General features: G+C 37.9%; 40 protein-coding genes and 1 pseudogene. 28 read left to right on the top strand and 13 right to left on the bottom strand.

What is annotated here, in order from left to right:
- Window positions 1-123: 123 nt before the first annotated feature.
- Together FTU38_RS16865 and FTU38_RS12230 are read right to left on the bottom strand one after the other, a co-directional pair.
- Window positions 124-803: pseudogene (locus FTU38_RS16865) on the bottom strand (IS3 family transposase); the annotation flags it as partial.
- Between the two features lie 231 nt (window positions 804-1,034).
- Window positions 1,035-1,595 (bottom strand): lipocalin family protein, encoded by a 561-nt coding sequence (locus FTU38_RS12230; protein WP_180111330.1) that lies wholly within the window; start codon window positions 1,593-1,595, stop codon window positions 1,035-1,037.
- 527 nt (window positions 1,596-2,122) lie between these two features.
- On the opposite strand from FTU38_RS12230, the gene FTU38_RS12235 reads away from it, so the two are divergent.
- Window positions 2,123-4,093, top strand: a complete 1,971-nt coding sequence (locus tag FTU38_RS12235) for a choline BCCT transporter BetT (protein ID WP_180111333.1) — start codon at window positions 2,123-2,125, stop codon at window positions 4,091-4,093.
- A gap of 258 nt (window positions 4,094-4,351) precedes the next feature.
- Window positions 4,352-5,512: an MFS transporter gene (locus FTU38_RS12240; RefSeq protein ID WP_180111335.1), complete on the top strand. Its 1,161-nt coding sequence runs from the start codon at window positions 4,352-4,354 to the stop codon at window positions 5,510-5,512.
- Between the two features lie 24 nt (window positions 5,513-5,536).
- Here the strand turns inward: FTU38_RS12240 and FTU38_RS12245 are convergent, their stop codons facing one another.
- Entirely contained in the window at window positions 5,537-6,919 is a 1,383-nt protein-coding gene (locus FTU38_RS12245) for a sensor domain-containing diguanylate cyclase (RefSeq protein ID WP_257225713.1), read from the bottom strand.
- Window positions 6,920-7,218: 299 nt separating this feature from the next.
- Here FTU38_RS12245 and FTU38_RS12250 point away from each other — a divergent pair, with 299 nt between their 5' ends.
- Complete coding sequence (locus FTU38_RS12250; RefSeq protein WP_180064171.1) at window positions 7,219-7,701, top strand: hypothetical protein; 483 nt, start codon at window positions 7,219-7,221, stop codon at window positions 7,699-7,701.
- Between the two features lie 71 nt (window positions 7,702-7,772).
- On the opposite strand, the gene accC is transcribed toward FTU38_RS12250, so the two are convergent.
- From accC to aroQ, 3 genes are read right to left on the bottom strand one after another with little or no spacing between them, the layout of a single operon-like run.
- Window positions 7,773-9,134: an acetyl-CoA carboxylase biotin carboxylase subunit gene (gene accC, locus FTU38_RS12255; protein ID WP_180111339.1), complete on the bottom strand. Its 1,362-nt coding sequence runs from the start codon at window positions 9,132-9,134 to the stop codon at window positions 7,773-7,775.
- 17 nt (window positions 9,135-9,151) lie between these two features.
- Entirely contained in the window at window positions 9,152-9,568 is a 417-nt protein-coding gene (gene accB / locus FTU38_RS12260) for an acetyl-CoA carboxylase biotin carboxyl carrier protein (protein ID WP_078190790.1), read from the bottom strand.
- A 15-nt stretch (window positions 9,569-9,583) separates the two neighbouring features.
- A complete protein-coding gene (gene aroQ, locus FTU38_RS12265) occupies window positions 9,584-10,039 on the bottom strand; it encodes a type II 3-dehydroquinate dehydratase (RefSeq protein WP_078190789.1) in 456 nt (151 codons plus the stop codon).
- 1,119 nt (window positions 10,040-11,158) lie between these two features.
- Here aroQ and FTU38_RS12270 point away from each other — a divergent pair.
- The 9 genes from FTU38_RS12270 (at window position 11,159) to FTU38_RS12310 (ending at window position 16,407) form a co-directional block, all read left to right on the top strand.
- Window positions 11,159-11,527, top strand: a complete 369-nt coding sequence (locus FTU38_RS12270) for a hypothetical protein (RefSeq protein WP_078190788.1) — start codon at window positions 11,159-11,161, stop codon at window positions 11,525-11,527.
- Window positions 11,528-11,530: 3 nt separating this feature from the next.
- Window positions 11,531-11,923 (top strand): hypothetical protein, encoded by a 393-nt coding sequence (locus FTU38_RS12275; protein WP_180005522.1) that lies wholly within the window; start codon window positions 11,531-11,533, stop codon window positions 11,921-11,923.
- 280 nt (window positions 11,924-12,203) lie between these two features.
- A complete protein-coding gene (locus FTU38_RS12280; protein WP_180064169.1) occupies window positions 12,204-12,464 on the top strand; it encodes a hypothetical protein in 261 nt (86 codons plus the stop codon).
- A 3-nt stretch (window positions 12,465-12,467) separates the two neighbouring features.
- Entirely contained in the window at window positions 12,468-13,223 is a 756-nt protein-coding gene (locus tag FTU38_RS12285) for a zeta toxin (RefSeq protein WP_257225714.1), read from the top strand.
- Window positions 13,224-13,263: 40 nt separating this feature from the next.
- On the top strand, window positions 13,264-13,509 hold the full coding sequence (locus FTU38_RS12290; protein ID WP_180008109.1) for a hypothetical protein: 246 nt from the start codon (window positions 13,264-13,266) through the stop codon (window positions 13,507-13,509).
- 241 nt (window positions 13,510-13,750) lie between these two features.
- Window positions 13,751-14,164 carry a YeeE/YedE family protein gene (locus FTU38_RS12295; protein ID WP_180005525.1) on the top strand — a complete coding sequence of 138 codons (414 nt, stop codon included), beginning with the start codon at window positions 13,751-13,753 and terminating at the stop codon, window positions 14,162-14,164.
- Window positions 14,165-14,166: 2 nt separating this feature from the next.
- Entirely contained in the window at window positions 14,167-14,586 is a 420-nt protein-coding gene (locus FTU38_RS12300; protein ID WP_180008166.1) for a DUF6691 family protein, read from the top strand.
- The gene (locus tag FTU38_RS12305; RefSeq protein WP_180008110.1) at window positions 14,586-15,470 is read left to right on the top strand and encodes an MBL fold metallo-hydrolase; all 885 of its coding nucleotides are present in this window, start codon (window positions 14,586-14,588) and stop codon (window positions 15,468-15,470) included. The genes FTU38_RS12300 and FTU38_RS12305 overlap by 1 nt, the downstream gene beginning before the upstream one ends.
- A gap of 175 nt (window positions 15,471-15,645) precedes the next feature.
- Window positions 15,646-16,407: an alpha/beta fold hydrolase gene (locus FTU38_RS12310; RefSeq protein WP_168379488.1), complete on the top strand. Its 762-nt coding sequence runs from the start codon at window positions 15,646-15,648 to the stop codon at window positions 16,405-16,407.
- 45 nt (window positions 16,408-16,452) lie between these two features.
- Here the strand turns inward: FTU38_RS12310 and FTU38_RS12315 are convergent, their stop codons facing one another.
- Genes FTU38_RS12315 through tssH form a run of 6 tightly spaced genes read right to left on the bottom strand, consistent with a single transcriptional unit; the run spans window position 16,453 to window position 24,095 of the window.
- Window positions 16,453-17,409, bottom strand: coding sequence for a M15 family metallopeptidase (locus tag FTU38_RS12315; protein WP_180005377.1), 957 nt, complete (start codon window positions 17,407-17,409; stop codon window positions 16,453-16,455).
- A complete protein-coding gene (locus FTU38_RS12320; protein ID WP_168379486.1) occupies window positions 17,406-18,077 on the bottom strand; it encodes a hypothetical protein in 672 nt (223 codons plus the stop codon). Before FTU38_RS12320 ends, FTU38_RS12315 begins: the two co-directional genes overlap by 4 nt.
- 12 nt (window positions 18,078-18,089) lie before the next feature.
- A complete protein-coding gene (gene icmH / locus FTU38_RS12325) occupies window positions 18,090-18,893 on the bottom strand; it encodes a type IVB secretion system protein IcmH/DotU (protein ID WP_168379485.1) in 804 nt (267 codons plus the stop codon).
- Between the two features lie 9 nt (window positions 18,894-18,902).
- Window positions 18,903-20,267, bottom strand: coding sequence for a type VI secretion system baseplate subunit TssK (gene tssK / locus FTU38_RS12330; RefSeq protein ID WP_180111341.1), 1,365 nt, complete (start codon window positions 20,265-20,267; stop codon window positions 18,903-18,905).
- A 5-nt stretch (window positions 20,268-20,272) separates the two neighbouring features.
- Window positions 20,273-21,403 (bottom strand): type VI secretion system protein TssA, encoded by a 1,131-nt coding sequence (gene tssA, locus FTU38_RS12335; RefSeq protein ID WP_180027198.1) that lies wholly within the window; start codon window positions 21,401-21,403, stop codon window positions 20,273-20,275.
- A 19-nt stretch (window positions 21,404-21,422) separates the two neighbouring features.
- The gene (tssH, locus tag FTU38_RS12340) at window positions 21,423-24,095 is read right to left on the bottom strand and encodes a type VI secretion system ATPase TssH (protein WP_180111343.1); all 2,673 of its coding nucleotides are present in this window, start codon (window positions 24,093-24,095) and stop codon (window positions 21,423-21,425) included.
- Window positions 24,096-24,468: 373 nt separating this feature from the next.
- Between tssH and FTU38_RS12345 the strand changes: the two genes are divergently transcribed.
- The 14 genes from FTU38_RS12345 (at window position 24,469) to FTU38_RS12410 (ending at window position 42,863) form a co-directional block, all read left to right on the top strand.
- Window positions 24,469-25,164, top strand: a complete 696-nt coding sequence (locus FTU38_RS12345) for a hypothetical protein (RefSeq protein ID WP_180111345.1) — start codon at window positions 24,469-24,471, stop codon at window positions 25,162-25,164.
- Window positions 25,165-25,179: 15 nt separating this feature from the next.
- Window positions 25,180-25,683 carry a type VI secretion system contractile sheath small subunit gene (gene tssB / locus FTU38_RS12350; protein ID WP_078193364.1) on the top strand — a complete coding sequence of 168 codons (504 nt, stop codon included), beginning with the start codon at window positions 25,180-25,182 and terminating at the stop codon, window positions 25,681-25,683.
- Window positions 25,676-27,160 carry a type VI secretion system contractile sheath large subunit gene (tssC, locus tag FTU38_RS12355; protein ID WP_180012022.1) on the top strand — a complete coding sequence of 495 codons (1,485 nt, stop codon included), beginning with the start codon at window positions 25,676-25,678 and terminating at the stop codon, window positions 27,158-27,160. The genes tssB and tssC overlap by 8 nt, the downstream gene beginning before the upstream one ends.
- Window positions 27,161-27,208: 48 nt before the next feature.
- Entirely contained in the window at window positions 27,209-27,712 is a 504-nt protein-coding gene (locus FTU38_RS12360) for a type VI secretion system tube protein Hcp (protein WP_078190771.1), read from the top strand.
- A 70-nt stretch (window positions 27,713-27,782) separates the two neighbouring features.
- A complete protein-coding gene (gene tssE / locus FTU38_RS12365) occupies window positions 27,783-28,259 on the top strand; it encodes a type VI secretion system baseplate subunit TssE (protein WP_078190770.1) in 477 nt (158 codons plus the stop codon).
- A 15-nt stretch (window positions 28,260-28,274) separates the two neighbouring features.
- Window positions 28,275-30,083, top strand: a complete 1,809-nt coding sequence (gene tssF, locus FTU38_RS12370; RefSeq protein ID WP_180111347.1) for a type VI secretion system baseplate subunit TssF — start codon at window positions 28,275-28,277, stop codon at window positions 30,081-30,083.
- A complete protein-coding gene (gene tssG / locus FTU38_RS12375) occupies window positions 30,047-31,039 on the top strand; it encodes a type VI secretion system baseplate subunit TssG (RefSeq protein WP_180111349.1) in 993 nt (330 codons plus the stop codon). The genes tssF and tssG overlap by 37 nt, the downstream gene beginning before the upstream one ends.
- Before the next feature lie 2 nt (window positions 31,040-31,041).
- The gene (locus tag FTU38_RS12380; RefSeq protein ID WP_180111351.1) at window positions 31,042-32,487 is read left to right on the top strand and encodes a hypothetical protein; all 1,446 of its coding nucleotides are present in this window, start codon (window positions 31,042-31,044) and stop codon (window positions 32,485-32,487) included.
- Window positions 32,488-32,515: 28 nt separating this feature from the next.
- Window positions 32,516-36,346 carry a type VI secretion system membrane subunit TssM gene (tssM, locus tag FTU38_RS12385; RefSeq protein WP_180111353.1) on the top strand — a complete coding sequence of 1,277 codons (3,831 nt, stop codon included), beginning with the start codon at window positions 32,516-32,518 and terminating at the stop codon, window positions 36,344-36,346.
- Between the two features lie 57 nt (window positions 36,347-36,403).
- Window positions 36,404-37,363, top strand: coding sequence for a type VI secretion system-associated protein TagF (gene tagF, locus FTU38_RS12390; RefSeq protein WP_180111355.1), 960 nt, complete (start codon window positions 36,404-36,406; stop codon window positions 37,361-37,363).
- 20 nt (window positions 37,364-37,383) lie between these two features.
- Window positions 37,384-38,130 carry an OmpA family protein gene (locus FTU38_RS12395; RefSeq protein ID WP_257225715.1) on the top strand — a complete coding sequence of 249 codons (747 nt, stop codon included), beginning with the start codon at window positions 37,384-37,386 and terminating at the stop codon, window positions 38,128-38,130.
- 404 nt (window positions 38,131-38,534) lie between these two features.
- A complete protein-coding gene (locus FTU38_RS12400; protein ID WP_180111359.1) occupies window positions 38,535-40,181 on the top strand; it encodes a long-chain-fatty-acid--CoA ligase in 1,647 nt (548 codons plus the stop codon).
- 220 nt (window positions 40,182-40,401) lie between these two features.
- Window positions 40,402-41,289, top strand: coding sequence for a DMT family transporter (locus FTU38_RS12405; RefSeq protein WP_180111361.1), 888 nt, complete (start codon window positions 40,402-40,404; stop codon window positions 41,287-41,289).
- Window positions 41,290-41,564: 275 nt separating this feature from the next.
- Window positions 41,565-42,863, top strand: a complete 1,299-nt coding sequence (locus tag FTU38_RS12410) for an MgtC/SapB family protein (RefSeq protein ID WP_180111363.1) — start codon at window positions 41,565-41,567, stop codon at window positions 42,861-42,863.
- A gap of 24 nt (window positions 42,864-42,887) precedes the next feature.
- Here the strand turns inward: FTU38_RS12410 and yddG are convergent, their stop codons facing one another.
- Complete coding sequence (gene yddG / locus FTU38_RS12415) at window positions 42,888-43,811, bottom strand: aromatic amino acid DMT transporter YddG (RefSeq protein ID WP_180111365.1); 924 nt, start codon at window positions 43,809-43,811, stop codon at window positions 42,888-42,890.
- A 475-nt stretch (window positions 43,812-44,286) separates the two neighbouring features.
- Between yddG and FTU38_RS12420 the strand changes: the two genes are divergently transcribed.
- Window positions 44,287-44,472: a hypothetical protein gene (locus FTU38_RS12420; protein ID WP_180004515.1), complete on the top strand. Its 186-nt coding sequence runs from the start codon at window positions 44,287-44,289 to the stop codon at window positions 44,470-44,472.
- Between the two features lie 304 nt (window positions 44,473-44,776).
- Entirely contained in the window at window positions 44,777-45,229 is a 453-nt protein-coding gene (locus tag FTU38_RS12425; RefSeq protein ID WP_180041450.1) for a GNAT family N-acetyltransferase, read from the top strand.
- Window positions 45,230-45,351: the final 122 nt, after the last annotated feature.

Genomic DNA, 45,351 nt, shown 5'->3' on the forward strand with positions numbered 1-45,351 from the left:
TTAAAATGCTGTGCTGCTTTTCGCACAGACATTTCATCTCGAATCATAATTTCTATGACTTTGTCTTTAAAATCTTTTGAATATCCCATATCTCTATTGTTCTATAGTTTTTAGGATTTGGCTATAGGTAATGTCCGTCACCCATAATTGGTTCGGCTCAGTTGGATTAAACTGTCGATTTAAGCTGTTTGCGGCAATGACAGCCGGAGTACCAGCGTAAGCTCTAGGCTTACGATAACCACGCTGTGATTTAAGACCATCTGCTTTCATCAGCCGATGTACTCGATTGATCCCACAACTTTCGCCAACATCTTTCAAATCACAGTGAATTTTGCGATAGCCATAGACTCCGCCAGATTCCAGCCAGAATTGTTTAATCAGGCCTGAAAGCTGTTGCCGTTTCCTTGCAGTTTTACTGGTGGGTTGCTTTAACCATGCGTAATAACCACTGTGATGAACATCTAACGTTGAACATAAACGACGAACAGGCCATATGTGCTGATTGTCCTGAATAAAGGCGTACCTCATTTGGACTGGCTTGCGAAGTACACCGCGGCCTTTTTTAATATGTCCCTTTCTTCAGTAACCCGTTGCAGTTCTTTTTTTAACTTTGCTAATTCTGCGCTTGGATCATTAGATTCTATTATCTTGGGCTGCTGTGGATCATAACGTTTAATCCAGGCATACAGACTATGGGTGGTGGTTCCTAAACGTGTAGCAACCTCGGCCACACTATAACCTTTCTCAGTGACTTGTTTTACTGCTTCAATTTTGAATTCTTCAGGGTATCGTTTACTGCTCATAAGCACCTCGTTAATTAGCCATTTTATCTAACTAAAAGGTGTCTACAAAATTAGTGGCTATTCAATCCTATTTCAATGTGAGTGAGCATTCAGCCTATCGTAAATAGACGCTGATATCAGGGATTGAAATAGAAGGGATACAAAGGGTCTTATATTCTTACGTTCTTGACCAGATAAATTACATTGTATTATTTAGAAATAAGTCCCCAAGAATGGAACTTATTAAATAACTTATTTATGCTGAGTCTTAATGAGATCTGATAAATCAAAACCGATAGATTTTGCATAATCTAGGTATTCGTCAACTGTGGCTTGGTTGGGGTTAGCAGTTCTGCTGAGCACCCAAAGATATTTTTTATTTGGTGACCCAACTAATGCAGTTTGATAGTCATCATCAATTTTTAAAACCCAATAATCACCACGGCCTACTGGCAACCAACGAATTGCTTTTGGTAAAAAGCTCACTTTAAGTTTCGAGTTTGCTGGCGCGTTCTGAACATATGCTTCACCTATTGATTGGTTGAGTTTACCATCTGCGCTATAACAACTGTTATCAACTTTGACGTTACCATTTTCATTTAATGAATATTTAGCAGTGACGTTGTAATCACATTTATTTTGGAAATAAAGTGGCTTACGTGCAATTTCATGCCATGTACCAAGATATTTATTTAAATCTACTTTTGGTACCGCTTGAACTTCCGTAGTATTTGCATTTGCCGTTGAGAGCAATGAACCTGCAATAAGTACTGCACCACCAGCTAAAAGAATCTTACGCGTTTTTGAATTCATGTTATAAGCCTGCTTTAATTTGAAAGTGTATTAATTACTATAAATTGCTTTTCAGCTCATTTTGTTTTTTTTATGTATTAAGTATTTGATCTTTAATTATTGTTTCAGCTTTAAAATTTATTAAGTGTGTTTAATACTCGTTTTATAAGATCAACAAAATTTATACGTAATCATATAAACTATAGAAAAGGATAAATGCTTAATCTCAGCAAAACAATGAGTATTTTCTACATTACCAAATCAATTTCGTAGAGAATAAACGGGGCGTCAAATAAGAAAAAAATTGAAAACTATGATTATGGATCGTTTTCTTAATTTGCTTTACTACTTAATATTGGATTATATATCTAAAAATATGATAAAATGCTCAAACTCTAAACAACGGCTTTGAACGAGTCAGCTTTAAATTTTCAAACGAAAATGAAAATGCCAGCACTTTTCAATACAAGCCTGTTTCTTCCGCAAATAGCGGATATCTCTTTGATCAATTCAGATCTGTCTTACAAATAAAACGGAATAGGGAAGGTATGTCTTCATTGAAACCGTCATGGTATTCCAATGTGAATCCCAATGTGTTTATTAGCACAGTTGTTATTATTGGCATTTTTATTGCCATTGTATTTTTAGCTCCCAATGCTTTTGATTTAATAACTAAACAACTGAATCAATGGGTTACAAACTCATTCAGTTGGTTCTATGTGCTATCTGTAGCCATTTTTCTAATAGTGCTTATTTATATTGCCTGTTCAAATATGGGTAAAATTAAACTTGGTTTAGACCATAGCCAGCCAAAGTTTAGTAATAGCTCTTGGTTCGCTATGCTATTTACAGCTGGTATGGGCATTGGCTTAATGTTCTTCGGTGTCGCGGAACCAGTGATGCACTATGTTTCACCTCCAACTGGTGAACCGGAAACAATTCAATCAGCGCAGCAAGCTATGCGCGTAACATTCTTCCATTGGGGACTTCATGCTTGGGCAATCTACACAATTGTTGGCTTGGCGTTAGCTTACTTTGCTTATAGACACAATCTACCTCTAAAAATTCGCTCTGCGTTATATCCTCTCATAGGAAAAAAAATCTATGGTCCAATTGGTGATGGTGTAGATACCTTTGCAACGATCGGTACTGTATTTGGTGTCGCAACGACTTTAGGTTTTGGTGTAACACAAATTAACTCCGGCCTGAATTATCTATTCGGGATTGAATATTCAACGACGACGCAGCTTATTTTAATTGTCATTGTTACAGCTATGGCCTCTTTGTCCGTATTTATGGGCTTAGACAAGGGTATTAAACGATTATCAGAGATCAATTTAGGCTTAGCATTAACCCTCTTATTATTTGTATTTTTTGCTAGTTCTACGATATTCATATTACAAGCGACTATACAAAATGCTGGCCAGTATTTTTCAAACTTATTTAACATGACCTTTAATTTATATGCCTATCAATCTGATGGTTGGATTGGTGGTTGGACAATTATGTACTGGGCATGGTGGATTTCATGGTCGCCATTCGTAGGTATGTTTATTGCGCGTGTGTCTGAAGGACGTACTATTCGTGAGTTTATTGTAGGTGTTTTACTTATACCAACAGGCTTCACGCTGATCTGGATGGGAGTGATGGGCAACGCTGCACTCTATAGCATCTTAAACGAAGCGAATACCTCACTGATTTCTGCAGTACAACGAGACTCATCCGTTGCGCTATTTGAGTATTTAGGAACTTTGCCATTCTCAGGCATTATGAGTTTTGTTGCGACCATATTGGTTATGCTATTTTTTGTGACTTCAGCGGACTCTGGTGCACTTGTTACAGATTATTTAACAGCTAAATCTGAGAACTCCCCAACATGGCAACGATTGTTTTGGACAACGTTAATGGCTGTACTTGCGATTGTTTTGTTGTTTGCAGGAGGTTTAGGAGCTTTGCAATCTGCAACAATGTTAAGTGCACTACCATTCACCTTCGTAATGCTTTTAATTTGCTGGGGCTTAGTCAAGGCTCTACATTTAGATGCAACCAAGATGCAAGCATTACAGGATGCGCGTATTACACCTAGAGCAATTCATAATCCAAGAAGTTGGCAGCAACGTTTAGGATTGATTATGCATTATCCGCATACACGTGAAGAAGTTGAACAATATATTGATACAACGGTAAGCCAGGCATTTTCAAATCTACAGAAAGAGTTTAAGCGTCGTCATTTAGATGTGACGGTAAACACGATAGATGATGGCTTGCAGCTTCGTGTAAACCATCAAGATGAGATTAACTTTATCTACCAAGTAGTTGTCCAAGAAAAAAATACACCAAGCTTTATGATTGATTCAGGAGAAATTACGCAAGATTATCAAGCTGAAGTATTTTTGAGGGAAGGTGGTCAAAATTATGACATCATCGAATGGACGCAAGAAGATATCTTGCAAGATGTCATTGATCAATATGAGCGTCATCTGCATTTTTTAAATTTAGTTCGAACTAAGAGCCAATAGATAAAAAACCGCCCAAATGGGCGGTTTTTATTAACATATGAGAGTTTTATAAGTAAAAATAACATATTGTTTAATAAATAGAATAATGAGGAAATTTGATATTTTGATAAAATTGTACAAATTTTGAAATAATTTAATTAAAATAAATTTGTATACTGATTTGTATACTCGCCATATCCTAACCAAGCCTTTTAGTTGCAAAAGCATACAACTCTGAAAAGTTTATAACCTACTGTAAATGCTAAGGAATACAGCTTGATGTTTAACATTCCAATCCATTCCAAACTCGGTGGATTCTACTTTTTCTATTATTCAATAGTGGGTACATTCATGCCGTATTGGAGTTTGTATTTAGAGGATCAAGGGTTTAATTATCAAGAAATAGGTGTTTTATCTTCGATTGCAATTGTGACACGTTTTTTTGCGCCATTTATTTGGGGTTGGATTGCAGATAAATCCGGCAAGCGCATGCTTTTAGTCCGAATTGCAACATGGATGGAAGCCTGTATTTGGTTTCTGATTTTTATAATTCCCAATAGTTTTCAGTCTGTTGCATTACTCCTGCTGGTTTTTAGTTTCTTTCAAAATGCCATATTGGCTCAATTTGAAGGAGTAACTTTATTTTGGCTCGCTGAGCGGCGTGCAGAACTTTATGGAAAAGTCAGAAAATGGGGATCAGTTGGCTTCATTGTTGGGGTATTTGGAATAGGTGCCTTGCTAGAAATAATACCTGTTTCAATGCTGCCTATCATGTTGTTATGCATTGCATTTCTCGCATTTATTTGGTCATTTACGATTAAAGAGCCCGCTACTGCACCATCATCACAGAAAAAGCTTGAACCACTTTGGCCTATTTTAAAGCGGCCTGTTGTAGCGAGTTTTTTTATCATTGAATTCTTTCTGCTCTTTTCACATGCGCCGTTTTATAGTTTTTATAGTAATTACCTTAAGCAGGCAGATTTTTCGACGAGCCAAATCGGTTTTTTATGGTCTGTCGGAGTCATTGCAGAAATCATTATGTTTGCCTATGCCAATGGCTTTTTTAATCGTTATTCTTGGCGAAATTTAGTGCTTATTTGTCTGGGGCTAACAGGGATGCGATGGTTGATTGTAGGCTTATATCCGGCGGTGTTTATCACTCAATTTGCTGCGCAAACGATTCATGCATTCAGTTTTGGATTATTCCACTTAATCGCTATGCGAATCATTTTTCAAAATTTTACCGCAAGTCAACAAGGGCGAGGTCAAGCGCTATACAGTACCATGTGGGGCTTAGGTGTTGCGAGTGGCAGTATTTTAGCAGGTCGATATTGGGACATGCTTTCGGGACCCGTTATTTTTATGATCGCAGGACTGGCGGTTCTACCTGCCATGTTTTTGGTCGTGGGCTTGCCTAAAACGATTCAAAAGCCAGCTTGAAGCAATTCAGTATATTGATAAGTCTCAATGGACTAAAATCACCTGATTACGGCCGAGCTCTTTGGCTTGATATAAGGCCTGATCGGCTTGATTAATCATACTTTGCAAACTTGGAGCATTGGGCAAAGACTGATGAATCAGACCAATACTCACCGTAATATAAATCGTATTTTGTTCATCAATGAAAATAGGTGTGGTTTCAACGACTTTTCGGATGCGTTCAGCAATACCTTGAGCTTCAGGTGCTGCAACGTTCGTGAGTAATACACTAAACTCTTCGCCACCAATACGTGCAAATAAATCTGTTTCACGTAAATTCTTACGCACAACGCTCGAAAATTCTTGTAAAACTTGGTCACCGACATAATGCCCATATTGATCATTCAATTGTTTAAAATGATCAATATCCATCATGATAATGGAAAAGTTAAGCTGAATTTGGTTTTGTAGGTAAAGCTCACCTTGCTCGAAAAAATATCGACGATTCATCGCATGCGTTAAACTATCATGATTTGCAAGGTATAAAACCTCTTTATATAGTTCGTGCCGATTTCGGCTAATAATACAAAGAATCAACGGCGAGAGAATCAGCATGGCTAGGCCGATACGGACTGAAATTGCTGTCGATAAATAGGCTAATGAAGAATCGTGTAAGTAGAACGCATTTAAATTGTAATAGGTCGCTAAAATTACCACGGCATTAATTAGGGATAAGGTAAATAATCGATAGGTTAATGCTGCCCAAATTAGAGCCGCTAAAGGGTAGAGAATTGCCCCTGGACCTGTAGAAACGGCTGTTAAAAATACACAGAAGACAACTGCAATTGCCGGAAATATTTTATTGATCTGAAAGCTTTGATGACGTCGATCTTTGAAATAAAGTTTAAGATCGGCCAGTTTAGGAAAAGACAGAATAAGCGGTAATATAATCAGCGCATTTAATATTTCAGTAATCCACCACATACCAAAATCAATCGACAATCGATCGGTCGACATAAACGTGTTGGGGATATAAGGCACAGTGAAAATAGCAAAAAGAGCACCTGCAAGGCATCCACCACAGGCGATGATGACAATCATGGTCAGAAAGGTGAAACCTTTATTATAGTTTTGATAGTTCACCTGAAAATATCGCATAAAAAATAACGATACCATGCTGTTGGTTAAATTTGAAAAAGTGAGAAATAAAGTGAGTTGGAAATAATTGCCCGTCACTAAATCTGCGAGCATATAACCGGTAAATGCACCTAACCATCCTCCCAGATTACTCAGTTTAGGGAACCTTAAGAATAATGCTAATAGCACTGCATTGGCAGGCCAAAAAATCGCTAAATAGCTTAATGGGCGGGTGAAAATACCGATTAAGCAGCAGCAAAGAATAACTGCAGCGACTATTACAAAAGCCATGCTGTGGCTTGCATTAAGCGTAGCAAGACTATTCGAATGCAGTTTCATTAGCTTATGTAAGCCTAGGTTAAATATGGGAGAATTCGTTTTTTTCGTATATTAAACGATAAAAAAGATTTTATATTATTTTATTGTAAATAGTGTGATTTGTTTGGCATTTAGCTGATTTGTAGTTTCGTTAACCGAGATTGATTTTTTGGATAAATAGGAAAAATGATTGTTATGAAAATGTGATAAACCGCGGATTTGTAAAAAAATGTGTTACTTTAAGAGCATGATTTATATGACTGATTAAATGTATGAAAATAGCATATCTTACAGTTTTACTCATGTTGAGTTCATCGTTGGTGATGGCGGCAGATAATAAGAATACAACTCAAAATTCAGAGGCTAAAAATCAAGTTGAAGCGGTGAATAGCTTTAGGGTGACAACACGTTCTGAATTGGTCGGCTTATGGGGTATGGAAATTCCGACCAATAAAAAGTGCGTTGAATATTATAATTTTAAGAGCAATAATGATGTTGTGATCAAAAGCGGTGAAGAGTGGTCATCTGGGGTATATGACTATCAACCTGCGCAAGATCCGAATGTGCAAATTCCAGCACTGATTTTACAAGTGAAATATGACAATAATCAGATGGATTGTTCGGGCAATATTCAAGATCAAACCGGCGAAATTTCACAGTACTTTGTAAAGTGGAAAAGTCCATCTGTTATTAATTTCTGTGCCAATGATCAGGGTCAACAGTGTTTTGCGACATTGCGTCGAGTTTTACCTTAAGTATGACTATAGATCTTTCTTATGAAAATAAAAAAACCACTCATTTGAGTGGTTTTTTTGACACTGAAGTTTTATTTCTCTTCATGTCCTTCGACTTTCTTTAATAGATGCTTTTCAAGATAGTGAATATCCATTGCTTGTTCGCAGAAATTTTTATCTTGAAGAATCAAATCTTTATGTAGCGGAATATTGGTTTTCACGCCAGTTAAGATAATCTCTTCGAGAGCTTGTTTCATACGCGCAATAGAGGTGTCACGGTCTTTACCATGCGCAATGAGTTTTGCAATCATTGAATCATAGTATGGTGGGATGCTATATCCTTGATAGATATGAGAATCTAGTCGGATACCTGCGCCACCCGGTGCATAAAAATGATCGATTTTTCCCGGTGAAGGCATAAATGTAGATGGATCTTCTGCATTAATACGACATTCAATCGCATGACCTTTAAGTTGAATATCTTCTTGTTGAAGATCCAAACCTAAGCCAGCAGCAATGCGTAATTGTTGCTCGATAATATCCACACCAGTTACTTGCTCAGTAACAGGATGTTCTACTTGTACACGAGTATTCATTTCAATAAAGAAGAATTCACCTTCTTCAAATAAGAACTCAAATGTACCCGCACCACGGTATTGCATCAATTTACAAGCATTTACACATGCTTCAAGAATATGCGCACGTGCTTCTTCAGGTAAACCCGGAGCAGGCGCTTCTTCAAGCACTTTTTGATGGCGACGTTGCAATGAACAGTCACGATCATAAAGGTGAATTGCATGGCCATTACCATCTGCAAGAACTTGCACTTCGACATGGCGTGGCTTTTGAAGGAAACGTTCCATATAAACGGTGTCGTCACCAAACCACATTTCCGCATCACGTTGAGCAGCTTGTACAGATTCGAGTAGCGTGTCTACACGTTCAACGATACGCATACCACGACCACCACCACCTGAGGCAGCTTTTACGATCAATGGAAAGCCAATTTCTTTGGCTTCTGCCAATGCATTGTGAATCGTTACAGCGTGGTCACAACCCGGAACAGTTGGTACACCAGCTTTTTTCATGGCAATAATGGCAGAAACTTTGTTCCCCATTAAGCGAATGTGTTCAGGACGCGGACCGATAAAGATAAAACCTGAGTTTTCTACAATTTCAGCAAACTCAGCGTTTTCAGATAAGAAACCATAACCTGGATGGATGGCATCTGCACCGGTGATTTCAGCCGCTGTAATAATGGCAGGTATATTGAGATAACTTTCGCTGCTGGCACCTGGTCCAATGCACACAGCTTCGTCACAGAAGCGTAAGTGCATTAGGTCTTTGTCGGCATCGGAATAAATCCCTACGGTTTTAATTCCTAAAGTTTTGCAAGCGCGGGTGATGCGGAGCGCAATCTCACCACGGTTTGCAATTAAAACTTTTTGCAACATTGTGATTCCCCGTGGTCTTAAGCGCGATAGCGGAATAATGGTTGACCGAATTGGATCACTTCGCCATTTTTAACCAAAATTTCTTCAATTACACCGCTTTGAGTTGCTTCAATTGGGTTCATGATTTTCATTGCTTCGATGATACCGAGTGTTTCACCAGCAGATACAGTTTGACCAACTTTCACAAATGGTGCTTCACCTGGATTTGGCGCAGCATAGAACACACCAACCATAGGAGACGGCTCAACAGCACCACGTGGTGAACGAGGTGCAGCAGGCGCAGCGGCAGGAGCAGCCATAGCAGGCGCAGCGGCAGCAACTACTGGATTGCGACGAGTTAGAGCAATCGATTGATCGCCTTCTTTAACTTCAATCGCCTGTAAGTCAGATTCAATCATCAAATCGATGAGTTTCTTGATTTTACGGATATCCATGAACAGTATTCCTAATTAAGATTGAGAAGTTGGTTGAATTTTTTCGATGGCGAAGTCTAGTGCTGCGGCATAGCCTTTTGCACCTAAACCACAAATAACGCCAACGGCTTTATCAGATAGATAGGAGTGATGTCTAAATGCTTCGCGAGCGTGGACATTTGATAGATGTACTTCGATAAACGGAATGGCTACACCAAGGAGGGCATCACGCACAGCAACCGAAGTATGTGTTAGGGCTGCTGGGTTAATAATGATAAATTGAACGCCTTCTTGTTGCGCTTGATGAATTCGGTCGACGACAGCGCCTTCCCAATTACTTTGGAAAGTGTCGAGAGAAATGGAAGCGTTTTGAGCCTGTGAAATCAGTTTTTGGTTAATATCTTCGAGTGTTAGATAGCCATAAACTTCGGGTTCACGTTTTCCCAGTAAGTTGAGATTCGGTCCATGAATGACCAAAATGGTCGAGCTCATTCAGCCTGCTCCAATAAAAAGTTGCAAATTTACTTTGCAAGATACCTGCAAAGTTTGCTCATTATGGCATAAAATTCCACATTTTTTTTATAATTTCTTTGAATTGACGTGAAAAGCATGTGCCGAGAATGGGCTATATAATGCGAACTTTGCAGAGAATTGGCAATGTTAAAAGATTACATTTTTTATCATTATATTGTAGGGCATCATTTTAAACCCAATTGGCTAAAACTGTTGATATCTTTTGTGTAAACTTGCTTTATCGTGGTGCATTCGTGTAGCAATAACCAATACAAATGATCTGAAAGGTGAGATGGCCTGTACATTTGTCTTATAGATCGTCAGTTGAACTGCCTACGCATGCATAGTCGTAAAGATAGTATTTATTCAGCGTATTAAAAATTCTAAGGTTTAACTTATTTCACGCGTAAAGGAATCTAAATTGTTCTCAGTTTTCAATCGAGTTATTTGAAAGAATAAATCAGGTTTGTGTGCTAAGTATATAAAAATTAAAAGATAGTTACTTTTTCTATGGTTTATAAAGCATATTTCTAGGCCAATGAAATTTTTTTCATAGATGATAGGGCTCAAGCTAGATATTTTGTTTGCCTTAGCGAATTAAATATTCTGTGGGAGCATTTCCTTATAAGTAGGCAGCTTTAGATATGATGAACATTTATTGCCTAGCTAAGTCATACTTTATAGACCTATATATAAGCGTATTAACCATCCTGTGTATTTTCTAGTCAGTGTTTTGAATCTATGAAACGTGCAAGGCATTGACGATTTCTTTCATAAATCATGTAAGTTTGGAAAATCGGGTATTTGTCCAAATTTGCACAGGCATTGGCAAAAGTTAAATCTGTGGTGGTAAAGAAGCTTGCTGTTTGAATGTTGATTCTATTTTTTTTCGTCTATTTCTGTGTTTGAGCGGTATATGTCTTAAATTAAGTTTCCTTTATTCCTGTTTATACCTTTACATGGAATCTACAGCATTGAGTCTTTTGTTATAAATGAATTGATAAAACAAGGCACGAATGCTTTCGCACGGAAAAAATTTATCTATATAAGTGTAATTCACGGTAGAATGCCCGAAACCTATATGGCCTGAGAACAAACATGGCAAAACATACGCAAAATTCATCACCTTTGGCAGAACTGATTGCAGAACAAAAACTTTTATGTGAAGAAGTGGGTTCTGCATATGTAGAAGTGCAGGGCGATGATGTAATTGCTGTGGCTGTTCATACCTTAAATAAAGATCCAATTGTTGGTATTCGTAAGCCTGCAGAAGGTGATGAAAATGTCAGTTGGTATATTTATGGTGGTGAGCTTGAAGGCGCAGATAACTTTGAAACAATGACTGTGCGTAAACTGCAAGATGTTGTGCCTGAAGTGCTACCGTATTTAGCTTTGGATGTAGGCTATCGTTTTATGATCGATGCTGATGATTATGAAGATGTCTGGAAAGAAGGTGATGAGGCTTAATTTATGCATTCTCCGTTGATGTATAAACTTTATGTCCTTATTTTCTCTGTGTTTACTGCTTCTGTAGCATATGCAAATGTGAATGAAGCGGTTACTCCACAACTGACTCAAGCTGAATATAATGCTCAGATAAAAGCATATACTGAGCAAATTAATTCAACCAAAGCCATTTTGGATGACCCAGCCTCTACAGCAACTGGTCAGCAGCAAACTCAAGCTTTTTGTTTAAGATTGAATGCATATCGACAGATTTTAGAAATCTCTCAACAAAATTCAGCTCTTGAAATGGCCAATCTAATGCAAGTGGCTTCACAGCATTATTTACAACAACAGCAACAAAGTATGCAGTCGTCTGGACTAAACGAAAGTGCGTTTTGTTCGAGTCCTACAAAATAAATTGAGACGTAAACTTTTTCTTCTAAAACTTTTTGGATTCTATTCGGTGATAAATCTAACGTGGATAACCTTTACATGATTCATGATGTAGCATCCGCACACATTTACTCATATACGACATTCTATTCGAGTACGATAATCAAATGATTTAATCACTTTGAATTTTTATCGAGTTTCTCTCAGTATGGTTGATGGATAAATAGACAAATATTGCGAGTATGATAAGATGATTGAACACATTATTTTTGATGTTATTTTTGATGTTTGAGGAGTTGTTTACATGACAGCTTATACTTCAGTAATGAAAGCAAGCCAATATGAGGATGATATGATCCCGGGCCTTGCTATACATGCATTTCGCCATGCTTTTGAACAAGCAAGTGCGTCATCCACTGTGGTTTATGTAAAAGGTCTACAACTGGTTCAACGTCTGCAAAATGGTCAAGAAGTACAAATAAAAGATGTTTCAGCCGACTTTGTACAAGTGGATGATCTACCTAAAATTTTAAAACGTAAAAAGAAAATAGAGGAAATTGTTTAATACATGCCTCCACAGCCTCGCATTAGAATGTTCGCGGGTCCAAATGGTTCAGGTAAAAGCACAGTTAAAGAATATTTATTGCCCCATCATATTGGGGCATATTTAAACGCGGATGAACTTGAAGCTCAACTGAAACATTCACACCGGCTCAATTTGTTGGATTATCATCCCGCTTTAAAATCAGAAGCATTAATTAACTTTCTCGATACGAAAAAACGTCCCGCTGATGGAGACTTTATTCCGCTATTAGCACGTAAACCTCAGATATTAGATCCCTGGAAAATTGAATTTCATCCAGATCAGATTGATTCATATCTTTGTGCAAGAATTATTGATTACATCCGTTTGCAGTTTTTAGAGTTAAAAATTAGTTTTACGTTTGAAACGGTGATGTCCCATATTTCAAAGGTGGAATTTCTACGCGAAGCAAAAAGAAAAGGCTTTCGAACCTATCTGTATTATGTTTCCACTATTGATCCTGTTATCAATATTTCACGTGTTCAGTACCGAGTGAAAACGGGTGGACATGGCGTGCCAGAACAAAAAATTCGTGAACGTTATTATCGAAGTATGGATTTGTTAATGCAGGCGGTAGAAGCAACGGATCGAAGTTATTTATTTGATAACTCTGCCGATGGACAGCATGCGTCTTTCATTGCGGAAATTGAACAAGCTGAAATTTTAAAGATGAATTCGGGTATTCAGCGTTTACCGTGGTGGTTTGTAGATAAGGTGCTCAAAGAGTTTGAACCGAAGTAATATCAATCGTAAGTGATATAAAAAACAACAGGATAACTCTATGCAAAATATAGACAATGAATTACAACAACATTCAAACTCATCTCCATTAGATCAAACGGATCTAGATCAAGTCATTGAGCAGCAAGCTGAACAAGAACAGCAAAAAAACAATTCATCATTTGATCCTTTATCTTCTCTAGATTTGACCGACTTAGCTGAAATTGGTTCGAATATTATAGAATTGGGTTCAGATGCTTTAACGTGGGTGAGCGATGCACTCAGCGATATCAGTATTGATCTATAAACTATCTATTATTTCAATTAACTTCATAATAAACAGCCTTTATTGAAAAATATCCGAGGATATATTTCGTGATTTTTCAAGTTTATAAATTATTTCTAAATAAATTAATCAAACACTCTTGAAACGTTGAATTTTTCAATCAGGAAAAGGCAAGTCAGAACGAATATTTCGGTTGGAGAGCTTGCATCTTTTTTTAAATAACATATTATAAAAACATATATTGTTTTTGTGGCTGATGAATATGCATCCATTTCTAACCGCTTTTCTCGGCGGGACCTTATTGGGCCTAGCCGCAGTTGGCTACCTATACGTACATGGTCGAATCGCCGGTATCAGTGGTTTAATTGCGCAAATGTTGAATCCTCAAACGATTTTAAAAACACCTGCGATATGGTTTTTAGCGGGACTTTTTATTGTGCCTTTTATCTACGGGAAAATGACCTCTGTGACAATTGAACTGGATGCAAGCCCATGGATGATGATCATTGCCGGGGTATTGGTTGGATTCGGAACGCGATTAGGTTCAGGTTGTACAAGCGGACATGGCATTTGCGGTATTAGTCGTCTTTCTAAGCGTTCATTCGTTGCAACTGCTAGTTTTATGTTGGCAGGGATTATCACAGTTTATGTAATGAGACATGTAATCGGAGCTTAATGATGAAAAATATATTGGCTTTTATTTTTGGTGGAATTTTCTCATTAGGTTTAATGATTTCTGGCATGTCTAATCCAGAAAAGGTCTTAAGTTTCCTTGATATAACAGGGCAGTGGGATGCGAGTTTAGCTTTTGTGATGATGGGAGCCATTGCAGTTGCATTTATTCCATTTCAAATGGCCGTTCGTCAATCAAAACCGACAACCTTTGATGGGACGGCGATTGAATTACCGAGTAATAATCAAATTGATGCAAAACTCATCATGGGGAGTGTTATCTTTGGAATAGGTTGGGGAATTGCAGGAATCTGTCCAGCGCCAGCCTTTACTTTGATTGGACTTGGCTACTATCAAGCAATTTATTTTGTTGTGGCGATGTTTGCAGGCGTCTATCTACATCGAAAATTTGCGGGAGCAAATTAATGTCAAAGCGTGCACAGGTACAACCTTTTTTTGATGAAAATACCAATACATTCAGTTATGTGGTATCTGATCTACAAACAAAACGATGTGCGATTATAGACAGTGTATTGGATTATGATGCTGCTTCTGCAACTACTCAAACGAAGCATGCAGATTTGATTGTTCGCTATATTCAAGAAAATAGCCTAAGCGTAGAATGGATTTTAGAAACGCATGTGCACGCAGATCACTTAACGGCATCACAATATTTAAAACAGGTTCTTGGTGGCAAAATTGCGATGAGCCATAACATCAAGATTGTGCAGGAAACATTCAGTGCCATTTATAATTTTGATGTGAAATATTTTAATTCACATCAGTCTTTTGATTATTTATTTGCAGATCATGAAGCATTTAAAATCGGCGAGTTAAATGCGTATAACATTCCAACGCCTGGACACACACCTGCTTGTCTGAGCTATGTGGTTGGTGATGATGCTGTGTTTGTCGGTGATACCTTATTTATGCCTGATTATGGCACAGCACGCTGTGATTTTCCCAAGGGCAGTGCAGCAGTATTATTCGATTCAGTACAAAAGATTTATCAGTTAGCACCTGAAATGCGCTTGTTTTTATGCCATGACTATTTACCAGAAAATCGGTCAGAATACTGCTGTGAAAGCAGTGTACATGCACAAAAGGAGCAGAATATTCATATTCACGTTGGTACGAAAAAAGAAGATTTTGTCACAATGCGAACTCAGCGTGATGCAAATTTGGCTATGCCAAAACTGATTTTACCTGCAATACAAATCAATATGGATGCAGGTAAATTTCCAAAACCAGAAGGGAATGGTATTCGCTATTTAAAAATTCCTTTTAATCACTTTAAATCTGCAAATTAAAGACAAAAATCCTTTAGGTTGAATGTAGCTCGCTATTTCATTTTATTAAATAGCCTAAGCAAATTAAATAGTTGTTACATAAAATAGCCTAAGTGTGATTAATAAATTTTAACGGTCATTTGATTTCATTCCATCAACTAGGCATCATAATGTCAATTTAACATAGTATTCAGAAATGATCCTAAATTACGAATATCATCAAAAATTAGAAGGCGAAACGCATCCACTAGTCTTTATTCACGGTTTATTTGGCAGCCTGAGCAACTTAGGGATGCTTGCCAGAGCTTTTCAAAATTCACATTCAGTGATTCAGCTCGATTTACGAAATCATGGTAAATCACCTCAAAGTACAGAAATGAATTATCGTGAAATGGCAAACGATGTACTTGAGACATTAGATGTAATTGGCATCGATAAGTTTTCAGTGATTGGCCATTCCATGGGAGGAAAGGTCGCAATGCAATTGGCTTTAATCTCAGAGCGGGTAGTGCAACTTGTTGTACTGGATATCGCGCCCTTTGCATATCAAGAACGTCATCATGATGAAATATTTAAAGCTTTGATCGCTGTACAAAATGCACAAATTCAATCTAGACAACAAGCGGTTGAAATTATGCGTGAGTATATTCATTTCGATATGGTGATACAGTTTCTGCTCAAGTCTTTTAGCAAAGGACAATGGTTGTTTAATGTAGATGCGTTGTATAAACAATATGACCAGATTATTGGTTGGGAAAATATTGAAAATACTTGGCAACAGCCTGTATTGTTCATCAAAGGTGGAGAGTCACCTTATATTTCAAAAGTGGAACATACCAATACGATAGAACAACAATTTCCAAATGCGAAAATTGTAGAGATAGAAGGCGCAGGCCATTGGTTACATGCAGAAAAAACAACTGAAGTAATAGAGCAAATACAAAATTATCTAGAATAATACAATGTGCCTTCAATTATATTTTGAAGGCACAACATCGAAATATTACTCAATTGAAATATTATTGGCTTGAAGCTGACCTTCAGAGGTGAGTAGTGCCGCCATCTCTGCAGTTTTTTTCAGGCCTGGCATACGATATTCTGTATGGCCATAATCTTGAATGGATTTCCAGCGTCCGCCCCATGTTAAACCGACAGACTCAGCGGCTTGACCGTAAAGTTGATAACCACGCATAGCCCAAGGGTCTCGTTCAGTAATGACCACTTTTCCATTGCGTTTAAAGGCGACATCGGCTGCTAAACCAAACTGATGATAACTTTGGAAGCCACGGGCACGAGTGGTATTTTTATTGGTGGCTAAATTATTTTGACGTTCTGGACTACGATAACCTTCAAGCAAAATCATTTCATAGCCATGTTGTTCACGCATGATTTTGAACACCATCAATAAACGCTGCTTATAACGAGGGTTCATTTTATGCCATTTACGATCTGCTGAAGGCACATCCGTAGAGTATGAATGCGTATGGATATCTTGAACTTCTGGATTAAAGCTTGAGGCCATAACAGATGGCTGCTCAATCATTGCAGCTTCTTCTGCAATTGCTTCTTGAACAAGATATTCTTCGACTTCAGGAGGGGCATCTAAAACTTGCCCATCGAGCATCGAGTAAATTTGAGGATCGACTTTGCGTAAATAATCTGCTTCTACTTTACTTGCAGTAATCGGGCGAGTAAAAGCAAATAATAAAATACTGGCAAACAGTAAAAAGCCTGCAAATAAAATCCACCATTGTTGTAAATGCCAGTGTGATTGAATCTGTTGTGGTGCTGCAGCATAGTTCAGTTCATAAGCAAAATTTTTGGCGTGTTGAATTCTTTTTTTACTTTGTGGAATAATTTGAAAGAAAAAATCTTGAACTTTAATTCTTAGCTCATAAGAAAAGCAAAGCACTGTCACCAGTGCTAAGACAAAGAAACAACTAACCAAAAAAATGATCATGGAGAAACTGTAGCGCTCACAGTCGCATTGGCAGTGCTTGTTGCAGCAACCACTTTTGGACGTTTGGTTTCAGAAATTTGCGTTCCGCCCATCGGTTCTTCGAAGTGCTCATCTTCTTTCACTACTTTCGTAGATGGCTCTGTAGGCTTGGTCACCTTGGCCGTTGTTGGCGAAGCTTTTGGTTTCGCTATAGTATTTGGAATATGTGATTTAACGGTTGTTGTAGCAGCTACAACAGGACGCTGCGGTTGGGTAATTTCAAAAGGTGAACGGTTATTCGCCACAGCTTGAACAGGCTGAGTTGCCTTAGCCGTGTTACCATGATTGAAAGCAGTAGCTAAATCATTCGAATATAAGTCATTATCCGGATCTTTTTCTTCAGTTGCATGAACGGTTTGCTGCGCTTTTTCAGCTGAAGCTTGCTCATTTTCGTTTTGACGAGGTACAGCGGATGCCTCAGTTTCAGCTTTATCTTCAGTTGGGGCAGAAGTAGTCATTTCTGCATTTGTAGGCTGATCGTCAGAATTTAGATAAAAATATCCCAGGCCAACAACAATAATCACCGCTGCACCAACAAGAAAGCCGATAGCAGCATGAGCTAAAGGCGGTAAATTATTTTTTTGAGTCGACTGTAAAATTCTAACGTTATTCGATTTTTCGTTTGCCATGGTGTCTAAGTCTTATGGTAAATGAATGGTGATATAAGCCTGTTCCGATGGGGCAGTTATGACGTTTTGATATTGTGATAACGCCTGATTATTTTGGCTAGATAACATATATCTCAGTCCACCAAATGCTAATACAGCAAACAAAGCCCAAAAGATAATGATCCAAAAAAATGGTAATTCACGGTGAATAATGTTTTTAATTTGATCCGGTAATGCCGCGAAAGGCGAAAACGCCTTTTTACCTTTCATATAATCAATTTCATCGCCGACACGTGCAACGAGTGAATTGAGCATTTCAATCGATTCAAGGCGGTATTTACCATGAAAACCAAGGAGCATGCAGTAATGATAAACTTCAAGTGCAGCTAATCGATCTTTATTTTTAGAACGAATTTGCTCTAAATTTTCAAAAAAACGATAACCTGCTAGCTGTGAACCAAAAAGACTTAATTGCAGTGGATTCATCATCCAATTGTTTTGTAAATCAAAAAAGCGTGCATCTTGTTGGGTGACAATGGTTTCATCTAATAAAGCACAATAGGCATATTTTGCGTCCGTGATATCTTCATTGCTGAATTGAAGCTTACGGGCTTGGCTTTCAAATCGGTTTAATAGATCCATAATTTTTGTCCTGAAACTTTCAGGGCTGGATGGAACATATTGATTTTTGAGTAAGAAAACAATGTAAAACCCATCATGCAGTAGATCAACTAAATTGGTTGAACTGTTGATTGTCGGTTCAGCACTTGGTTTTGAAGAGCCTAATCCTATTTGACCGTCGTCAAAAAGTGAAGGGGCATTATTTGAAATATTCATGATTGCTCCTTAACTATTCATCACAGCAATAAGTTCAATCGAGATATCTTGGAAGCCAGCTGGTATGTAAACGCAGATGGATTCAGAATCAAGCATACGTTGATACAAATCATTATTTGGCTCAACTTCAAAATAACTCACACCTGAACGTACCGGAATTGCTGTTGGCACTTGCATCATATGTTGCAATGGAACAGCAGGTAATGCCGCCATGACACGCTGTTCAACATCGACAGTGTTGCCGACTTTAAAGCGCAGCGGTACATAAGAAATAATGTCATGTGTAGGCATTACGCTACTTGAAACAGCTAAATACAGGCGAGAATCGCGAGTAATTTTGTCACTTTCAAGGCTGCCCACCCAGTAGGATTGACGGGTTTCTTTCAAGTTAATACTGATATATCGATTTGAAATAATCGTATCGAGCAACTCACGTAAAATCACATCTAATTGAGCAAAACTTTCTTGCAAATTATGATGTTGATATTGCGGAAGCTGATCTACTTCGTAAGCTGTCGAGAAGGTGAGTAAGGAACCTGTCAGACGCAATAATTCAAAATACAAACGTTCAGGATGAATCAGTGGATATTGCAATAAATGATTTAAGGTCGCATGTGCAGTATTCAGCGCATTAACCAACCAAAATGAAACGATATCACCAGAACGGAATTCAATTAACTTTTGTTCGTTTTCACGATTATTCGATTGAATGGTTTTAATTTTAGCTTTGATAATATTGAGCGTTCGTTTAAGCCCGGTAATCAATGAATCACACGAACTAATATGTAATATTGGTGGGATAAATTGATAATCTAAAACAAAATTACCTGAACTTTGGCGCTTAATTCGGCCTATAGGCATGTAAAGAAAACCATCAAGATTGTGCTGTGGTTCTTGGCCTAATTCAAAGATTTTAAACTCTGCACGGCGGCGTAATAAAGTGATTTCAGCAGCCGTCGCATCTGTAAACAAATCATGAGTTTCAGTCAAATGTGAATGATAGCGACTCGATTGGGTATTTTCTTCAAAATTGACGTTTCGTTTATTCGGTTGAACAATCGGTAATGCTAAATAAATTTGCATTTCACCGCGTAAATTTAATGAATCAAGTAGTACAGGCTCAGGTAATAAATCTTGTGCAGGTGCTTGATAAATCTCACCATCTTGCCAAATCATTTCAACTTTATTCAAAGCCAAAGTATTGGTACTGAGTTGTGATTCATCAAAAATTAAACTTTGAATACCATAAGCGAACGGTATTGTTGCGCGAACCGTATGGTTTAAACGCTGTTCATGATAAGCATCTTGTAATTGAAAGTGTTGCGGGCGTAAAAATAATCCTTCACCCCATAAAATTTTTTCTGCTTTAAACATTGCTTTTACCAGTCGCTATTCGATTCATTACTTTGTTGCTGAACACCTAACATTTCTTGTACAGCTTCAAGAGGGTTTTCATCCTTAATCACATGAGTTAACCATTCATGCAGTGGCATTTGTGACCATTTAATGGTTTTTTGCAGCATATAACTGACAGGGCTATGCGGCTCATTCACTTGGAAATAGTCCGCAATATCTTGCAAGACTTTCATGGCTTGTTCACGGTTTTCAAGATGATTTTGCACTTGAGGTTTAAATTGCTGTGTATGCTGTTGTTGTATTATTTGCATATCATTCTGCACGGAAGTTACAGTGGAAAGTGTTTGGCTTTCAATTGGAGAATTTGATTGAACCTGTTCAGCACTCGATGAATTGATAAAAGCATCTGCTTTATAGATTTTTTTTAAGCTCAAGTGAATCATTTCGATTTGAGAGTCAATGCCAGCAAAGCTTGGCGCATCTAAACCCATCAAATCATCAAGAGTCGTTTTTAAGTTTTCCCAATGGTTTAAAATATCTAAAAACTGTTGGTAATACTGGTATTGAATTGATTTTGACGTATTGAACAAGGCATGTTCAAACTGTTCCATACCATTAAAAGACTCTTCTTGATCATCATCTTCATGGTTGGATTTACGTCTTTGGTTTTGAACATGAAGTAGTCGATCATAGTCGGATAGGGAATAAGCTGCCGCGCCATGAACGATTGAAACTGATTTAATTAATGTTGGGATTTGATTAATTATCCCTTGTAATAAACCTAGACGTTGATCAAGGTCATCATCTTCAATTTCAGGATGAAGTTGTAGCCAAAAGTCTTGCAAACTTTTTTGTGTAAGTTCAATCCCTTTGGCAATCCCTTCAAAACCATGAATATGAGTCCATGCTTCAAGCAACCACCCATATAAGCGAATATCTTTAGTTTGTTCGCGAAGTAAATCTGACGATTTTTGGTGCACAAAGCCCCAATCTGCTTGTTTCGGTTCTGCGATCCAGTCGCCTTGATCCAAGAGCGGGTCATCTTGTGTTTTAGCTTTTTTAATTGCATGAAAATCATTTGAAAATGAAAAATCACTACCGCAAGGTAAATCATCCGTAATCGGTTGCAATAAAGCGTCGAGCTCTAAACTCATATTCTACATCGTTCCTAACTTATGCTTCTAAGGTTTTAGTCTTTTTGCTGCTGCGTTTTTTCGCAGGTTTACTTTTAGGATCTAAAACATAAATAATTTCATCGTCTTTGACATCGATTTCAATGACTGATGGAATCTTTTGTTCACTCATCGCCATCAACAATTCAGTGGCTAAAGCAGGTAAGACCGTCGCATTTAAAATGTTGTCGACATTACGCGCACCACTATCGACCTCAGTACAGCGACTTAATAATAATTCGACTAAATCGTCGGTATAACGTGTTTGCGTACCATATTGTTTTTCAATACGCGCGGTGATTTTGCCTAATTTATGCTGAATAATGCGTACGAGCAGATCATCGTGCAATGGGAAATACGGCACGATACGCATACGACCTAAAAATGCCGGCTTAAATTGTTTATATAAAGCTGGTTTTAATACATCTAGAAGTTCTTCTGCTGACGGCCATTCTTCTACTGGCTGATTTAAACAAGCCTGCATAATGGCACTAGAGCCTGCATTTGAAGTCAATAAGATCGTTGTATTTTTAAAGTCAATGACACGACCTTCACCATCTTCCAAAGTACCTTTATCGAATACTTGGTAGAATAGCTCTTGAACATCGCTGTGTGCTTTTTCAATCTCATCGAGCAAAACCACACTATATGGATTTCGGCGAACTGCTTCTGTCAGTACGCCGCCTTGGCCATAACCGACATAGCCCGGAGGGGAACCTTTTAAAGACGACACGGTATGTGCTTCTTGATACTCAGACATGTTAATGGTGATTAAATGTGACTCACCACCATATAACTCGTTTGCTAACGCAAGTGCTGTTTCGGTTTTACCCACACCACTTGGGCCAACCAGCATGAAAACGCCTTGAGGTTTATTAGGATCTTCCAATTTTGCCTTGGAGGTTTTAATGCCTTGTACCAGTTGATGCAGTGCATAATCTTGACCCATCACACGTTGTTCTAACTGTGCTTCAAGCTTCAAAATTTGCTGAATTTCATCATTCACCATTTTACCAACAGGGATGCCGGTCCAGTCTGAAATGATTTCATTAATAATTTGAGCATTTACACGTTCAAAAACCAGCGGCGTTTGACCTTGTAAAGTTGCCAGTTGGTTACGAATATTGCTTAAAGTTTCAATATTTTCTGGTTTTTGCTCGGACTCTTGTTCAAGCGTTTTAATCTGTTGAACGATTTCGAGTTCTTTTTTCCACTGCGTTTCTGTTGACTGAATATCTTGTTTCAGCGTAGATATTTGTGTTTTTACACTTTCAATGCGTTCGTGGTGAATCGGAATATTCTTATGTTCATTTTCAAGAATCGCCAATTCAAGCTTCAAATTATGTAATTGAGCTTGAAGTTGATCCAATTTTACTGGTTGTGCATTTTGCGTTAACGCAACACGCGCAGAAGCTGTATCTAAGACACTAATCGCTTTATCAGGCAATTGACGGCCAGTGATATAACGGTGCGAAGCATGGACTGCAGTAACGATAGCTTCATCGTCAATTTGTAAATTGAAATGTTTTGCCATCACGGGAATCATGGCACGCAGCATATCGATTGCGACTTCTTCAGTCGGTTCTTCAACCTGAATTACTTGGAAGCGTCGGCTTAATGCGGCATCTTTTTCAAAATACTGCTTATATTCAGCCCAAGTCGTTGCGGCAATGGTTCTTAACTCACCACGTGCAAGCGCCGGTTTTAATAGGTTTGCTGCATCATTTTGACCTGCTTGACCACCCGCACCAATCAACGTGTGTGCTTCATCAATAAATAAAATGATTGGATGTGCAGAGGCTTGAACTTCATGAATGACTTGTTTTAAGCGATTTTCGAATTCACCTTTAACACTGGCACCCGCTTGTAGTAAGCCCATATCTAAAGTATGAATGCTGACATTTTTTAAAGCATCTGGAACTTGGTTGGTTGCAATTTTTAATGCAAGACCTTCAACAACGGCCGTTTTACCAACACCAGGCTCACCCGTTAAAATCGGATTGTTTTGACGACGACGCATCAAAATATCTAGCATTAAGCGGATTTCAAACTCACGACCAATCACAGGATCAATGCCACCATTTTTAGCTTTTTCAGTAAGATTAATGGTGTATTGGTCTAGAGCTGGTGTTTTAACTGGCGTAGTTGCATTCGTTTGTACTGCTGATTTTTCATCAAGTGATGCTGTTGCTAAATCTTCATTTTCAATGCTTTTTAGGCAAAGATCTAAAAATTTATGTTTAATCGTATCGATAGGTAATAAATCGAATAGAGAAGAAGCTCTTGCTGCGATTTGGTATAAATCTGGCGCGGTAAGCAGTGCAACAAGTAAATGACCACTACGAATTTGTGGATTTTGTTCAGCAGATGCTAATAACCAAGCTTGTTCAAGTAAGCGCACAATGGATTGGGCAAAAATCGGGGTGCGCGTATTTCCTTTTGGAAGTTGAGCGATACTTTCTTTGAGGTCATCTGCCAAACCGTCTGCAGAAACTTTGTATTTTTCTAAGAGTATTTGAAGGTCATTTTTATTGTTATAGGTTAATAATTCGAGTAAAAAATGTTCAATTTCGATTTCATAATTTTGCTGTGAAATACATGTATTGGCTGACTTTTCGAGTGAAATGCGGGCGTGAGGTGAAAGTTTAGTAATTAAAACTTTTAAATTATTCATAAATAACTCATCAAATTTAGAATCCACAGTACGAAATTTTACAAGTTTGACTGTGATCTCTTTTTTCTTGCTATAAAAATAAAAACTTTAAAATCAACACCTTATATATTATTAGTGTCTTGCTTTAGGCGATATAATACAGACTAAATAAAAAAAGGAAAAAGATTTTTTTATAAAATGAAACAAAAAAAAACAAATCGTCGACAAACTTTGGAGTATTTGGCACATTTTTGTATTGACTCTATGTGCTTATTTTTTGTTAAATCTGCAGCATATTTTTAATTTTGATAAATGAAGAGAAAACCCACGGGAAAATAAGTGGTGATTTCTCCACATAAATTAAGTTTTAGCACGTAGAAATACAGAGGCAATTTTGAATAAATTTAGTGTTTTATTACCTATAATTTTAGCAGCCAGTTTAACACAAACCGTTTTTGCAAAAGATAAAGCGGCATCTGTGAAAAAATCCTGTTTAAAGGATTATCCACTGGCAGTAGGTGATACAGATCCAGAGATTATTGGTTTTTATAATCTGTTATGTGACAAAAAAAATAAGAAAAATGAGAACTTAAAAAATGAAATCTTTGTAGATATTGCCAAAAAATATCAAGCTAATGGTTACAATTTAAAAGCATTGCAAGCGGTCAATCTGCTGCGAGAAAAGAACTATCAGTCGCCTGAACTTACTGATGTCACTTTTTTAGCAGGTATCGCTATTTCATATAATGCGCTGAATCATATGCGCAGTAATGAAAATCGTACTCTAGATGAACAGACCTATTCTCCTGCCAAAGTGTTGTCGGATAATATTCGTTATATTCAGCCGACGATTGATAAATCTATGTCTGCTGCAGCAGATGTTCGTGAAAAAAGTACAGAATCTTCGAGCAATGTGAAATCTAAACAGACAACACCAGCTAAAAAACGAACCAATACAGCGTCTACCAAGTCTAAACAAACGACTACAGCAGCAAGCAAAAAGAAAACTACCACGACAGCAAAAACGCAGACTACAGCGAAAAAACCTGCTGCCAGTGGTTCACCTTTCGATACATTAAAAAATAAATAACAAGGAAAAGCACTCATGGCAAAACGTGAAAGTGTACAGAAAAAACTTCAACGAATTCGTCCTCCTCGTGTTCAATTGACTTACGATGTTGAAGTTGGTGACGGTAAAGAAATTAAAGAATTACCATTCGTTGTAGGGGTGTTAGGTGATTTCTCAGCGGCATCTGAAGTAGAGAAAACCAAATTAAAAGACAAGAAATTCATTAATGTTGATTTAGATAATATTGATGAAGTCATGGAGTCTTTAGCGCCACGTGCTAATTTTCAAGTTGAAAATACCTTGACTGAAGACGGTGGAAAAATGTCGGTAGATCTTACATTTAAGAGCATGGCCGATTTTACCCCAGAGCAAGTTGTGCAACAGGTTGATCCGCTACAGAAGTTAGTTGCTGCACGTGAGCGTCTGTCTGACTTGCGTAATAAAATTTCAAATAATGAACGCTTAGAAGATTTACTGGATGAAGTGTTACATAACACTGATCAAATTCGTAAGTTGAGCGTGGAGGCAGAAAATGAGTAATTTTAATACTGCAACTGCTGCAAACCTTGAAGCAACCGAAGAATATTCACTTTTAGATTCAATTGTCGAACAAAGTCGTATCGCGCGTACAGATCAAGAACATGATCGTGCAAAAAGTTTGATTGGTGAACTTGCTAAAGAAGTGATGGCAGGTACCATCACCGTTTCGGACAATATGACTTTATCAATTGATAAGCGTATTGCTGAAATTGATGCGTTGATTTCATCTCAGTTAAGTAAAATCATGCACCATGCTGAATTTCAAAAAATTGAATCGACATGGCGTGGTTTGTATTATTTCTGCCAAGAAACACCTTCAAATTCTTTAACAAAAATTCGTATGTTAAATACGACGAAAAAAGAATTGATTAAAGATTTCCAAGGTGCGACCGATTTTGACCAAAGCACGTTGTTCAAAAAAATCTATGAAGAAGAATATGGATCGTTCGGTGGTGCGCCTTATGCAACATTGATTGGTGATTTTGAGTTTGACCGTACTCCATCTGATATGTATTTGCTTGAGCAAATTTCACATGTCGCTGCGGCTGCACATGCACCGTTTATTTCGGCTGCTAGCCCGAATATGTTGGGTCTAGAATCCTTTACAGATATTGATCGTCCGCGTGATGTATCTAAAATCTTTGAAACAGCAGAATATGTACAATGGCGTTCATTCCGTGAAAGTGACGATGCACGTTATGTTGCATTGACAATGCCACGTGTATTAGGTCGTTTGCCATATGATCCAAAAGAAGGTATTTCCACTGAAGGGTTTAACTTCGTTGAAGAAGTTTCGGGTGAAAACCATAATGAATATTTATGGATGAACGCGGCTTATGCCTTTGGTACGCGTTTAACTAATGCTTTTGATATGCATGGTTGGTGTGCTGCGATTCGTGGTGTAGAAGGTGGTGGTTTAGTTGAAGGCTTGCCTGTCCATACGTTCAAAACCAATGATGGCGAAGTGGTCTTTAAATGCCCAACTGAAATTGCCATTACCGACCGTCGTGAAAAAGAACTGAGTGACCTTGGTTTTATTCCGTTGGTACACTGCAAAAATACGGATTATGCAGCATTTTTCGGTGCGCAATCGACGCAAAAACCTAAAAAATATGACAGCGATACAGCAAATGCCAACTCTGCATTGTCTAGCCAGATCCAATATATCATGGCAGTTTCACGTATTGCACATTATTTAAAAGCAATGATGCGTGACAAAGTGGGTAGTTTTGCATCAGCGGGTAATGTTGAGACCTTCTTAAATGAATGGTTATCGCAATATGTATTACTCGATGATGGTGCATCTCAAGAAGCTAAAGCTCAGTATCCATTGCGTGAAGCTTCTGTAAAAGTTGTAGAAAATCCAGCTTTGCCTGGTCACTACAAATCTGTGGTTTTCTTAAGACCACATTTCCAGTTGGATGAGTTGTCTGTTTCATTACGACTTGTGACCGAGTTACCTCAGTCCTCAAATTAATTTTGGGTCAACACTATAATAACTTTAAATAAATAGGTATTCAGAACAATGAAAGATATATACATTCAATTTCGTGGTAAGTACAAAGTAGACGGCGAATCTCGTGATGCAGAGCACAAGAGTTGGTTAGAAGTTAACTCTTGGACGCATAACATCCGTCAACCTAAATCTGCGACTTCTTCAAGTGTGGGTGGTCACACCGCAGAACGTGTAGAACATTCTGACATGGTTTTTGTTAAAGATTTAGATGCGACAAGCCCTAAACTTTGGGAAGCATGTTCAGCAGGTTATACATTTGATGAAGTTCAAATTGATTTCTACCGTGCGAATGGCGACAAACGTATTAAATATCTTCAAATCAAACTGAAACATGTGTTGGTTTCTAGCGTGACTCCAACTGTAAATGATGAAGGTGTTCCACACGAATCATTTGGTTTGAAATATGCTGCAGTAGAGTGGACATATAACCAACAAGATATTAACGGTACTGCGAAAGGTGCTGTTACTAAGAAGTGGTCATTATCTAACAACACTGCTTCATACGCAGCGTAATAGATGGATTCAGATAGAGGCTAACTTGGGTAGCCTCTATTTTCATTTTTTTAAATATTTATAAGAAGATATGAATCTCGATCAGCTTTATCCTTATGGTTTTAGAACGACATTATTTGACCGCTTATTACCAGCAGATGCTCAGCAGACTCAAGGTCTGTCTTTGCAAGAACTTCGTGAATCTGTTGCTTCCGATTTAGAGGATCTCCTCAATAGTCGTGTGGCAAAATTAGATGAACTGATTGATGACTTTCCATTAGCAAAAAAGTCTATTTTGCAATTTGGCATTATCGATTTTGTGGGCTTATCGACAGCAAATCCATCGGATCGCGACAAAATTTGCCAGTCAATTGAGCAATCGATTGCTGCACATGAACCGCGTTTAAAACAGATTCGCGTCGAAATGCTCATGGATGGCCATAATATGGGGGCACTATGTTTAAGTATTCAGGCATATTTAAATATTCATCCTTTATACGAACCAGTTATTTTTGATGCCTTATTAAAACCAACAACACAACAATATGTTATTTCTCCAAGAGCTTAATGAAGTGGGTTATCTGTGATTGAAGAGCTGTTACCGTATTACGAAAAACAACTACAGGAATTTGGACAACAGTCCCGTGAGTTTGCCAGTAAATACCCCAAAATCGCCCAGCGTTTGTCTTTAAACCAAGAACAAATAGATGACCCGCATATTGAGCGTTTAATTCAAGCCTTTTCTTTAATTTCTGCACGGATTGATAAAAAACTTGCAGATAGTTATGACGTTTTTACCCGATCAATTTTTGAGGTGATGTTTCCTCAATATTTAAAACCATTTCCTGCATGTTCTGTGGTGAGCTTCGAAGATATAAATAAAATTAAGCAATTAACAGATCGACACGTTATTCCAAAGGCGACCAGTCTAAAAGCCAAAAGTACGCGTGGTGTTCAATGTGAATATCAGACGGTACAAGAAGTCACTTTATTACCGATTCAATTAAAACAGCTCAATTTCAAAACTCATCCATCGGCACATATGCATTTAAATCAAAATGCCACATTGAGCTTAGGATTTGAAATTTTTTCGAATAAGCACGCTTTACTTAAAAATGAAACTTTACCGATCTTTTTAGACGCTATTTCTAATTTTCCTTTACAGGTTTTGGATAGTATTTTTAAATCCACTACGAGTTTTTCGATTCGTGTGGGGCAGCACATTTTTGATATTGCCAATCCATTTGAAATTATGGGCTTTGAAGAAGTTCAAAGTGTTCTACCTATCGATCAACATACGCATCATGCATATCGTTTATTGATGGAATATTTTTGTGTTCCTGAAAAATTCAATTTGTTAAATCTAAATTTAGATTTCATTAAGTTTTTAAGTTTAGAACATAGTGAATTTGATGTTCAAATGCACTTTAAACTCAATTTAAATGATCAAGCAGCGATTCGAAATTATTCTGAATTAAATGCTGCAAATTTTAAATTGTTTGCTACACCAATTGTTAATCTTTTCAATAAACAAGCAGAGCCGCAAAAGATTAATCATAAGCGAATGGAATATCCATTGGTGACAGATGCACACCATCCTGAATATTTTCAAGCCTATAGCATTTTAAAAATGAATATGGTGCGTGAAAAAAGTAACCAAGATGAAGTGTATTATCCGGTACTGCCTTTTTTTGCAATGAGTCATTATCATCAGGATAAAGTCCAGTTTTTTTATAGTTTAAATCCGCAGCAGATGAAGAATAAACATCAGGAATTAAACTATTCAATCATATCTCGTGCTTTAGACCCACATAGCACTCAGTCCGATTTTATTAGTACTGAACTACTATGTAGTAATCGTGAGTTACCTTACGAAAGTTATAATAAAGATCAGAATGCATTAACTCTGAATGATAGTAATTTGGCCCGTCGTGCCCTGATGCTCAAACGACCGTCGTTACCGTATTATTTTGAGCAAAATAAACAAGAACAGTGGCGGGTCATTTCACATTTATCTTTGAATAATATGTCTTTAATGAAAGGCGATACGGTCTCTCATATTAAAGAACTTTTGGAATTGTATAATTTACCTAAATCGAAAGAAAACCAAATTATTATCGACTCCATAAAAAATATTCAGTTTTCTACCACACAGAAACTTGTAGATAGTAAACCGTTTCCATTATTTGTCAGAGGTTTAAAAGTACAGCTCGATATCGATGCGGATATATTTAGAGGGCATAGCCTGTATATATTTAGTCAATTGCTAGCCCATATCTTTAATTTAAAAGTCAATATGAACAGCTTTGTCGATGTCTCGGTTTTTGATGCAAATAGTCAACAGGAGTTATACCAATGCGTGCAGAACGTTGGTGGCAAGAAAGCTCTGTAATTGACGGACTTTTCCAAGAACCGAAAGCCTACGAGTTTGTTCAAGCTACTCGTTTGTTAAGACATGCACCTTATGGAGCAGCTCAAGTCTATTGGGCAAGTGACTTTGAGTTTAATAGTTCACTTAATTTGAACTTCCCGAACACTGAAATTGAAAGTTTAGAGTTCAACGATGAGAAAGTTGAACTGACAAATTTAATGGTGGGTTTAACGGGTATTCAAGGTGCATTACCTTATAGCTATACCAATAAGATTAAGCTCAGCGGGCGACATCAGCGACACGAAACACAAAAGTTTTTAGGGCTGTTTAATCATAAATTAACAGCACATTATGTTGATGCCAGTTTAAATTATCATTTACCTATTCGTTATGAAATCGAGCAGGATAATCACTATCTTGATATTTTACATGCATTAAATGGTTATATCAGTAGCCAGCATGATCAGCCAGATTTAGATGATTATTTTGCTGAATTCTCAGGTTTAATGCAGGGGCAAAACAATACAGCTTATGCATTAAAAACCATGCTGAATTGTATCTTTAAGCAGAAATTTGATATTCGAGAATTTATCCCTGAAACTTTTGTATTTGAAGAAGATCAGAGAACATGTTTAGGTGGATCTCAGCCGAGCCTATTGGGGCTGAATACTTTTTGTGGTGAGAAGATTCAACAGATTGACGAAAAAATTGAAATCGTGATTGGACCTTTAAATCATGAAGATTATTTAACATTTTTACCGAATCAGGCACGCAGCCTAAAATTAAAACAAATGATTCAAACTTGGTGCAGTCCAACATTAATGGTGGATGTGCGCTTAATTTTACAAAAAGAAGAAATAAAACCGGTGTGTTTAAATTCTTTGAGCGGAATTGGTTTAGCTCAGGGAGCATTTTTACAGCCGAATAAACAGGTCGATAATACAGAAACCTGTTATGCCTTAATGGGGAATGCATAATAATGCTGAAATTAATAATTGGAACCTTTAGTACGCTTTTTGTTTTGTGTACTGCTTTCGTGATTTTTTACTGGCGAGATACAGGCTATGACCCGACGGCTTTCGATTTAGTCACATACTTTTTACTTCTTCCTTTAGCTTTATGTGCAATTATTTTGTCGCCTTATTTGCTTTACAAGGGCATTCAACATCAAAAAGAAAAAAAACTTGAAGCTGAAAAACGTGCAGAAGAACAAGCTGAGCAACAACAACTTGAGGCCATTGAACAAGCAAAACCGAAGCCTATTGATGTACAGCAATTTCGTTTAAATGTTTATTCTTCAGCGGCTTGGCATAGTTTTGGTGAAAACGAACAAATTATCCAAGATATTCAACAATTCAAAAGTCCTGAACTCGATGATAAGTTATTTAATGCATACGGTTTGCCTGTTCTTTCATTTCGAATCAAAGATTTAGATGAACTTACTAGTGAAGAAGCAGATGATGAATTTAGTGCCATCACCATGCGTGAAAAACGAATCCAGTCACTTATTCAGCAACAACTAGAGCAACATGTTGAAAGTCTATTTTTAATTGCTGAGCATCTGAAGCAATCTGCACTCTTTTATGATAGTGAATTGGCATATCAGTACCGTATGCATCCGGGTTGGGTTGATCCAGATTATACGCAAGATGAACATCCAGAACATTTAGCGAACAATGCACAGCAAGTTTCACGTTTAAATCGTTTAAATGTTCATATTTTACTTGCTGATAATTTGATTCATCAATGGAATGATGATTATGCCCAAATTATTCAGCAGTATCTATCTGACGGATTTTCGATCATTCCTGAACAAATTCATATCGAGCCACATTTTATCGGCACTCAAGTCGCTTATTCAGAATGGCTAAATATTTTAGAGATGATTTCAAAACAAAAGTCTGAAGTCAGTTTGATTCTGAATGCTGACTCTGAAATCGACCAAGAATGGATTGATGAAAAGATGTGGCTACAAGAAAAATACATTGCTGCAGAGTTTACATCGAGTTGGTGTTTGGCTGCTTCAGACGTTCAAGTTCGAGGCTTAATTCCAAATAAAGTGCTACATGTGGTGGCACATGAGCCTGAGTTGAAACGTAATTTAGAGCTTAAAGCACTGAATAATTTAGATCAGTATGATCAAGAACAACCCTTTTTATTGATGTTAGATGATGCAACGGATATGAAAGTGGTGAAAAAATTACAGTATAAATTTAATGAAACCGCGATTGAAACCTATCATTTTTTATATACAAAACAGAATCTTGGAAATACCCAGCAATTGGCAAAAATTTTTGGATTCATGTTGGGTATGCACTTGCCAGAAGAGTTAACTGCCATGATTTATAGCACAGACCAAGAATCGACATTTGCTTTTATTCAAGCATTTTCAGTAGAAGATGAACTTGAACAAGAAACTGTTTAATTAGAATTAAGACGAAATTGAGAACATTGTGAACACACTATTTTATACGATCCTCGGTTATGTTTGGCAGTACGTCACCAATCCTAAAGCGATGGTGGCTTTGTCATTTTTTGTGGCCATTGTGGCTATGCATAATTCGATTCCACAAAAGACTTTTTACATTGTGGTTGCTGTTTATATTCTCGGATTAATTCTGTGGGGTATTTATGAATTAGTGCAGCATTATCGTCATAAACAGCAAGGCGAAGAGCTAGCTGAGGCGATTGCCAAAGATAATGAAGCTGAATACGGCAAACAAAAGAATAAAGAAGAACTTGCGCTGATCAATCAGCAAATGAAAGACTCGATTCAACTTATCCGTAAATCAAAACTCGGCGACAAAAAGGGTAATGCAGCCCTATATGAATTACCTTGGTACATGGTGATTGGTAACCCAGCAGCGGGTAAAAGTTCAGCGATTTATAATTCTGGTCTTAGATTTCCATTTGAAGAAACCCATCAGAAAATGGTGTCAGCAGGTTTAAGCGGAACACGTAACTGCGATTGGTTTTTCTCTACAGATGGGGTGTTACTCGATACTGCAGGTCGATATTCAGTTTATGCCGAAGACCATTCAGAATGGTTAGGTTTCTTAAATATTCTCAAGAAAAACCGTTCTAAAGCACCAATTAACGGTTTAATCGTGATTGTTTCTGTGGCGGAGCTTGTTAGTCAAAGTCCTGAAAAATCAATCAAATTAGCCAAAAACTTACGCGCACGTATACAGGATTTGACGGAACGTTTAGAAATTTTTGCGCCAGTGTATATCGTTTTTTCAAAAATGGATTTGATTGCTGGCTTTACAGAATTTTTTGATTGTTATGATAAAGATGAATTTGATCAAGTTTGGGGTGCAACACTACCTTATGATCCAGACTCATCCGAACATGCTGTTGAGATGTTCGAAAAGCATTATTCAATTTTATATGATGGTTTGAAGAGCGTCAGTACTACGCACTTGAGTCGTCGTCATTCGCAAAATATCTCTCCAAGTGTAATGACATTTCCGCTTGAGTTTAAAAGTTTAAAGCCAGTGTTAAAAACGTTTATTGGTACGTTGTTTCAAGACAACCCTTATCAGTTTAAACCAGTATTCCGTGGGTTCTATTTCACCAGTGCGTTGCAAGAAGGTGTGATTGAAAGTCCAATGACCGAGCAAATCGCTGAAGATTTTCATTTGGTGAAAAGTACGGATAGTGAGTTTGGCATTCCGACAAATTCTGTTTCGCAAGATCATGGTTATTTCTTAAAAGGACTATTTTCAACCGTCATTTTAAAAGATAAAAATCTGGTTAAACAACATATTAATCCTGCACGTAAACGTCAGCGCTTTATGGCATTTATTGCTGCATTGTTATTGGTTGCTGTGGTGCTTGGGTTGTGGGTTTGGTCGTATCGTAATAACCAACAACTCGTGGCGGAAGTTCAGGCAGACCTAGATAAAGTTGTGCAAATGGAAAGCCGTAGCGGAAGTGAACTTTCAACTCAATTGGATGCATTACTGATATTACAAGGGCATTTACAACAACTCGATCATTTTGATGAAGATCGTCCATTAAAATACAGCTTTGGTTTATACCAAGGGAATAAGATTCGTGAAAAACTCAAAGTTGAGTATTTACGAGGTATTCAACAAATTGTTTTAGCACCATCTCAGCAAAATATGGCGCAGTACTTACAACGCGTTAAAGCCAATGAAGCGACGTTGAAAGAAAATCACGTCAATGTGCAAATCACTCAAGCGGTGAAATCAAATCAGCCCTATTTAGAACCATCGGATACTAATCCTCAGGATGCATATAATGCACTGAAGGCGTATTTGATGATGAGCAATCATAAATATATGGAATCGAGCCATTTGAGTGACCAAGTTACTCGTTTCTGGCGTTCATGGTTAGATTCAAATCGTGGTCAAATGCCACGTGGGGAAATGATTCAAAAAGCCGAACAAGTTTTATCTTATGCGATGACTTTAGCTGCTGATCCTGCTTTCCCGCAAATGGAATCTGATCCTTTATTGGTTGATCAAACACGTCAATTATTGACAGCTGTTACTATGGGTATTCCAGCACGTGACCGCGTTTATAATGAAATTAAAATGCGTGGTTCGGTACGTTTCCCTGCGGTGACAGTGAAGCAAATATTAGGTGAAACAGGCCAAAACAGCATGTTGGGTAGTTATGCCTTGCCAGGTATCTTTACTTACCAAGCTTGGAATGATTATGTAAAAGATGCGATTAACCAAGCTGCGAATAATCCGACAGATACCCAAGATTGGGTACTCAATACCAATCGATCGGATGACCTGACATTTAGTGGTAGCCCAGACCAGATCAGTAAACAGTTAACTGAACTTTATAAGCAGGAATATATCGCTGAATGGCGTAAATTCTTAAATGCCGTGCATTATGGCAAAGGCGCAGATGTCGCTCAGCAGTCACGTTATATCGATATTTTAGGTGAACCAGAAAATTCGCCAATTCGTAAAGTGGTCGACCGTATTGCGAAAGAAACCAGCTGGGATAATCCAATTGTTCAAGCAGAACTGGCTGCACCTCAGAAAGGCTTTATTGCGTGGTTTAAACGTAAAGTCCTCAGCCGTGATGATGCGCAGCAGGCACAGCAAGTTGCTTCTAAAGCCGGTCAAGGTGTTATTGCAAAAGAGTTTGATGTGTTCTATCAACTTGTTCGTAAGCGTGATGATCAGCAAAACAAATCTATTTTAGATGAATACATGCTGTCTTTGAGTCAAGTGCGCAGTAAGTTCAATGATTTGAAGAGTGGCGGTGATATGGGACCTGCAAGCATGACATTGGTGAAGCAAACCATCAATGATCAAAGCTCTGTCTTTAATAGTACGCAAAAATTTGTGGATGAAAAAATGTCTGTGGGTCTGAATGAATTAGATCAACAATTGATTCAAAAACTCTTTATGCAGCCGGTGACTCAGTCATTTGAAGTTCTTTTGATTCCAGCTCAAAACGAAATTAATAAATTATGGGCAATGCAGGCGTATCAACCATTTACAACCAATCTTGCACCTAAATATCCATTTAATAGCAATGCCACTTTACAAGCGACCAGTAATGAAATTAGCCAAATTTTTGGTGAAAACGGAAGTATCGCTCGCTTTGTAAAAGAATATTTAGATCCATTGGTGATTCGTCGTGGCTATACCTTAACCACGAAAACATGGAAAGATTTGGGTATAGGGTTAAATCCACAATTTGTAGCGAATTTCCAACGCTATGTTGCGCCAAGTAATGGCGTTGCTACAGGGGAATTGAGTCAAGCAGCACCTGCGGCAACCAATCAATCGAACTTCCAGTTCTTCCCATTAGAAAATACACAGTTGCTTTCATATACCATTGATATTGATGGTCAGCGTATGGTGTATGAAAACGGTGTTCAGCAATGGGTGAACTTCGTTTGGCCAAATAAAGGGGCAATTCCGGGTGCACGTATTACTGCAATTGACTTGGAAGGTCAAACGCATACGATTTTTGATGAGCCGGGTGAATATGGTATTAACCGATTGGTTGAAGGCGCTCAGCGTACACAAAATGGTAATTCATTTGAAATGGTGTGGCGTAGCAAACAAAATCCAAAAGTGTTTGTTAAAGTGAACTTCCGTTTGATTAGTGGTAACGCATCTGGCCCAACTACAGGTTCAGGCTATTCAGGTATGACTCTTGTTGATCAAGTGGTGACGAATAAAGGTGTTCGTGTCGTCGCAGCGCAAACGATGCCTGCAGGACAAGCGCTTGTAGCGCCAGCGACTTCACCGATGAGTGTTGTACAAGGAACAGCAACACCATGATGATGAATTTAAAAATAAGAGCGGTGGCATTCGTGCAAAAGAACAAGGAGTGTGACGATGTATGAAGTGAGAACGACACCGCTGTATTATGGAAAATGTCCAGCTCGTGGTGACTTCTTAAAGAGCCGTGAACAATATTCACTGATTCAGTTAATCGATCAGTGGATCACGGAGGCGCTTGAGTTCGCTATGCGTTCAGACAATTTTAATGCAGCGTATAACTCACTGCCTTCATTAGATTTCTTTATTGCCAGTCCAAAAGATAAGCGTTTTTTGGTTGCCAATTTGATTAGCAGTGAAGACAGTTCAAAGCGTCAATTTCCAATGGTGCTGGCTCATCTGCTAGAAATCGATGATCCTTTCGATAATATTTTGTATGCACCATATCGTTATAAACAGACCTTAATTGACTTATATCAGCGTAACCGAGTGATGCGTTCTATTCGCGATCCCGATATTTTGCTCGATAAATTAGGCAGATTGAATAACGAAATCCAAGTGTTCGGAACAGAAGAAACCTCTTCTTTTTATGAGCACCATACTTTGCATTCATTTGCGCGTTTATTGAATTTTACGCCTTATCAGTTGGCGCAGAGCATGATTGGTCTCGGTTTGCTGCTACAACCGATTATTCATCAGGGCACGTCTCGGTTGAATAAAGTGCTGATCTTACCAATCAATAATATTAGTTACTGCTATGAAATTGCGGCTTTTTGGGTCAACCTGATTAGTCGTTTTGTCGAAAACCAAGATGCTGAGTTACTCATTGGCATCCTACACAGTGATTCGCCAGTTTTACTGTTTGGTTTTCAAGGCGCTGATATTACTGCGCTGAGTGATGTTTTTACGCAAAATATGCAAAGTGATCATTGGGTTTCCTTGATTGATGCCAGTTGGATTGATCCTTATCTTGAACAAAATGCAGGCTTAGCCGTAATGGAACAGTCTTTGAGTGAGCGTCAGATCAGCCTTATTCATGGCATTAAACTTTTTAGACAGACTTTTATAGAAGAATAATGATGCAAAGAATCTTACCAATGTTGCCCAAATTTCTTACGAGTGTGTGCATTTTAGGTTGTTCGACTTTGCTTTGGGCAGAGCCTATTGTGATTGAAGGTGCTGTACCGAATGAAGCAACCAAGCAAGAAATATTAAATAAAGCCTATTTGACCTATGGTCAGGCAAATGTGGTTGATAAAATTCAGGTTCGAGCGGTTACTGCACCCAATGGTTGGGGCAATAGCGTAAGCCAAATGATTAATGATGACTTAAAAAAAGTAAAACAGGGAAAACTCTCTGTTCGCGGAACGCAAGTCGATTTAAGTGGCAAGATGTCGAATCAAAACGATATCCAACCCACGACCACCAAGTTTCAGTCTTTGGTCACAGCACCTTTTCGTTTCAATGCACAGCTTTCTGTCAATCAGGCTGAACAGGCAATTATTAATGCGGCTTTACGTAATCGTATTATCGAATTTGAATCGGGAAGTGCTATTTTAGCGCCATCTGGGGTACAGATCTTAGATGAAATGGTTGTCGCACTGAATCGCGTCGGTGGGAAAAAAGTACGAATTATTGGTCACACAGACAGCTCGGGGAATCCTGAGAAAAACTTAAGTTTAAGCCAAGATCGTGCTAATGCAGTTAAAAACTACCTGATTTCAAAAAATATTGCAGCGGCGAACTTAAGTACTGAAGGGATGGGCTCAAATAAGCCTGTAGCAGACAATGCTACGCCTGAAGGTCGTAAGAAAAACCGTCGTATTGAGTTTGAAGTACTGTAACTTTTTCAACTTAACTGCAACGGCTAATGCAATGAATGAACCCAGTGTATCTAGACTGGGTTTTTTTATGCCAATTGACTCAGTCGATTATTTGATAACTGAAAACGACATTTTTTAAAGCAGCAGTGTTATAACTAAATAAGACTATATTTTGAATAGGGCTAAAGCTTTAATTTTTGCATTTTATACCACTAAAGCATTCATATTTTGAGCAATAAAACAGTGGATTCTAAAATCAATTAAGGTTAAAACATAAGAATCAGTTTTGGATATGCGTTTCATATCTACTGCTTTAACCTTGTCGATAAAGAACAATCACTTTTGACATGGTGCAAAGTTTTAAAAAATCTGCAGGACAGTGTGGAAAAACAACAACTCAATATGGATGAATGTGGGAGCAAAGAATGCTTGGTAATATGATGTTTAAACCGCTTTTGATTAGTAGCATGATTGAACATGCGGGTCGCTATCATGCGGATAGTTTAGTAATTTCAAAAAATACAGACACGACGATTACGAAAACCACTTGGGGTGATGTCCATAAAAATTCAAAACGATTTGCTAATGTTCTTGCATCTCTCGGTTTAAATTTAGGGGATCGTGTTGCGACCATCGCTTGGAATAACCACCGTCATTTAGAGTCTTGGTACGCTATTTCAGGTAGCGGCTATGTTTGTCACACCATTAATCCGCGTTTATTTCCAGAACAATTAATTTTTATCATCAATGATGCCGCAGACCGCGTGATGTTAGTTGATAAAACCTTTTTGCCTTTAATCAAAGCAGTAAAACCACTATTAAAATCTGTTGAACATTTTATTTGTTTAGATGCACCAGATGCAGCAATTATCGAAGCGGTGCCAGATGTGAAGTTTTATGACGAACTTATCGCGGGGCAATCTGCAGACTATACATGGCCAGAATTAGATGAATTATCGGCTAGTTCTTTATGTTATACCTCGGGTACCACAGGCAATCCGAAAGGCGTGTTGTATAGCCATCGTTCAACAGTCTTACACAGTTATGCGATTTGTATGCCGGATTCATTAAATATCTCAGCGAGAGATATTATGATGCCTGTTGTGCCGATGTTCCATGTCAACGCATGGGGTACGCCATATGCTGCGGCAATGGTGGGATGTACTTTAGTGCTGCCAGGCCCAGGTTTAGATGGAGCAAGCCTGACGCAAATGATTGATGACTATAAAGTATCCGTTGCATTGGGTGTTCCAACGATTTGGCAGGGATTAATCAATGCTGCGCAGCAAGCGGGCAGTCAGCTCCAAAGTTTAGTGCGAAATGTGGTTGGCGGATCTGCTTGCCCACCTGCGATGTTGAAAGTCTTTAAAGAACAATTTAACTGTGAAACGATTCATGCTTGGGGAATGACCGAAACCAGTCCATTAGGTTCTTCAAACCAGTTTAAAGCCAAACATTTATTATTATCTGAAGAAGAACAATTACAAGTAAGATTGTCTCAAGGTCGTCCACCATTTGGGGTCGATTTACGTATTACCGATGAAGAAAACGGTACACACGAAGTTGCACGTGATGGCGAAACGACGGGTAATTTACAGATCCAAGGGCATTGGATTATTGGCAATTACTTTGGCAAAACAGAATCTGCATTAACCTCAGATGGTTGGTTTGATACCGGGGATATTGCAACCCTGAACGAAGATGGTTTCTTAAAAATTAGTGACCGTTCAAAAGATTTGATCAAATCGGGCGGTGAATGGATTTCTTCTGTTGAGTTAGAAAATTTAGCTATGGGACATCCCAAAATTGCAATGGCAGCAGTGATTGCAGCTACTCATCCGAAATGGGATGAGCGTCCTGTATTAATTGCGATTAAAAAGCCAGATGTTGATTTATCTGATACAGAAATTTTGGATTATTATGCAGATAAAGTTGCTAAATGGCAGGTACCTGATAAAGTAATTTTCGTGGATGCTATTCCATTGAGTGGCACAGGGAAAATGCTGAAAAAAGATCTGCGTGAGCAATTTGGTGCTGTATTACTAGAAAGCCAACTTAATGTAAGTTACTAACTATATTGGTAAAGAGCAAAACGCAAAGGTGACATGCCTTTGCGTTTTTTTTAAAAACTTACCTTTCGATACATACCAAGTTCTTAATATCAGGTTTTTAAATAAATTTTTTTCAACGAATCTATAACCAAGTTCAATGAATAATCTAGCCGTGTTGGGTCGCATTCAATTCAATAAAAGCGTAAATTGATGAGGCATCCACCGTTAAACCACCTTTCTTATGTTTCCAGTTTGGATCTTGTTCACTTTAATGGCTGCTTTTATGCAGTCATGGCGCAATGCATTTCAAAAACAACTCAGTACTACTGTTGATGTGTATGGTGTCACCCTTGCTCGGTTTATTTTTGGACTCCCATTTGCCTGCATTTATTTATTTGTGCTGTACCAACAACAGCCTGTGACTCAGGTGACCACATTTACACCTATGTTTTGGATCTATGTGGTGATTGCAGGACTAAGTCAAATTTTAGCGACGATTTTAATGGTCTTGCTTTTTAAGCAAAAGAATTATGCCATCGGTGTCGGTTTAGCGAAAAGTGAAGCCATATTTGCGGCCATAGTGGGGGTGATTTTCTTAAGTGAACATTTAAGTTTATTTGGTTGGATTGGTGTTTTGGTTGGTGGCATAGCCGTTTTTCTTTTAAGCAAAGGTTCTCAACGACAAAAGTTATCTTTGCCAACTTTATGCATCGGTGTAGGGAGTGGATTAAGTTTTGCTATTACCTCTTTATTGGTTCGTGAAGCCAGTTTAGAGCTAAGTGATTTACCGACTTTGCATCGTGCGGCGTGGGTACTGTTGAGTATAATTGGCTTTCAATGTGTGATTATGCTGCTGTACCTCAGTCTATTTAGCCGCAAAACGCTCATTGCCATGTGGGAGAGAGTCGGTCTGACCTTTCGCGTTAGTGTCTGTAGCTTTCTAGCGTCCTTGGGCTGGTTTACTGCCATGAGTATGCAAACGGTTGCGATTGTCAAAACCCTAGGTCAAATCGAAATCCTATTTAGTCTATTAATCTCTGCCTATTTCTTTAAGGAAAAACTCGCAAGAACTGATCATTGGGGTTTAGCCTTAGTGGTGATTGCGGCGATTATGGTGATTTGGGCTTAATATGTGCTTTAAACAGACATGAAGGTAAAAAAGTCCGAATTTAAGTCAGATTTTCGAATATTTTTTTTAATTAAAAGATGAGAAATATTTGATGTCCACTAGGATATTTATCATGGAATTGTTTATGATTTAAAGTATGACTAAACTTTGAACATGATTGAAAATTCTCAAGTTGTTCAATTTATATGTTTTTTTCAAATTTTAGCGTTAAATTTTTATATTATTTTTTATTTATATTGCCAAAATAAACAATGTATTGATGGGAGGGCTTAAATTTGGAAATACTCATACAAACATTATCCTTCCCAGCGTTGTTAACGATTTTAGCTTCGGCTTTAGGCTGTGGATTGCTCATCGGTTTGGAGCGTCAACGTAACAACAATTTGGACAGTGAACAGAGCTTTGCCGGTTTACGCTCATTTACCATTTGTGCGCTGTTTGGAGCATTGTGTTTTTTAATCCATTTAGCTGTTGGTGTAATCGGTGCAATTGTCGTCAGTATGTTTAGCTATTATGGATTAAGCCAGCAAAAACAAGATATTGGCACAACCACAGAACTTGCTTTTGTTATGACTTATTTAATCGGCGCTGCTTGTGTATTTAATATTCCATTGGCTGCGTGTTTGGCTGTGGTGCTGACCCTCATATTAGTTGGAAAAAAAGGCTTACATCATTTTGCAGCGCATTGGATCAAAGACTATGAGTTAAGAGATGGAGTCTTTTTACTGGCATTGATCCTAATTGCCTTACCTTTAACTCCGAATCAAGCCTATTGGGGTTCAGTATTAAATCCCTATGTGATTTTAAAATTACTGATATTGATCTTGGTGGTGCAGTCATTAGCGCACATCGCCAAGCGGCTATTATCCTCTGATAAAGCCATTATTTTATCGGCCTTGGCATCAGGTTTTGTGTCGAGCACCGCAACGATCGCAAGCTTAGGCATGGAAGTACGAGCAGGAAAAGCCAGTGCCAAAAGTAATGCAGGGGCAGGACTTTTTTCATGTGTTGCGACATTGGTTCAACTCTTGATCATCGTACTTGGGGTGAGTTTTGCATGGTTTAAAATATTAGTTATACCAAGTATCGTCGGCATCTTGATATTAGTCCTTGCTGCGCTATATCTGATTTATGGCTCATCTCAAGTTCAGCATAATAAAGAGACAGAACCCGAAAAACTTTGTGTAGAAGCGAATGAACCAGCGCCGTTAGAAAATACCGATAGTCGAATGTTTAGCTTAAAACAGGCGGCAATCATTGCCATCACGCTCACTTTGATCCAAGCACTTGTGTATGGATTAAATCTCGCTTTAGGTGATAAAGGCTTAATTTTAGGGACATTATTAGCATCACTCTTTGAAGTCCATGCAGCTATGGCAACCGTTGTGATGCAAGGTAATATCGATAATTTGACACTGGTTTATGCTGTGGTGATTGGATTATCAGCCCATGCAATTTCAAAATGTGTGAATGCATTTCTCACAGGTGGATGGAAATATTTTCTATATTTTGCACCAACACAGTTACTTCACATGCTGTGCCTAATCGCGGTTTTGTTATTCAGTTTAAGATAATCAGAGGCAATTAACTGCGCCATATTATTCATGACGCAATTGCATTAATTTTGCTTTTATTTGTGGCCAACTGGTTGAAATCCAACATACCAGCGAACCTAATGTCACCAAAATGGCACCATGCCAAAAACTTAAACTCAGTGGTGTCTGTAATATAAACATTGAAATAACCGAAGAAAAAATCGGACTAAAATACGATAAAGTCACCAATATCGTAATATTGCCTTTTATAATACCTACATTCCACGCTGCATAGCCCAATGCAGTCACGATGGACACGGTCAACATATACATACCGGTATGTAAGTCTACGGTAGGCATTCGCGGAATACCGTGAAATATCAACATTTTTAGCCATAGTACAATGGTAATTACGACGAAAAAGAATGAAATAGGGTTATGTCCATGACTGTATTTACGTGTAATCACACAGTAGAGTGACCATAAACTAGCGCCCATAAAAGCAAGAAAATAGCTTAATGGATTGGACTGAATGTTGGTAAAGACTGTAGACCAGTTAAAACTTCCGTTAACAGTTTGGATTAAAATAATGCCGCCCAAACTAATGGCTAAACCAATGATTACGAAAAAGTTAAATTTTAATTCTTTAAATAATATTAACGCGGCAATTGTCAGACTCGGCCATAAATAATTGACCAAACTGATTTCAATCGCTTGTTGAGCTGTTTGAGCCAAAGCAATGGCATACGAAAAACAAAACTCATAAATCACAAATAAAAGGGTGGCATATATCAAAAATTGGCGCGGAACCAGTTTAAGGTTTGGAATTTTAAATAAGAGCAATAGAATAATTGCGCTCAAGGTATACATAAAGAGCACAGCAAGATCAGGGCCAATACTGAAACTAATTTTCTTAAGTAAACCAACAATAGAAGACCATTGTAAGATTGCACTGAATCCAATCAGCGTTGCAAGATTTTTGGACATGATTGCTCGAAGATTTCGCAAATGGCGAATGAATTCTAAGCTTTAATTATAATCTTTCTTTAGTTGTTTAGTCTAAGCGTGAAATTATCAAACTCTATTTAATTAAAAATATTTAGAGCTCGTTGTACGTCAAGAGCAGCATGGCGATGAACTAGGTTTAGGTTCTGGCTTATTAACGCACGATTTAAAACTTGGACAATGTATTCATGCCTATATTCGTGCGAATCCAAATTTTCACTTAGCAGAGGGCGTTAAGTCAGCAATTATGATTGGCAATGGCTCAGGAATGGCGGGTTTGCTTTCACATCTTAAGCAACGTGTCGCAACAGAGCACTATCAAAACTGGTTAATTTATGGTGAGCATTAACAAGATTTCGATGCAATTTTTGCTGATGAACTGCATGAATTACAAAACCAAGGTAAAATTTCAGAAATCGATCGGGTATTTTCTCGTGATGGATTTGCTGAAAAGTATGTGCAAGATGTCCTAGTTGTAAAAAAAGCTGAATTGTTTGATTGGCTAGAGCAAGGGGCTTGTCTCTATATCTGCGGCAGTTTGAATATGGCCAAAGCGGTAGATGCCACTTTGCAAGAGATACTGGGCATTGAACAACTGCATACACTGCGTAAAGCAGGTCGTTACCGCCGTGATGTGTATTAAAAATAATGGCTATTCAATAAATAAAGTAAAAAATCCTCCAAACGTGGGGGATTTTTATGTTTTCTGAATTCATTCAGCATTTATGCCTCACATATATTTTAAAATTGTGCTGAAAAATATTTGAATGACAATTGCATATTGGATGTACAACATCTACTTTAAATTTAGCTGAAGTAACTTTTAAACGTATTGAAAAATAACAGCTAAAAGCGATAATTCATTAAATGACTCTTTTAAGAAAGTTTATTTTCTTTGACGGAGGAAGTTTAAGGATTACTTTTATAAAGAGAACAACATGCTAAAAATGATCATACGCCCAGCCTGTGTAGAGGATGTTGATGGAATCGCGGCAGTCATTGAACCATTTGTCGATGATGTTATTTGCAGTGAAGAAGGTCGTGAGCGCTTTAAGCCCCACATGCTCAAACATATTTTTGAGCGTGATTTAATCCATTATTTTGTTGCTGAAATAAATCAAGAAATCGTTGGCAATGTAGCTTATGTGCATCCTGCACATCTCATGCATTTTTTCTTGAAACCTGAATATCATGGCCAAGGTTTTGGACGTCAAATGTGGGAGTTTATAGAAAGCGTAATAATGCAGCATGAGCCTGAGCATATTACGGTAAATTCGAGTTTCTATGCTTTAGAAATTTATAAAAAATTTGGCTTTGAGATTGTAGGTGAATTAACTCAGCAATGGGGAATTCACTACATACCTATGAGAAAGCAGGTAACTAAACCTATAAAACATTAGATCTCTTTCATAAATCAAAAAACGATCTTCTTTTTGGTTAATATTTGCACTCCGGATTTCTTAGCATTCGTGCATAATCTGCGGATGAAATACATCGATTCAAACAAGCTTTCTGATCCTCA

This window comes from Acinetobacter sp. YH12098, assembly GCF_013419235.1.
Classification (GTDB): domain Bacteria; phylum Pseudomonadota; class Gammaproteobacteria; order Pseudomonadales; family Moraxellaceae; genus Acinetobacter; species Acinetobacter amyesii.

Bases quoted from the DNA above. Each gene is read 5' to 3' on its own strand.
- FTU38_RS12285 (WP_257225714.1), top strand. From the start codon at position 12,468: ATGCCTCCACAGCCTCGCATTAGAATGTTCGCGGGTCCAAATGGTTCA.
- FTU38_RS12270 (WP_078190788.1), top strand. From the start codon at position 11,159: ATGGCAAAACATACGCAAAATTCATCACCTTTGGCAGAACTGATTGCA.
- FTU38_RS12275 (WP_180005522.1), top strand. From the start codon at position 11,531: ATGCATTCTCCGTTGATGTATAAACTTTATGTCCTTATTTTCTCTGTG.
- FTU38_RS12280 (WP_180064169.1), top strand. From the start codon at position 12,204: ATGACAGCTTATACTTCAGTAATGAAAGCAAGCCAATATGAGGATGAT.
- tagF (WP_180111355.1), top strand. From the start codon at position 36,404: ATGTATGAAGTGAGAACGACACCGCTGTATTATGGAAAATGTCCAGCT.
- tssG (WP_180111349.1), top strand. From the start codon at position 30,047: ATGCGTGCAGAACGTTGGTGGCAAGAAAGCTCTGTAATTGACGGACTT.
- FTU38_RS12250 (WP_180064171.1), top strand. From the start codon at position 7,219: ATGAAAATAGCATATCTTACAGTTTTACTCATGTTGAGTTCATCGTTG.
- FTU38_RS12395 (WP_257225715.1), top strand. From the start codon at position 37,384: ATGTTGCCCAAATTTCTTACGAGTGTGTGCATTTTAGGTTGTTCGACT.
- FTU38_RS12400 (WP_180111359.1), top strand. From the start codon at position 38,535: ATGCTTGGTAATATGATGTTTAAACCGCTTTTGATTAGTAGCATGATT.
- FTU38_RS12245 (WP_257225713.1), bottom strand. From the start codon at position 6,919: ATGGCTTTTGTAATAGTCGCTGCAGTTATTCTTTGCTGCTGCTTAATC.
- tssA (WP_180027198.1), bottom strand. From the start codon at position 21,403: ATGAGTTTAGAGCTCGACGCTTTATTGCAACCGATTACGGATGATTTA.
- FTU38_RS12380 (WP_180111351.1), top strand. From the start codon at position 31,042: ATGCTGAAATTAATAATTGGAACCTTTAGTACGCTTTTTGTTTTGTGT.
- FTU38_RS12305 (WP_180008110.1), top strand. From the start codon at position 14,586: ATGTCAAAGCGTGCACAGGTACAACCTTTTTTTGATGAAAATACCAAT.
- FTU38_RS12290 (WP_180008109.1), top strand. From the start codon at position 13,264: ATGCAAAATATAGACAATGAATTACAACAACATTCAAACTCATCTCCA.
- FTU38_RS12315 (WP_180005377.1), bottom strand. From the start codon at position 17,409: ATGATCATTTTTTTGGTTAGTTGTTTCTTTGTCTTAGCACTGGTGACA.
- FTU38_RS12425 (WP_180041450.1), top strand. From the start codon at position 44,777: ATGATCATACGCCCAGCCTGTGTAGAGGATGTTGATGGAATCGCGGCA.
- tssB (WP_078193364.1), top strand. From the start codon at position 25,180: ATGGCAAAACGTGAAAGTGTACAGAAAAAACTTCAACGAATTCGTCCT.
- FTU38_RS12235 (WP_180111333.1), top strand. From the start codon at position 2,123: ATGTCTTCATTGAAACCGTCATGGTATTCCAATGTGAATCCCAATGTG.
- FTU38_RS12300 (WP_180008166.1), top strand. From the start codon at position 14,167: ATGAAAAATATATTGGCTTTTATTTTTGGTGGAATTTTCTCATTAGGT.
- tssE (WP_078190770.1), top strand. From the start codon at position 27,783: ATGAATCTCGATCAGCTTTATCCTTATGGTTTTAGAACGACATTATTT.
- FTU38_RS12230 (WP_180111330.1), bottom strand. From the start codon at position 1,595: ATGAATTCAAAAACGCGTAAGATTCTTTTAGCTGGTGGTGCAGTACTT.
- FTU38_RS12310 (WP_168379488.1), top strand. From the start codon at position 15,646: ATGATCCTAAATTACGAATATCATCAAAAATTAGAAGGCGAAACGCAT.
- icmH (WP_168379485.1), bottom strand. From the start codon at position 18,893: ATGAATATTTCAAATAATGCCCCTTCACTTTTTGACGACGGTCAAATA.
- FTU38_RS12360 (WP_078190771.1), top strand. From the start codon at position 27,209: ATGAAAGATATATACATTCAATTTCGTGGTAAGTACAAAGTAGACGGC.
- FTU38_RS12295 (WP_180005525.1), top strand. From the start codon at position 13,751: ATGCATCCATTTCTAACCGCTTTTCTCGGCGGGACCTTATTGGGCCTA.
- accB (WP_078190790.1), bottom strand. From the start codon at position 9,568: ATGGATATCCGTAAAATCAAGAAACTCATCGATTTGATGATTGAATCT.
- FTU38_RS12320 (WP_168379486.1), bottom strand. From the start codon at position 18,077: ATGGCAAACGAAAAATCGAATAACGTTAGAATTTTACAGTCGACTCAA.
- tssC (WP_180012022.1), top strand. From the start codon at position 25,676: ATGAGTAATTTTAATACTGCAACTGCTGCAAACCTTGAAGCAACCGAA.
- FTU38_RS12405 (WP_180111361.1), top strand. From the start codon at position 40,402: ATGTTTCCAGTTTGGATCTTGTTCACTTTAATGGCTGCTTTTATGCAG.
- tssK (WP_180111341.1), bottom strand. From the start codon at position 20,267: ATGTTTAAAGCAGAAAAAATTTTATGGGGTGAAGGATTATTTTTACGC.
- aroQ (WP_078190789.1), bottom strand. From the start codon at position 10,039: ATGAGCTCGACCATTTTGGTCATTCATGGACCGAATCTCAACTTACTG.
- FTU38_RS12240 (WP_180111335.1), top strand. From the start codon at position 4,352: ATGTTTAACATTCCAATCCATTCCAAACTCGGTGGATTCTACTTTTTC.
- yddG (WP_180111365.1), bottom strand. From the start codon at position 43,811: ATGTCCAAAAATCTTGCAACGCTGATTGGATTCAGTGCAATCTTACAA.
- tssH (WP_180111343.1), bottom strand. From the start codon at position 24,095: ATGAATAATTTAAAAGTTTTAATTACTAAACTTTCACCTCACGCCCGC.
- accC (WP_180111339.1), bottom strand. From the start codon at position 9,134: ATGTTGCAAAAAGTTTTAATTGCAAACCGTGGTGAGATTGCGCTCCGC.